Annotated in this window: 49 protein-coding genes and 1 pseudogene (2 of these 50 running past the window's edge); 32 read left to right on the top strand and 18 right to left on the bottom strand. The window is 71.8% G+C overall.

All coding sequences use genetic code 11. The annotated features are described in order from the left end of the window. A protein-coding gene (gene xseA / locus ACIQGV_RS17705; RefSeq protein ID WP_402495646.1) for an exodeoxyribonuclease VII large subunit crosses the window boundary here: on the bottom strand, nucleotides 1-1,152 show its 5' portion. 81 nt of this gene lie to the left of the window's left edge; the window shows 1,152 of its 1,233 coding nt (coding positions 1-1,152); it begins with the start codon at nucleotides 1,150-1,152; its stop codon lies beyond the left edge, outside the window. Between the two features lie 221 nt (nucleotides 1,153-1,373). Between xseA and ACIQGV_RS17700 the strand changes: the two genes are divergently transcribed. Further along, nucleotides 1,374-2,396: a 4-hydroxy-3-methylbut-2-enyl diphosphate reductase gene (locus ACIQGV_RS17700; protein WP_402495644.1), complete on the top strand. Its 1,023-nt coding sequence runs from the start codon at nucleotides 1,374-1,376 to the stop codon at nucleotides 2,394-2,396. Between the two features lie 29 nt (nucleotides 2,397-2,425). Beyond that, entirely contained in the window at nucleotides 2,426-3,178 is a 753-nt protein-coding gene (gene ppgK, locus ACIQGV_RS17695) for a polyphosphate--glucose phosphotransferase (RefSeq protein ID WP_402495642.1), read from the top strand. Between the two features lie 132 nt (nucleotides 3,179-3,310). On the opposite strand, the gene ACIQGV_RS17690 is transcribed toward ppgK, so the two are convergent. After that, entirely contained in the window at nucleotides 3,311-3,973 is a 663-nt protein-coding gene (locus ACIQGV_RS17690; RefSeq protein WP_402495640.1) for a DUF6542 domain-containing protein, read from the bottom strand. Between the two features lie 211 nt (nucleotides 3,974-4,184). On the opposite strand from ACIQGV_RS17690, the gene ychF reads away from it, so the two are divergent. Beyond that, nucleotides 4,185-5,273, top strand: a complete 1,089-nt coding sequence (gene ychF / locus ACIQGV_RS17685) for a redox-regulated ATPase YchF (RefSeq protein ID WP_402495637.1) — start codon at nucleotides 4,185-4,187, stop codon at nucleotides 5,271-5,273. A gap of 127 nt (nucleotides 5,274-5,400) precedes the next feature. Here the strand turns inward: ychF and ACIQGV_RS17680 are convergent, their stop codons facing one another. Then, nucleotides 5,401-5,793: a DNA-binding protein gene (locus ACIQGV_RS17680; RefSeq protein WP_402495635.1), complete on the bottom strand. Its 393-nt coding sequence runs from the start codon at nucleotides 5,791-5,793 to the stop codon at nucleotides 5,401-5,403. Continuing rightward, nucleotides 5,793-6,044, bottom strand: coding sequence for a hypothetical protein (locus ACIQGV_RS17675; RefSeq protein WP_018845686.1), 252 nt, complete (start codon nucleotides 6,042-6,044; stop codon nucleotides 5,793-5,795). Before ACIQGV_RS17675 ends, ACIQGV_RS17680 begins: the two co-directional genes overlap by 1 nt. A gap of 115 nt (nucleotides 6,045-6,159) precedes the next feature. On the opposite strand from ACIQGV_RS17675, the pseudogene ACIQGV_RS17670 reads away from it, so the two are divergent. Continuing rightward, nucleotides 6,160-7,176: pseudogene (locus tag ACIQGV_RS17670) on the top strand (SNF2-related protein); the annotation flags it as partial. A 53-nt stretch (nucleotides 7,177-7,229) separates the two neighbouring features. On the opposite strand, the gene ACIQGV_RS17665 reads toward ACIQGV_RS17670, so the two are convergent. Together ACIQGV_RS17665 and ACIQGV_RS17660 are read right to left on the bottom strand one after the other, a co-directional pair. Next, complete coding sequence (locus ACIQGV_RS17665) at nucleotides 7,230-7,811, bottom strand: Uma2 family endonuclease (RefSeq protein ID WP_402495633.1); 582 nt, start codon at nucleotides 7,809-7,811, stop codon at nucleotides 7,230-7,232. A 140-nt stretch (nucleotides 7,812-7,951) separates the two neighbouring features. Then, entirely contained in the window at nucleotides 7,952-8,863 is a 912-nt protein-coding gene (locus ACIQGV_RS17660) for a LysR family transcriptional regulator (protein WP_402495630.1), read from the bottom strand. Nucleotides 8,864-8,964: 101 nt separating this feature from the next. Between ACIQGV_RS17660 and ACIQGV_RS17655 the strand changes: the two genes are divergently transcribed. Further along, entirely contained in the window at nucleotides 8,965-9,798 is an 834-nt protein-coding gene (locus tag ACIQGV_RS17655) for an SDR family NAD(P)-dependent oxidoreductase (RefSeq protein ID WP_402495628.1), read from the top strand. 29 nt (nucleotides 9,799-9,827) lie between these two features. Here the strand turns inward: ACIQGV_RS17655 and ACIQGV_RS17650 are convergent, their stop codons facing one another. Further along, the gene (locus ACIQGV_RS17650; RefSeq protein ID WP_402495625.1) at nucleotides 9,828-10,799 is read right to left on the bottom strand and encodes an SMP-30/gluconolactonase/LRE family protein; all 972 of its coding nucleotides are present in this window, start codon (nucleotides 10,797-10,799) and stop codon (nucleotides 9,828-9,830) included. A 128-nt stretch (nucleotides 10,800-10,927) separates the two neighbouring features. Here ACIQGV_RS17650 and ACIQGV_RS17645 point away from each other — a divergent pair, with 128 nt between their 5' ends. The 8 genes from ACIQGV_RS17645 (at nucleotide 10,928) to ACIQGV_RS17610 (ending at nucleotide 20,078) form a co-directional block, all read left to right on the top strand. Then, the gene (locus ACIQGV_RS17645) at nucleotides 10,928-11,368 is read left to right on the top strand and encodes a MarR family winged helix-turn-helix transcriptional regulator (RefSeq protein WP_402495623.1); all 441 of its coding nucleotides are present in this window, start codon (nucleotides 10,928-10,930) and stop codon (nucleotides 11,366-11,368) included. A gap of 384 nt (nucleotides 11,369-11,752) precedes the next feature. Next, nucleotides 11,753-13,339 (top strand): S8 family peptidase, encoded by a 1,587-nt coding sequence (locus ACIQGV_RS17640; protein ID WP_402495621.1) that lies wholly within the window; start codon nucleotides 11,753-11,755, stop codon nucleotides 13,337-13,339. Nucleotides 13,340-13,556: 217 nt separating this feature from the next. Further along, nucleotides 13,557-14,771, top strand: a complete 1,215-nt coding sequence (locus ACIQGV_RS17635) for a DUF4190 domain-containing protein (RefSeq protein WP_402495618.1) — start codon at nucleotides 13,557-13,559, stop codon at nucleotides 14,769-14,771. 163 nt (nucleotides 14,772-14,934) lie between these two features. Beyond that, entirely contained in the window at nucleotides 14,935-15,687 is a 753-nt protein-coding gene (locus ACIQGV_RS17630; protein ID WP_402495615.1) for a GntR family transcriptional regulator, read from the top strand. A 317-nt stretch (nucleotides 15,688-16,004) separates the two neighbouring features. Then, nucleotides 16,005-16,199: an SPOR domain-containing protein gene (locus ACIQGV_RS17625; RefSeq protein ID WP_402495613.1), complete on the top strand. Its 195-nt coding sequence runs from the start codon at nucleotides 16,005-16,007 to the stop codon at nucleotides 16,197-16,199. 29 nt (nucleotides 16,200-16,228) lie between these two features. Then, on the top strand, nucleotides 16,229-16,633 hold the full coding sequence (locus ACIQGV_RS17620; RefSeq protein ID WP_402495611.1) for a (deoxy)nucleoside triphosphate pyrophosphohydrolase: 405 nt from the start codon (nucleotides 16,229-16,231) through the stop codon (nucleotides 16,631-16,633). Nucleotides 16,634-16,787: 154 nt separating this feature from the next. After that, nucleotides 16,788-17,186: an ATP-binding protein gene (locus ACIQGV_RS17615; RefSeq protein ID WP_402495609.1), complete on the top strand. Its 399-nt coding sequence runs from the start codon at nucleotides 16,788-16,790 to the stop codon at nucleotides 17,184-17,186. A 282-nt stretch (nucleotides 17,187-17,468) separates the two neighbouring features. Continuing rightward, complete coding sequence (locus ACIQGV_RS17610) at nucleotides 17,469-20,078, top strand: SpoIIE family protein phosphatase (protein ID WP_402495607.1); 2,610 nt, start codon at nucleotides 17,469-17,471, stop codon at nucleotides 20,076-20,078. A gap of 30 nt (nucleotides 20,079-20,108) precedes the next feature. Here the strand turns inward: ACIQGV_RS17610 and ACIQGV_RS17605 are convergent, their stop codons facing one another. From ACIQGV_RS17605 to ACIQGV_RS17585, 5 genes are all read right to left on the bottom strand, one after another. Next, nucleotides 20,109-22,040, bottom strand: coding sequence for a hypothetical protein (locus ACIQGV_RS17605; RefSeq protein ID WP_402495606.1), 1,932 nt, complete (start codon nucleotides 22,038-22,040; stop codon nucleotides 20,109-20,111). A gap of 262 nt (nucleotides 22,041-22,302) precedes the next feature. Continuing rightward, on the bottom strand, nucleotides 22,303-23,079 hold the full coding sequence (locus ACIQGV_RS17600; RefSeq protein ID WP_402495604.1) for a succinate dehydrogenase/fumarate reductase iron-sulfur subunit: 777 nt from the start codon (nucleotides 23,077-23,079) through the stop codon (nucleotides 22,303-22,305). Continuing rightward, nucleotides 23,076-25,007 (bottom strand): fumarate reductase/succinate dehydrogenase flavoprotein subunit, encoded by a 1,932-nt coding sequence (locus ACIQGV_RS17595; RefSeq protein ID WP_402495602.1) that lies wholly within the window; start codon nucleotides 25,005-25,007, stop codon nucleotides 23,076-23,078. Before ACIQGV_RS17595 ends, ACIQGV_RS17600 begins: the two co-directional genes overlap by 4 nt. Beyond that, nucleotides 25,007-25,828, bottom strand: coding sequence for a hypothetical protein (locus tag ACIQGV_RS17590; RefSeq protein WP_402495600.1), 822 nt, complete (start codon nucleotides 25,826-25,828; stop codon nucleotides 25,007-25,009). The genes ACIQGV_RS17595 and ACIQGV_RS17590 overlap by 1 nt, the downstream gene beginning before the upstream one ends. Before the next feature lie 21 nt (nucleotides 25,829-25,849). Next, nucleotides 25,850-26,140 (bottom strand): hypothetical protein, encoded by a 291-nt coding sequence (locus ACIQGV_RS17585; protein ID WP_402495598.1) that lies wholly within the window; start codon nucleotides 26,138-26,140, stop codon nucleotides 25,850-25,852. Between the two features lie 308 nt (nucleotides 26,141-26,448). Between ACIQGV_RS17585 and ACIQGV_RS17580 the strand changes: the two genes are divergently transcribed. The 7 genes from ACIQGV_RS17580 (at nucleotide 26,449) to ACIQGV_RS17550 (ending at nucleotide 37,489) form a co-directional block, all read left to right on the top strand. Continuing rightward, a complete protein-coding gene (locus ACIQGV_RS17580) occupies nucleotides 26,449-28,824 on the top strand; it encodes an ABC transporter family substrate-binding protein (RefSeq protein WP_402495596.1) in 2,376 nt (791 codons plus the stop codon). Nucleotides 28,825-28,965: 141 nt separating this feature from the next. After that, nucleotides 28,966-30,873: a translational GTPase TypA gene (gene typA, locus ACIQGV_RS17575; RefSeq protein ID WP_402495594.1), complete on the top strand. Its 1,908-nt coding sequence runs from the start codon at nucleotides 28,966-28,968 to the stop codon at nucleotides 30,871-30,873. A gap of 386 nt (nucleotides 30,874-31,259) precedes the next feature. After that, the gene (locus ACIQGV_RS17570) at nucleotides 31,260-32,306 is read left to right on the top strand and encodes an ABC transporter permease (RefSeq protein WP_402495592.1); all 1,047 of its coding nucleotides are present in this window, start codon (nucleotides 31,260-31,262) and stop codon (nucleotides 32,304-32,306) included. Nucleotides 32,307-32,408: 102 nt separating this feature from the next. Next, nucleotides 32,409-34,199 carry an ABC transporter substrate-binding protein gene (locus ACIQGV_RS17565; protein WP_402495590.1) on the top strand — a complete coding sequence of 597 codons (1,791 nt, stop codon included), beginning with the start codon at nucleotides 32,409-32,411 and terminating at the stop codon, nucleotides 34,197-34,199. 99 nt (nucleotides 34,200-34,298) lie between these two features. Next, nucleotides 34,299-35,276 (top strand): ABC transporter permease, encoded by a 978-nt coding sequence (locus tag ACIQGV_RS17560; RefSeq protein WP_402495587.1) that lies wholly within the window; start codon nucleotides 34,299-34,301, stop codon nucleotides 35,274-35,276. A gap of 15 nt (nucleotides 35,277-35,291) precedes the next feature. Next, complete coding sequence (locus ACIQGV_RS17555) at nucleotides 35,292-36,353, top strand: ABC transporter ATP-binding protein (RefSeq protein ID WP_402495585.1); 1,062 nt, start codon at nucleotides 35,292-35,294, stop codon at nucleotides 36,351-36,353. A 14-nt stretch (nucleotides 36,354-36,367) separates the two neighbouring features. Further along, complete coding sequence (locus ACIQGV_RS17550; protein WP_402495582.1) at nucleotides 36,368-37,489, top strand: ABC transporter ATP-binding protein; 1,122 nt, start codon at nucleotides 36,368-36,370, stop codon at nucleotides 37,487-37,489. Nucleotides 37,490-37,800: 311 nt separating this feature from the next. Here ACIQGV_RS17550 and ACIQGV_RS17545 read toward each other — a convergent pair whose 3' ends face one another. Further along, entirely contained in the window at nucleotides 37,801-38,541 is a 741-nt protein-coding gene (locus ACIQGV_RS17545) for a class I SAM-dependent methyltransferase (protein ID WP_402495579.1), read from the bottom strand. Nucleotides 38,542-38,756: 215 nt separating this feature from the next. Between ACIQGV_RS17545 and ACIQGV_RS17540 the strand changes: the two genes are divergently transcribed. The 5 genes from ACIQGV_RS17540 to ACIQGV_RS17520 are packed head-to-tail and all read left to right on the top strand — an operon-like array spanning nucleotide 38,757 to nucleotide 44,348. Continuing rightward, nucleotides 38,757-40,391, top strand: coding sequence for an ABC transporter substrate-binding protein (locus ACIQGV_RS17540; protein WP_402495577.1), 1,635 nt, complete (start codon nucleotides 38,757-38,759; stop codon nucleotides 40,389-40,391). A 6-nt stretch (nucleotides 40,392-40,397) separates the two neighbouring features. Then, nucleotides 40,398-41,321: an ABC transporter permease gene (locus tag ACIQGV_RS17535; protein WP_402495575.1), complete on the top strand. Its 924-nt coding sequence runs from the start codon at nucleotides 40,398-40,400 to the stop codon at nucleotides 41,319-41,321. Continuing rightward, nucleotides 41,314-42,291, top strand: coding sequence for an ABC transporter permease (locus ACIQGV_RS17530; protein WP_402495573.1), 978 nt, complete (start codon nucleotides 41,314-41,316; stop codon nucleotides 42,289-42,291). Before ACIQGV_RS17535 ends, ACIQGV_RS17530 begins: the two co-directional genes overlap by 8 nt. Nucleotides 42,292-42,298: 7 nt before the next feature. Further along, entirely contained in the window at nucleotides 42,299-43,273 is a 975-nt protein-coding gene (locus ACIQGV_RS17525; RefSeq protein ID WP_402495571.1) for an ABC transporter ATP-binding protein, read from the top strand. Continuing rightward, the gene (locus ACIQGV_RS17520; RefSeq protein ID WP_402495569.1) at nucleotides 43,266-44,348 is read left to right on the top strand and encodes an ABC transporter ATP-binding protein; all 1,083 of its coding nucleotides are present in this window, start codon (nucleotides 43,266-43,268) and stop codon (nucleotides 44,346-44,348) included. The genes ACIQGV_RS17525 and ACIQGV_RS17520 overlap by 8 nt, the downstream gene beginning before the upstream one ends. A gap of 119 nt (nucleotides 44,349-44,467) precedes the next feature. Here the strand turns inward: ACIQGV_RS17520 and ACIQGV_RS17515 are convergent, their stop codons facing one another. Next, a complete protein-coding gene (locus tag ACIQGV_RS17515; protein ID WP_402495567.1) occupies nucleotides 44,468-46,588 on the bottom strand; it encodes a prolyl oligopeptidase family serine peptidase in 2,121 nt (706 codons plus the stop codon). A gap of 210 nt (nucleotides 46,589-46,798) precedes the next feature. On the opposite strand from ACIQGV_RS17515, the gene ACIQGV_RS17510 reads away from it, so the two are divergent. The 4 genes from ACIQGV_RS17510 (at nucleotide 46,799) to ACIQGV_RS17495 (ending at nucleotide 50,891) form a co-directional block, all read left to right on the top strand. Further along, nucleotides 46,799-46,993 (top strand): hypothetical protein, encoded by a 195-nt coding sequence (locus ACIQGV_RS17510; protein WP_402495564.1) that lies wholly within the window; start codon nucleotides 46,799-46,801, stop codon nucleotides 46,991-46,993. Between the two features lie 73 nt (nucleotides 46,994-47,066). Continuing rightward, nucleotides 47,067-47,927: an N-acetyl-1-D-myo-inositol-2-amino-2-deoxy-alpha-D-glucopyranoside deacetylase gene (gene mshB / locus ACIQGV_RS17505; protein ID WP_402495562.1), complete on the top strand. Its 861-nt coding sequence runs from the start codon at nucleotides 47,067-47,069 to the stop codon at nucleotides 47,925-47,927. Further along, nucleotides 47,924-48,334, top strand: coding sequence for a DUF6113 family protein (locus ACIQGV_RS17500; protein ID WP_402495560.1), 411 nt, complete (start codon nucleotides 47,924-47,926; stop codon nucleotides 48,332-48,334). Before mshB ends, ACIQGV_RS17500 begins: the two co-directional genes overlap by 4 nt. A 199-nt stretch (nucleotides 48,335-48,533) precedes the next feature. Beyond that, nucleotides 48,534-50,891: a hypothetical protein gene (locus ACIQGV_RS17495; protein ID WP_402495557.1), complete on the top strand. Its 2,358-nt coding sequence runs from the start codon at nucleotides 48,534-48,536 to the stop codon at nucleotides 50,889-50,891. Nucleotides 50,892-51,005: 114 nt separating this feature from the next. Here ACIQGV_RS17495 and ACIQGV_RS17490 read toward each other — a convergent pair whose 3' ends face one another. Both ACIQGV_RS17490 and ACIQGV_RS17485 read right to left on the bottom strand, forming a co-directional pair. Then, a complete protein-coding gene (locus ACIQGV_RS17490) occupies nucleotides 51,006-51,857 on the bottom strand; it encodes a tetratricopeptide repeat protein (RefSeq protein ID WP_402495555.1) in 852 nt (283 codons plus the stop codon). 29 nt (nucleotides 51,858-51,886) lie between these two features. Next, the gene (locus ACIQGV_RS17485; protein ID WP_402495553.1) at nucleotides 51,887-52,897 is read right to left on the bottom strand and encodes a GNAT family N-acetyltransferase; all 1,011 of its coding nucleotides are present in this window, start codon (nucleotides 52,895-52,897) and stop codon (nucleotides 51,887-51,889) included. A gap of 140 nt (nucleotides 52,898-53,037) precedes the next feature. On the opposite strand from ACIQGV_RS17485, the gene fdxA reads away from it, so the two are divergent. Together fdxA and ACIQGV_RS17475 are read left to right on the top strand one after the other, a co-directional pair. Next, entirely contained in the window at nucleotides 53,038-53,358 is a 321-nt protein-coding gene (gene fdxA / locus ACIQGV_RS17480) for a ferredoxin (RefSeq protein ID WP_402495551.1), read from the top strand. Between the two features lie 131 nt (nucleotides 53,359-53,489). After that, complete coding sequence (locus ACIQGV_RS17475) at nucleotides 53,490-54,587, top strand: bifunctional succinyldiaminopimelate transaminase/glutamate-prephenate aminotransferase (RefSeq protein ID WP_402495866.1); 1,098 nt, start codon at nucleotides 53,490-53,492, stop codon at nucleotides 54,585-54,587. An 85-nt stretch (nucleotides 54,588-54,672) separates the two neighbouring features. Here ACIQGV_RS17475 and ACIQGV_RS17470 read toward each other — a convergent pair whose 3' ends face one another. Then, on the bottom strand, nucleotides 54,673-55,056 hold the full coding sequence (locus ACIQGV_RS17470; RefSeq protein WP_402495549.1) for an ATP-binding protein: 384 nt from the start codon (nucleotides 55,054-55,056) through the stop codon (nucleotides 54,673-54,675). Nucleotides 55,057-55,362: 306 nt separating this feature from the next. Next, nucleotides 55,363-56,262, bottom strand: a complete 900-nt coding sequence (locus ACIQGV_RS17465) for a heavy metal transporter (protein ID WP_402495547.1) — start codon at nucleotides 56,260-56,262, stop codon at nucleotides 55,363-55,365. Nucleotides 56,263-56,349: 87 nt separating this feature from the next. On the opposite strand from ACIQGV_RS17465, the gene dapE reads away from it, so the two are divergent. Further along, nucleotides 56,350-57,182: the 5' portion of a succinyl-diaminopimelate desuccinylase gene (gene dapE / locus ACIQGV_RS17460; protein WP_402495545.1), read on the top strand. The gene runs 247 nt beyond the window's last position; 833 of the gene's 1,080 nt are visible here — the first part of the coding sequence; it begins with the start codon at nucleotides 56,350-56,352; its stop codon lies beyond the right edge, outside the window.

The raw sequence follows: 57,182 nt of genomic DNA, 5'->3' as shown, positions 1-57,182 counted from the left end.
GCCGGCCGTCACCTCGCCCGGGGAGCGCACCGCCTGCCCGTCGGCCCTCTGCAGGACCGCGTAACCGCGCTTCAGGGTGGCGGCGGGGGAGAGGGCCACCACGCGTGCGTGCGTGTGCGTCAGCTCGGAGTCGGCGCGGTCCAGGAGATGACCGAGACAGCGCCGGGACCGCTCGGCGAGAGAGGCCACCTGGCCGGCGCGCTCGTCGACCATCCGGTACGGGTCCTCCATCGACGGCCGGGCCAGCGCATGGGCGAGCCCGCGCTCCTCGCGCGCCAGCCAGGCGTCCACGCAGCGCCGCGCCCGGTCGCGCAGCTGCCGCATCCGCTCCAGCTCCTCGCCGACGTCCGGCACGACCTTCTTCGCCGCGTCCGTCGGGGTCGAGGCCCGCAGGTCGGCGACGTGGTCCAGCAGCGGGCTGTCCGGCTCGTGGCCGATCGCGGACACCACCGGCGTACGGCAGGCGGCGACCGCCCGCACCAGCTGCTCGTCGGAGAACGGCAGCAGGTCCTCGACGCTGCCGCCGCCCCGCGCGACGACGATCACGTCGACCTCGGGGTGGGCGTCCAGCTCCTCGACCGCCCGCACCACCTGCGGCACCGCGTGCACCCCCTGCACGGGGACGTTGCGCACCTCGAAGCGGACGGCCGGCCAGCGGCGCCGGGCGTTCTCCAGCACGTCCCGCTCGGCGGCCGACGCCCGGCCGCAGACCAGGCCGATCAGCTGCGGCAGGAACGGCAGCGGCTTCTTGCGCTCCGGCGCGAACAGACCCTCGCCCGCGAGCGTCTTCTTCAGCCGCTCGAGCCGCGCCAGCAGCTCCCCGACCCCCACGGCCCGTATCTCCGCCGCCCGCAGCGACAGCTGCCCGCGGGGCGCGTACCACTCGGGCTTCGCGAGCACCACCACCCGGGCGCCCTCGCTCACCACGTCGGCGACGGCGTCGAACACCTGCCGGTAGCAGGTGACGCTCACGGAGATGTCGTACGACGGGTCCCGCAGCGTCAGGAACACCACTCCGGCGCCCGGCCGCCGCGACAGCTGGGTGATCTGCCCCTCGACCCACACCGCCCCGAGCCGGTCGATCCAGCCCCCGATGAGCCGCGACACCTCGCCGACGGGCAGCGCGGACTCGGGAGTCGTGTTCACAGACATGCCGCGAGCGTAACGGGCCCCGCCGACAATCCGGCCCGGCGCCGGGAGGCCCGGCGAGCGGCGCGGCCGGCGGGACCCGTCCGCCGCGGGAACACACGTGCCCGGCCCGCACGTCCGTGCCCGTGTCCGCCGTCCGCGGGCCCCCGGCCACCGGCCCGCGGCCCGTCCCGCCGGCGACCGGCCGGGCAGGCGATCCCGGGCCCGCCGGACGCGGCCTTACGATGGGACGCATGACTGCTTCGCCTGGCCGCCGTGTCCTGCTCGCCGCTCCCCGTGGTTACTGCGCGGGTGTGGACCGCGCCGTGATCGCCGTCGAGAAGGCACTGGAGCAGTACGGGGCCCCGGTGTACGTCCGGCACGAGATCGTCCACAACAAGTACGTCGTGCAGACGCTGGAGAAGAAGGGCGCGATCTTCGTCGAGCGGACGGAGGAGGTGCCGCCGGGCAGCATCGTGATGTTCTCGGCGCACGGCGTCGCCCCCGTCGTCCACGAGGAGGCCGCGCGCGGCCGTCTCGCCACCATCGACGCGACCTGCCCGCTGGTCACCAAGGTCCACAAGGAAGCCGTCCGCTTCGCGAACGAGGACTACGACATCCTGCTGATCGGCCACGAGGGCCACGAGGAGGTCATCGGCACCTCCGGAGAGGCCCCCGACCACATCCAGCTCGTCGACGGGCCGGGCGACGTGGCGAAGGTCGAGGTCCGCGACGAGTCCAAGGTCGTCTGGCTCTCCCAGACCACCCTCTCGGTCGACGAGACCATGGAGACCGTCGACGCGCTCAAGGAGAAGTTCCCCCAGCTGATCTCCCCGCCGAGCGACGACATCTGCTACGCCACGCAGAACCGCCAGCTCGCCGTCAAGCAGATGGGCGCCGAGGCCGATCTGGTGATCGTCGTCGGCTCGCGCAACTCCTCCAACTCCAAGCGTCTCGTGGAGGTCGCCAAGCTGGCCGGCGCCCGTGACGCCCACCTGGTCGACTTCGCGCACGAGATCGACGAGGCATGGCTGGAGGGCGTCTCCACCGTCGGCGTCACCTCGGGCGCGTCCGTGCCGGAGGTGCTCGTCGAGGAGGTCCTGGCCTGGCTCGCCGAGCGGGACTACGAGGACGTCGAGCTGGTCAAGGCCGCCGAGGAGTCCATCACGTTCTCCCTGCCCAAGGAGCTGCGCCGCGACCTGCGTGCCGAGGCCGCGGCCCTGGTGGCCCAGCGGGGCGGGTCCGGCGCGGAGACCGCCGGGGCGTGACCGTCAGTCGTCCGTCGTAACGTAGAGCCATGCAGATCTTCGGTGTGGACATCGGCGGGTCCGGAATCAAGGGCGCCCCGGTGGACCTGGACAAGGGCGATCTCTCCCAGGAGCGCCACAAGGTGCTCACACCGCAGCCGGCGACGCCGGACGCGGTGGCCGACGGGGTGAGAGAGGTCGTCGGGCACTACGGCTGGACGGGACCGGTCGGCGTCACCTTCCCCGGCGTGGTCACCGGAGGTGCGACCATTCGCACCGCGGCCAACGTCGACAAGGGCTGGATCGACACGGACGCGCGGGCCCTGCTGAGCGAGCGCCTGGGCGGCCTGCCGGTGACGGTGGTCAACGACGCCGACGCGGCGGGCGTCGCCGAGATGCGCTTCGGCGCCGGCCGCGGCCGCCGGGGCACGGTCGTCCTGCTGACCTTCGGCACGGGCATCGGCAGCGCCCTGTTCGTCGACGGCGTCCTCGTCCCCAACTCCGAGCTCGGCCATCTCGAACTCGACGGCCACGACGCGGAGAAGCGCGCCTCCAGCAAGGCCAAGGAGGACCACGACCTCACCTGGGAGCACTGGGCCGGCCGCGTCGAGAAGTACCTCGCGCACGTCGAGATGCTCTTCTCCCCGGAGCTGTTCATCATCGGCGGCGGCGTCAGCCGCAAGTCCGCGAAGTTCCTCCACTTCATCGACGGCATCAAGGCGGAGATCGTCCCCGCGCAGCTGCTGAACAACGCGGGCATCGTGGGAGCGGCGATGCGCGCGGCGGAGTCGGGTCCGGCGTAGGGCGCTCCGGCGCGGAGGGTCGTGCGGCGGAGCCACCCGGCCCTCCGCGCCGTGCGGCCGGGGGCACCTCCCACGCCCTTGAGGCAGTGGGGGAGTGCGTGCCGGGCGTCACGGAGATCCGCCGGAAGGGCCCTAGGGGCCGGTGGCCGGGCGGGACCCTGCCGGGCGGCGCCGGCGGACGTGCGCCAGCCTGCGGGCGATCACGATCACGCCGGTGAGCAGTGTCCCGCCGTACAGCCACCCCGCCTGGGTGGCCAGCGCGGTGAACAGGCCCATCAGCCGTCCCCCGACGCCCTCGCCGCCCGCGACCGGCAGCAGCCCCGCGGTGAACGCGATCGGCACGACGACGGGCCCGGTCATCAGGTCCCCCCGGCGCACCCACACCGCGGTCAGCACGCACACCGGCAGGAACAGCACGCCATACACCGTCAGGGACGCCCCGAACAGCAGCCCGTCCAGGAAGCCCAGCGCGAGCATCACCGCCGCGCAGAACAGCCCGCCGCCCAGACCGGTCAGCCGGGGGTTGGGCAGCCGCCGCAGGCGGCGCAGCAGCGGGGGTGCGGGCCGCCGGGTCCCGGCGGGACGCCGCCGCGGGTGCCCCGGGCCGCCGGCTCCCGGACGGGGTCGGGGCGGGCGCGGGCTCCCCTGGGGCAGGCGCGAGCCGGCCGGCCCCGGACGTGCCTGGCGGGGTCCGGGCCGCGCCGCGCGGGCGTCGGCGGAACCCGCCTGGGGCGGCAGCGGAGGCGTGCCGCGGCGCGGTGCGGACCGGTCTTGGCGAGTCCTGTGTTGCTCCACTGGACCAACTTAGGTCGTTTTATGTGTCGAACTGCCCTCCAGACACGCCGTGGGGCCGAGCTTGGCCGAGCGTTCGACGGGATCGCCGGGGGCCGCGCCGGGCACCCCGTAAACTGGTGGATCGGCCAGGCTCTCCTCTGGCCCCGGCCCGAAGGCCCCCAGGCCCCGACGGCGCCCCCCTGGCCCCTCCTCACGTACGGGAAGTCGCAACGTGTCGCTCACGATCGGAATCGTCGGTCTGCCCAATGTCGGCAAGTCGACCCTGTTCAACGCCCTGACCAAGAACGACGTGCTGGCGGCCAACTACCCGTTCGCCACGATCGAGCCGAACGTCGGCGTGGTCGGCGTGCCCGACCCCCGCCTGGCGAAGCTGGCCGAGATCTTCTCCTCGGAGCGGGTCCTGCCGGCCACGGTCGACTTCGTCGACATCGCCGGCATCGTGCGCGGCGCCTCCGAGGGCGAGGGCCTGGGCAACAAGTTCCTGGCGAACATCCGCGAGTCCGACGCGATCTGCCAGGTCATCCGCGCCTTCAAGGACGAGAACGTCGTCCACGTCGACGGCAAGGTCTCGCCGAAGGACGACATCGAGACGATCAACACCGAGCTGATCCTCGCCGACCTCCAGACCATCGAGAAGGTCCTGCCGCGTCTCCAGAAGGAGTCCCGGATCAAGAAGGACATCGCTCCGAAGGTGAAGGCCGTCGAGGAGGCCAAGGAGATCCTGGAGAAGGGCGACACCCTCTTCTCCCAGGGCATCCTCCAGGGCACCGAGCGCGCCGAGCTGCTGCACGACCTGCACCTGCTGACGACGAAGCCGTTCCTCTACGTCTTCAACGTCGACGAGGACGAGCTGACCGACGACGCCTTCAAGGACGAGCAGCGCGCCCTGGTCGCCCCCGCCGAGGCGATCTTCCTCAACGCCAAGCTGGAGGCCGACCTGGCCGAGCTGGACGAGGCGGACGCCATGGAGCTGCTGGAGTCGGTGGGCGCCGAGGAGCCGGGCCTGGCCACCCTCGCCCGCGTCGGCTTCAACACCCTGGGCCTGCAGACCTACCTCACGGCCGGCCCCAAGGAGTCCCGCGCCTGGACGATCAAGAAGGGCGCCACCGCCCCCGAGGCCGCCGGTGTCATCCACACCGACTTCCAGAAGGGCTTCATCAAGGCCGAGGTCATCTCCTTCGACGACCTCGTCGCCACGGGCTCGGTCGCCGAGGCCCGCTCCAAGGGCAAGGCCCGCATGGAGGGCAAGGAGTACGTCATGAAGGACGGGGACGTGGTGGAGTTCCGCTTCAACGTCTGACGTTATGTCAGTGCCTGTACCCGACTCGCCTGTTGGCGGGTCGGGTACAGGTGTCTGTTTGCAGTGAGTCCTCGATCCCGCGATGCGGTGACAGCGTTTGGCCGGGTGGCGTTGCGGCGACGCGGTCTCAGACCTTGACGACTTCCACGGAAGGGCCGCACAGGAGTGTCAGGTCCTCGGGGTCGGACGTGAGGACGGTGACCGGCCGGGGTGCGTTGCGGGCGATGACGGCGAAGGCGGCATCGATGGCGTACTTGTGGCCGTGGAGGTGATGGGCGCGCAGAAGCGCGGCGGCCTGGCCGGTGACCTCTTTGGTGACGTCGTGAACGTCGACGCGGGAGAGGACCCACCTGATGCGGGCGGGATGGATGCGCTCGTAGTCGGCCTCGAGGGTGGTCATGGCGCTGGTGGCGACGCGGACACCCTCCTCCGACGCCGCCTGGACCAGAGCCGCGACGGTGCGGTCCTTGCGGTAGAGCTTCGAGAGTCCTTCGCTGTCGAGCAGGAGGGTGCCGGGCATCAGGCGGCGGCCCCGCCGGCCTGCCGGTGGTCGTGACGCAGCAGCGCCCGGGCGGCCTCGACCTCCTCGCGGGTGAGAGCTTCGTTGTCGGTCTCGAAGTCGGCGACGATCTCCCGCAGCTTGTCCATGGCGACCCTCTGTTCGAGAGCTTCGGCGACGTAGGCGGAGAAACCGCCGGGCCCGACATGGGCGCGTACGGCCTCGGCGAGATCCTCGGGCAGGCTGATCGAATACTTCCTACTACCGCTCATGGTGCTGATCCTACCGACGGTCGTAAGTCTGGGGGTGTGAATGACCGCCCCGAGGTTCGGTCGATCCGCAAGGAGCTGCGAACGCCCGCCGAGGGCCGGTGCGGGCGGTGGGAAGATGCGGGGAGGGTCGGAGAGGGCGGGAAGCGTGGGGCGGGGCGAGCGGGACACGGTCGCGAGGGGAGCGCGACTGCATGAGGCGGCGCAGGCAGTGGTCGGTGACCACGGAAGGGCGGTGGAGGCGGTACGGGCGGCACTGAAGCCGATCCACGATGCGGCGGTGAAGCGGGAGCTCGACGCTATTCCCGTCGCCCGGCTGCAGGACGTCACCGAAGGGCGGCTGCGGCTGGGGAGCGTCGAGAAGAGCGGACTGCGCACTCTGGGCAGTGTTCTCGAAGCAGGCCCCTACCGGCTGCGGCAGATTCCCGGAGTCGGGCAGCGCACCGTCGACCAGATGCTCGCCGCCGCCCGCCGGCTCTCCGAGGCTGTGCACGAGACCGTGGCCGTCCACATCGACGTGGACCGGCCGGAACCGCGCACCACCGCGCTCGTCATGGCCCTACACGTCCTGGTGGAGGCCGGCCCGGACGCCCGGCGTGCGGTCGACAAGGCCACCGTCCTGGCGGAACGGCTCGGTCCGTTGCTGGCCGACGCGAGGCCCGCCGCCGGAAGGGTCCGCATGCTTCTGGCCGGCCGGGAGAAGAAGGCCCGCGCGTGGGCGGCGGTCGCCGAGATCCGGTCGCTGGTGGACGAGGCGGAGCAGGCCGGCCTGCCCGAGCTGCTCGCCCAGGCGTCGGTGGACCTGCTCCGGGGGCTCTCGTCCGACGTCGCGGCCTGGGTGGACTTCGAACTCCGCTCCGCCGAGTACTACAGCCTGCTCGCCGAGATCTCCGGGCGGCTGCCGGACGCGGCTGCCGCAGAGGGCTTTCTGCCGGACGAGGTCGCGGAGCGGGTGCGGACCCAGGACCTCGACGACACGCACCGGCGGGTCTCCCTGCGCGGTTACCAGGCGTTCGGCGCGCGGTTCGCGCTTGCGCAGCGCAAGGTGATACTCGGCGACGAGATGGGCCTCGGGAAGACCATCCAGGCGATCGCCGTCCTCGCCCACCTGGCCGCCGAGGGACAGAGTCACTTCGGCGGGGCCCGTCCCTTCGGGGGACGGGCCCCTGTCCGTTCGGCGCCGGCTCCTCAGCTGCTCCGGGGCGGTGTCAGCCTGCCGAGGTCCAGGCTGATCTCGAAGGGCACCGGGCGCTCCAGGGTGCCCCGGAAGATGCCGGCGGGGGCGTAGGCGCCAGTGGGTCCGTCGAGTTCGTAGACGTGCACCACGGGCGCCCCGTCCTCGTCCTCGATGCACCAGTAGTGCGGGATCCCGGCCTCCGCGTACTTGCGGAGCTTCACCGTACGGTCGCGGTGGGCGGACTCGGGGGACACGACCTCGATGACGAGCTTCACGTCCTCCGGGGCGTACCAGGTGCGGTCGGGGTCGTAGGGCAGGTCCGTCAGCAGAAGGTCCGGCTCGGGGCGGTTGCGGGTGTCGAGGCGGATCGTCATCTCCCGCTCGACCTCGACGCCGGCCGGCGCCTGCGCCATGAGCACGGTGGTCAGGGCGGTGACGAGGCGGCCGTGCCAGGCACGCTGCGGGGACATCATGAAGACGAGCGATCCGTCGATCAGCTCGGTGTGGCGAGGTGCCTCGGGGAGGCGGTCCAGGTCCTCCGCGAACCAGCCTTCCGCGCGCGGCGGGCGCATCCAGTCGGGCAGTGCGGTCATGGCTCAACGGTAGCGACCGGGCGGCGGTCGCGTGGCCGGTCCCGCCGGGTCCCGGAGCCCGCCGGGGAGCGGCCGCGGTGGCACGACGCCGCGGACCCGGCCGGGCCGGCCCGGGACTCCGGGCGCAGGCACCTGCCTCCTCAGACCCTCCCCGTCACCTGGCGGCATGCCTCCGCGTAGGCCCGTACCAGCGGCCGCAGTCCCTCCTCACGGCGCCACGCCAGGGCGTACCGGGTGGGGGTGAGGCCGGTGACGGGGCGGGTGACGACCCCGCCGAGGGTGATGAGCGGGACGTTGCCCCGGGCGATGAGGCAGATGCCGAGACCGGCGACGAGAGCCTCGTAGGTCTCCTCGGTGCTGGCGACCTCGGCCCCGATGTGCGGCGGCCGCCCGGCGCGGGCGTCGGTGCCGAGCCAGAAGTCGCGCAGCCGGCCGGCGCTGCGCGGCAGGGCGAGGAACGGTTCGTCGGCCACGTCGGCGAAGTCGATCTCGGCACGCCCGGCCAGATGGTGCCCGTCGGGCAGCGCGAGCAGCCGGGGCTCCTCGACGACCACCGTCCAGGCGTACCGCTCCTGGTCGGGCAGCGGCAGCCAGACGAAGGCCACGTCGGTGTCGCCGTCGGCCAGGCCGGCGGTGGCGTCGTCCCAGGTGATCTGCCGCAGCTTCACGGTCGCCTCGGGACGGGCGGCGGTGAAGCGGGAGCGGATCGCGGGCAGCAGACCGCCGCGGCCCAGGCTGGTGCTCATGCCCACCACCAGGGTGCTGTGCTCGGCCACCCGGGCCCGTTCGACCGCCGCCGCGGCCTCCTCCCACGCCTGGAGCACCTGCCGGGCGTGCGGCAGCAGCGCCGCACCCGCCGCGGTCAGCTCCACGCCCTGCGTGTCGCGCCGGAACAGCTTCACACCGAGCTGTTTCTCCAGCGCCCGGATCTGCTTGCTCAGGGCGGGCTGCGACACGTACACCCGTTCGGCGGCACGCGTGAAATGGAGTTCTTCGGCGACCGCGACGAAATAGCGCAGGTCGCGTCCGTGGACGTCCGTCGTCATAGCCATCGGTTATCACGGTAGATCTTGGACGTCCCGCTGTCTGCGGAGGAGGGTGGTGCGAGACGGAAAAGGACAGCCGGCCGACGGCCGGGGACGAGGAGTTCCCCATGAACAAGGTGTGGTTCGTGACGGGCGCGAGCAGCGGTTTCGGTCGGGCGATCACCGAGGCTGCCCTCGCCGACGGCGACGTCGTGGTGGGTGCCGCCCGCCGTCCCGAGGCGCTCGGCGACCTCGTCGCCGCGCATCCCGACCAGATGGAGGCGATCGCCCTCGACGTCACCGACACGGTGGCCGCCGAGGAGACGCTGCAGGACGTCGTGGTGCGCCACGGCCGGATCGACGTCCTGGTGAACAACGCCGGCCGTACGCATGTGGGCGCCTTCGAGGAGACCACCGACGACGAGCTGCGCGACCTGTTCGACCTGCATGTCTTCGGTCCGGCCGCGCTGACGCGGGCGGTGCTGCCGTACATGCGCGAGCGCGGGTCGGGCGCGATCGTGCAGATGAGCAGCATGGGCGGGCAGATGTCCGTGGCGGGCTTCGCGGCGTACAGCGGCACCAAGTTCGCGCTGGAGGGCATGTCGGAGGCGCTCGCGGACGAGGTGCGGGAGTTCGGCATCAAGGTGCTGATCGTCGAGCCGGGCGCGTTCCGCACCTCGCTGTTCGAGGGCGGCCGGGCCGGGGCCAGCGAGGACACCGGCGTCTACGGCAAGGTCAACCAGACGCGTGCCTTCGTCGCCGGCGGCCACGGAGCCCAGCCGGGCGACCCGGCGAAGCTGGCGTCCCTGGTGATCGCCGCGCTGGAGGCTCCCGAGACCCCGCTGCATCTGCCGGTCGGCGAGGACGCCGTAGCGGCCGTGCTCGACCATCTCGACCAGGTGCGCGCCGATGTGACGGAGTGGGAGAAGCGCGCCCGGGACACGGCGTTCGACGACGAGTGAGCACCCGCTGAGCCGGCCCCGGGGGCGGCTCAGATCCCGTCCACCCGTGCGACGGTGAACGGAGTCTCGGGCACCCCCGGTCCGAACGGGCCGCCCTTGTCGAACTGCGAGCGTACGACCAGCAGCCGTCCCCGGTGACGTACGAGGGTGGTCGGGATCTGGAGCGCGGGGTCGGTGAGCGTGCGCTCCAGCCGGGCCGAGCGGCCACCGGGCGACAGCCGCCAGCGGCTGATCGTGTCGGTCGCGTTGTGCGCCGCCCACAGGGTCCCGTGGGCCAGTTCCAGCCCGTCGCCGTGGAGCAGATCGCCGCCCAGCAGCGCGACCCGGCGTACGGCACCGGTCGCAGGGTCCACCCGGAACAGCTCGCCCGCGATCATGTCCACCACGAACAGCCGCCGTCCGTCGGTGACGATGCCGTTGAGACTGAAGGGGGAGCCGTCCGGGCGCGGCGCCAGCACGCCGCCCAGGTCGTGGGCGACCCGCAGCACGCCGCGGCCCCCGCGGGCGACGTCGCCGGGGGTCACGCGGTAGAGCACCGCGCGCAGGCTGTCCGTCAGATAGGCCGAGCCGTCGGCCGTGACGGTGAGGTCGTTGACGAAGAACGGCGCCCCTCCGGGCACGTCGAAGCGGGCCAGCAGGGTGCGGGTGCGCGGGTCGTAGACGCACACGCCGGCGGTGGAGTCGGTCACCCACAGGCGTCCCGAGGGGTCCACCCGCAGCCCGTTGGCGGTGTGGCGCCCGTCCGTCCCGGCGGGCAGCAGCACCTCGGCGGTACGCCGGCCCGGGCGGGCCCGGTAGACGGTGCCCTCGGCGTACGAGCCGACGTAGACGTCGCCCGTGCGCGGGTCGAGGGCGATGCCCTCCGGGTAGACGCGGTCGCCGGGGAGCTCGTGGACGGCGGTGATCCGCGCGGCGGCCCGGGCGGGGGCCGGTACGGCGGCCGTGGCCAGGGCCGCGGCGCCCGCGGTCAGGAGGGTGCGGCGGTGGATCGTACGGGACACGTCGGTACCTCTCGTCTTTGACTGCTCACTTGTTGACGAGCATGAACTTAGATTAGAACTCTAATGCTCGTCAATGAGCTAACTCTTGCTCGCGTGCTCACCTCCATATGCGCGGCTACCATGCCGGAATGACGTCCATGCCGGCCTCCGAGCGCCTCGGCTCCCACATCAAGCGGGCCGAGCAGGCGCTCGGCGCGACCAAGAACGCGGTCCTGAAGCCGGCGGGCCTCACCGTCGCCCAGTACGCGGCGCTGCTGCACCTGTCGGAGAACCCCGGCATCTCCGCCGCGGCGCTCGCCCGGCTGTGCGGGGTGACGCCGCCGACGATGAACACCGTGCTGAAGAACCTCCAGGACCGCGCCCTGATCGAGCGCACCCCGCACGAGTGGCACCGCAATGTGCTGGAGACCCGGCTGACCGACGAGGGCCGCGCGGTGACGGCCGACGCGGACGCCCGGGCCGTGAGGGTGGAGCGCGCGCTGGCCGCGGCCTTCACCGGCGAGGAGCGGCAGACCCTGGTCGACCTGCTGGCCCGCTGCGTCGACCTGCTGGAGGGCGAGCGCCCCTGACCGGCGCCGGGGCGGGTCCGGAACCGGACGGGGTGGATCCGAGGGGTGACGCCGGGGCGGGCCCGGGAGCCGGGCGGGGCGGGTCCGGAACCGGACGGGGAGGGTCCGAGGGGCGGCGCCGGGGCGGGTCCGGGAGCCGGGCGGGGCGGGTCCGGGAGTCGGCGCCGGGTGCCGGCCTGTTGCTGACGCTCAGTCATGTCTGTTGTGTGGCTTGTGTGTTACGTCCCTGCAGGGCCCTTGTGCAATTCCTCCGGACCCCTCAACCTTTCGGCTGACGCACAGGAGCGCCACAGCGGATTGACATGCCCCTGTCGTGCTCGCGGTGTCTGCTCGACGCACCGTCCCCCACCAGCAGCGCACCACCGAACGAGGAGGATCCCTCAGATGGCAGCGATGCGCAGGTCCGGCGGAGCCCCCCGACGAAGACTGGCCGCGATCGGTGTCGCGGCGAGTGCCGCGCTCGCCGCGGGTCTCGTCTCCGCCCTGCCCGCCGGAGCGGCTCCCGCCGCTGCGGAAGGCCGCATCCAGTACGCGGGCGCGGCCGACGCCGTGGCCGACAGCTACATCGTGACCCTCAAGGCCGACCGGGCCCGTTCCGGCACCGCCCAGGGCCGCGCCGTGGCGGCGAAGTACGGAGCCACGATCGAGCGGACGTACCGGAAGGCGCTGAACGGCTACGAGATCCACGCCGACGAGACCGAGGCCCGGCGCCTCGCGGCCGACCCGGCCGTCGCCTCCGTCGTCCAGAACCGCACCTTCCACATCGACGCGACCCAGCCCAGCCCGCCGTCCTGGGGCCTGGACCGCATCGACCAGCGCGCTCTCCCGCTGGACAGCTCCTACACCTACCCGGACTCCGCCGGACAGGGCGTCACCGCGTACATCATCGACACCGGTGTCCGCATCACCCACAGCGACTTCGGCGGCCGTGCCTCCTACGGCTACGACGCCGTCGACAACGACAACACCGCCCAGGACGGCAACGGCCACGGCACCCATGTCGCCGGCACGGTCGCGGGCAACGCCTACGGTGTCGCGAAGAAGGCCCGTGTCGTCGGCGTGCGCGTGCTGAACAACTCGGGTTCCGGCACCACCGCCCAGGTCGTCGCGGGCATCGACTGGGTCGCCCGCAACGCGGTCAAGCCGGCCGTCGCCAACATGTCCCTCGGCGGCGGGGCCGACACGGCCCTCGACACCGCGGTGCGCAACGCCGTCGCCGCCGGAGTCACCTTCGCCGTCGCGGCCGGCAACGAGAGCACCAACGCCTCCACCCGCTCGCCCGCACGCGTCGCCGAGGCGATCACCGTCGGCGCCACGACCAGCACGGACGCCAAGGCCAGCTACTCCAACTACGGCTCGGCGCTGGACCTGTTCGCGCCCGGCTCCTCGATCACCTCGTCGTGGAACACGAGCGACAGCGCCACCAACACCATCTCCGGTACGTCGATGGCGACCCCGCACGTCGCCGGAGCGGCGGCGCTGTACCTGTCCGGCAACCCGACGGCGACTCCCGCACAGGTGAGCACGGCCCTGGTGAACGCGGCCACGCCGAACGTCGTCACCAGCCCCGGCAGCGGCTCGCCCAACCGCCTCCTGTACGTCGGCGGCGGCACGCCCAACCCGCCCGGGCCGCGCTTCGAGAACACCGGTGACTACGCGATCGACGACAACGCCACCGTCGAGTCGCCCGTCACCGTCTCCGGTGTCTCCGGCAACGCCCCCGCCACGCTCGCCGTGCAGGTCAACATCGTCCACACCTACATCGGCGACCTCCAGGTCCAGCTGATCGCCCCCGACGGCACGGCGTACACCCTCAAGGGCTACGGCACCGGCGGCAGCGCGGACAACATCAACACCACCTACTCCGTCAACGCCTCGTCCGAGGCCGCGAACGGCACATGGAAGCTGAGGGTCAGCGACAACGCGAACCTCGACACCGGACGCGTCGACTCCTGGGCGCTCCAGTTCTGACGCCGCCCCGTCGCACGCCCTCGCCCCCGCGGAGGATCCCGGGTCCCGCACCCGGCCCCGCGGGGGCGAGGCGCGTCGGCCGGTCGGCGGACCGCGTCGATTGTCCGGTTCGTGAGCAGCGTTCCGCCGCCGTCCGCGTCACCCGTACGATGCGCCCAGCCGTACGTCAGTTCTGCCGCACGCCAGTTCCGCCCGCCGAACCAGGAGCACGGTACCCGTGTCCACACCGCCGCAGCCCGGACCTCAGGGCCAGTACCCGCAGTCCGGACCGCACGGCCAGTACCCGCCACCCGGCCCGCAGGGCCGGTACCCCGCTCCCGGGCCCTACGGGCCGCAGCCCTTCCAGCCGTGGCCGCCCCACGTCCCGGCCCGCCCGCCGGTCAACGGCCTCGCCATCGCCGCGCTGGTGCTCGGCGTCCTCTGCTTCGTGCCCGCGCTCGGCCTGGTGCTGGGACTGGTGGCGCTGGGGCAGATCAGGCGCAGAGGGGAGCGCGGACGCGGCATGGCGGTCGCCGGCGGTGCGCTCTCCACGGTCGGCGTCGTCCTGTGGGTGCTGTTCTTCACCACCGGTGCCGCCACCGACTTCCGGGAGGGGTTCAAGGACGCCGCACGGGACAGCTCCACGCTGTTCTCGGCCGAGCGGGGCGAGTGCTTCGACACCACGACCGGCTCCCTGGAGGGCCTGGCCCACGACGTCGACGAGGTGCCCTGCGCGGGCCGGCACGACGGGGAGGTCTTCGCGGTGGTCGAGGTCCCGGACGACGGCTTCCCCGGCGACGGCCGCCTCACGGCCATCGCCGACGACAAGTGCTACGCGCTGGTGGGCGACTACGTCCTGGACGCCTGGGCCCTGCCCGAGGACGTCGACGTGTACTACCTGACCCCGACCCGGCAGAGCTGGCGACTGGGCGACCACGAGATCACCTGCGTCTTCGGCAACACCGACGCCGAGGGCTCGCTGACCGGCTCGCTGCGCACGGACGGGACGACGCTCGACCCCCACCAGCTCGCCTACCTGGAGTCGGTCCGCGCCCTCGACGCGGTCCTGGAGAAGGAGCCCGAGGCGTACCCGGACGAGGATCTCGACGCGAACACCGGGTGGGCGCAGGACATGGAGGGCGCCCTCGACGAGCAGGCCGCCGCGCTGCGCGCGCACCCCTGGCCGGCCGGCGCCGAGGAGCCCCTGGAGGCGCTCGCCGCCGAACTGGAGTCCTCGGCCGACGACTTCGGCAGGGCCGCCGGGGCCACCGACCCGGACGTGTTCTTCCGGCACTACGAGGCGGGCTACGACTTCGTGGACGGGGGCGCCACCCTCGACGCCCGCGAGACGCTGGAGCTCTCGACGACCCCGCCGGCGTACGACCACGACGACGGTGACGGCGCGGAGGACGGCGGGGACGGCGGAAGCGGCGGGGGCGCCCTCGACGTCTGAGCCCCGGCAGGTGTGATCGCGGCTATAGCGGGGAGAAAGTGCCTGCGTAAAGCCCCTCGCGGCCACAAGTCATCACATCGAGTGATTCTCTGGCCTTTGCTTGCACGGCTCAACCCACGGTTGTCAGGCTGTTGCTGTCTGTAGAACCTGATGGGAGCGGCCAGTGACATTCGGTGAGCAGCCGGCCTACCTGCGTGTCGCGGGTGATCTCCGCAAGAAGATCGTCGACGGTTCGCTGCCCCCGCACACCCGCCTGCCCTCGCAGGCCCGCATCCGCGAGGAGTACGGCGTCTCGGACACGGTCGCCCTGGAGGCGCGCAAGGTGCTCATGGCCGAGGGCCTGGTCGAGGGCCGCTCCGGCTCCGGGACCTATGTGCGCGAGCGCCCCGTGCCCCGCCGTGTCGCCCGCTCCGGCTACCGCCCGACCGGCGGCGCGACCCCGTTCCGGCAGGAGCAGGCCGACGCGGGCGCGCGCGGCACCTGGGAGTCCAGGAGCGAGCAGGCCGAGGCGAGCGGGGCCGTCGCCGAGCGGCTCGGCATCCGGCCCGGCGACCGCGTGATGTGCACGCGCTACGTCTACCGCGAGGCCGGCGAGCCGATGATGCTCTCCACCTCCTGGGAGCCCCTCGCCGTCACCGGCCGCACCCCGGTGATGCTGCCCGAGGAGGGCCCCCTCGGCGGCATGGGCGTCGTCGAGCGCATGCGGGCGATCGACGTGATCGTGGACAACGTCACCGAGGAGGTCGGCGCCCGCCCCGGCCTCGCCGAGGAACTGCTCGCCCTCGGCGGTGTCCCCGGCCATGTCGTCCTCGTCGTCCACCGGACCTTCTACGCCTCCGGACGCCCCGTGGAGACCGCGGACGTGGTCATCCCGGCCGACCGCTACCGCGTCTCGTACCACCTTCCGGTGAAGTAGCGCACACCGGTGCGGGAGTTGCCCGCCGGGGCGCTCAACGCACCCCGTGGTGCGCCCCGTTGAATTTCGGTCGTCCTTGCAGGTCGCCCAGGGTGTGTGCGCCGCGCCGCGAAAGGCGTGCGCCGCAGCGCGCGGGCGGCCTGCTCGCCGTTGTGCGCCCCGGAGTTACTGGCCGGTTGCATACCCCTCGGGTATCTCTTTGTGAAAAGCCGTGTTCGCTCCGTGAAGGTAGGGCGTAGGCTCGGGCATATGCGGAGTGCGGTTTCCTCAGGGGGCGGACCGCGGCCTGGACCGCGGACGGGATGTGGAGGGGTGCGATGACCGAAGGCGGCACCATCCCCCTGCCCTGGCTCGTCATACGCCAGGACGACAACGGCAATCGCTATCGCGTGGGCCGGTACGCCACCCGCGCCGAGGCCCAGAAGATCGCGGACAGCCTCGACGTGCGCGGTCACAAGCAGCTCTACTCGGTCGAACGCGTCAGCCCGAACGGCAACGCCTCGCGGAACTGACCGTCCGGGCCTCCCGTAGGCTCCGGTGCATGACGGAACGGACCGTGGTCGTGGGCGCCGCCCTGATCGACGGAGGGCGGCTGCTCGCCGCGCGCCGCAGTGCGCCTCCCGAGCTGGCCGGGCGCTGGGAGCTGCCCGGCGGCAAGGTCGAGCCGGGCGAGGCCCCGGAGGCCGCCCTGGTGCGGGAGCTGCGCGAGGAACTGGGCGTCGGCGCGGAGGTGCTCGCGCGGGTGCCGGGGGAGTGGCCGCTGAGGCCGCCCTACGTGCTCCAGGTGTGGGCGGCCCGGCTGCTGCCCGGAGCGGGGGAGCCCGAGCCCCTGGAGGACCACGACGAGCTGCGCTGGCTGGCGCCCGGGGAGCTGTGGGACGTCGACTGGCTCGACCAGGACGTGCCGGCCGTGCGGGAGGTCGCCGCGATGGGGTGGGGCGCGTGAGGTGTGCGGCGGGAGCGGCGGCTCGCGCCGTGCACGCCGTACGGGCCACAGTGCGCCGCCCGGAACGGTAGCGGTAGCCCGATATCGGGTATGTCCCCATTAAACCCATGAAAACGGACATGGGTGGGCTCGCTGGCCTGGGAAGTGATCGGGTGTGATCGACACCGAAGGCGACTGTGCCGAGTGGACCTTTCCGGCAGACCCCGGCGCCGTGCGCACCGCCCGTTCCTGCGTCCGCCGCCAATTGCACGGCTGGAACCTCGACAGCGTCGGCGACATCACCGCCCTCCTGGTCAGCGAGCTGGTGACCAACGCCCTCAGACACGCCACCGGCCCCATCGGCGTCCGCCTGGTGCACCCCGCCGGACTCCCCGAGACCCTCCTCGTCGAGGTCTCCGACCCGCTGCCCGACATGCCCCGCGAGCGCGCCGCCCGGCCGGAGGACGAGAGCGGGCGCGGACTGCAGCTGGTGGCCTCCACCTCCCGCCGCTGGGGGACCCGTCCCGGCGCGGACGGAAAGACCGTGTGGTTCGAACTCGCCGTGCCCGGCTGAACCCGCCCCGGGGGCACGGCTTCCCGGGGTGGCACGGGTGTACAGCCGGTGCGTTCCCGTCGAAGGACCCGGCCCGGCCGCGGACAGGTGCCCGCGGGTGTGATTCGACGGCGTGTGCGCTGGTTAGAAGTCTGGAAGTGTTCTCGCAGCAGGGTCCGAAAAACACCTGGACCATGCTGTGATCGTGAACACCGTGTTGTGCGGCCCCGTTGTACTGGATACTGCGGGCAGCCGCCGCCGGTGACCGGTGCCGGACGCGGTGAGCTGGAGGGGACGGTTCGCGTGAGCGAGATACCAGCGAAGGCCACGGAGTTCGAGGACCCGTCGGACGGCGCGAGTGCGGAGTCCGGGGCCGCCCTCGGCTCCGGCGTGCCCGGCGGAGACCCGATGTGGCAGAGCAGTCCGCCCGGCTCCATGTACGACTACATCAAGGTCGCCTCCTTCTCCATCGGCCCCGACGGACTCGTCGACCAGTGGAGCCTGCGCGCCGAGCAGATCTTCGGCATCCCGGCCGAGCGGGCCGTCGGCATGGACCCGATCGAGAGCTTCGTCCACCCCGACCGGCGCGAGCGCGGCCAGCGCAAGATGGCCGAGATCCTCGACGGCCGGGAGTGGACCGGGGTGATCCCCTTCCGGCTGCCCGACGGACCGGACGGCCGCCGCGGGCCCGACGGGGTCGCCGAGGTCTATGTGATGCCGACCCGCACCATGGACGGCGCCAAGGCCGCCGTCTGCATCGTCGTCGACGTCCGCGTACTGCGCACCATCGAGACCGACCTCGCCGCCTCACAGGCCATTTTCGGCCAATCGCCGTTCGGTTTCCTGCTGATCGACCCGGACCTCAAGGTGCGGCGGGCCAACCAGCGGTTCGCCTCCATCTTCGGCGGCACCCCGGACGACCACCGCGGCAAGGGAGTTCACGACTATCTGCCGCGCGCCGAGGCCGACCGCGTCTCCGCCACGCTGCGCCGCGTCCTGGAGACCGGCGACTCCATCACCGACATGCACGTCACCGGTTACGTGCCCGGCTCCGACGAACGCCGGCACTGGTCCGTCAACCTCTACCGCGTGCACAGCGGCAGCGGCCGGCCCATCGGCATCGCCTGGGTCGGGACCGACGTCACCGCCCGCCGCGAGGCCGCCCGCGAGGCCGCCGCCGCCCGCCGCAACCTCGCCCTGCTGAACGAGGCCGGCGCGCGCATAGGCAACTCCCTCGACCTGGAGACCACGGCCCGCGAACTCCTCGACGTCGTCGTCCCCGGATTCTGCGACCTCGCCACCGTCGACCTCTACCAGGGCCTGCTGGCCGGCGACGAGACCCCGCCCGGGCTCGCCGACGGCAGCGCGGAACTGCGCCGCGTCGCCTTCGCCAGCGCCGTGTCCGACGCTCCCTTCACCGGTGCCGGAACCGCCGTCACCGTCGGCGCGGTCCACCACTTCTCCTTCAACTCGCCCTGTGCGGACGCCCTGCGCACCGCCCGCCCGCGCAGCGTCCCCGCGGAGGAGGGCGCCCTCGTCCAGTCCACGCTGGCCGTGCCGATGGTCGCCCACGACACCGTCGTGGGACTCGTCCAGTTCGCCCGTACGAAGGGCAGCGAGCCGTTCGGCGACCGGGACCGCGACCTCGCCGTGGAACTCGCCGCGCGCGCGGCCGTCTGCATCGACAACGCCCGGCTCTACCGGCGCGAGCACGAGCGGGCGCTGATACTCCAGCGGTCCCTGCTCCCGCCCGGCGACCCTGTCGCCTCCGGCCTGGACATCGCCTGCCGCTACCTGCCCGGGAACGCCTCCACCGGGCGCCCCAGCGAGGTCGGCGGCGACTGGTTCGACGTCATCGAACTGCCCGGCCACCGTACGGCCCTGGTGGTCGGCGACGTGATGGGCCGCGGGCTGCGCGCGGCCGTGGCGATGGGTGAACTCCGCACGGCGGTACGCACCCTGGCCCTGCTCGACCTGGAACCCGCCGAGGTGCTGTCCCAGTTGGACGAGATCGCGCGCGGGCTCGGCGCCCCCGGCGGCGTGCAGCAGGCCACCCGGGCCGCGCGGCGCCCCCGCGAGGCGGACCTGTCCGAGGTGTACCTCGCGACCTGCGTGTACGCGGTCTACGACTCGGTGACCCGGCGCTGCACCTTCGCCAACGCGGGGCATCTGCCGCCGGTGCTGGTGGAACCGGGCGAGGCGGCACTGATGCTCGACGTGCCGCCCGGCATGCCGCTCGGCGTCGGCGGGGAGCCGTTCGAGGAGGTCGAGGTCGAGCTGCCGGAGGGGGCCCTGCTGGCCCTCTACACCGACGGCCTCGTCGAGTCCCGCGACCATCCGCTGGACGAGGGGCTCCAGGCGTTCGTCGGCGCGCTCACCGATCCCTCCCGGCCGCTGGAGGACGTCTGCGACCACGTCCTCAACACCCTCGACACCCATCACGGCGAGGACGACATCGCCCTGCTCATGGCCCGGGTCCAGGGCCTGCCCGCCGAGTCCGTCGGCGACTGGACGCTGCCGCGTGAGCCACGCAGTGTGGGCCGCGCCCGTGAGTACGCCCGGGGGCAGCTGCTGTCCTGGGACATGGAGCCGCTCGTCGACACCACCGAGCTGCTGGTCAGCGAGCTGGTCACCAACGCGCTGCGCTACGGCGAGGGAGACATCAGACTCCGGCTGCTGCTGGACCGCACGCTGGTCTGCGAGGTCTGGGACTCCGGCCTCGTCCAGCCGCGCCGTCGCCGCGCCCGTGACACCGACGAGGGCGGCCGGGGCCTCCAGCTCGTCGGCCTCCTCAGCGCGGCCTGGGGCTCCCGCCGTACGCCGCGCGGAAAGACCGTCTGGTTCGAACTGCCCCTGCCCGACGGGGAGAACGCCCCGATCGATCCGGCGGAAGCCCTGCTGAGCCTGTTCTGAGCGCCACGGGCCACGACGGTCCCCGCCGGGTCAGGGCGGGGGCGCCGTGGTGCGGCGGCCCCGGGTGTCCGGTCCGCCGAAGCTCGCGGGGGTGCCCGGCGGGTCCCCCAGCAGGACGCCCCCGAGGACCGCTCCGGCGAGACCGGTGCCGGGGGCGTGCGCCTCGGTGAGGGGGTGGCCGTGCACCCGGACGTCCTGCTCGGCCAGCTGCCGTGCCCGCCGGGCGAGTTCGTCGGCCCGCGGCCATCCGTCAGGGTCCGCGGCGAGCAGCCGCCGGGCCTCCGCGAGCCGGGTGCGGGCCTGAGCGCCGACCGCGCCCCGGTGCGTGGCGACGAACCCGGCCGCGTCCGCGACGCTCTCCCGCGCGACCAGCCGCGAGGCCGCCCCCAGCACCCCGTCCCGCCCGCCCCCCAGCGGCACCGCCGTCAGCACGATCCGCCGCAACGCCTCCACCGGGTCGTACACCCCGGCCGCCGACTCCTCCCGCACCCCGGCCAGCACGCGGTCCAGCCGCGCCACCCGTGCCCGCAGCTCCCCGGCCGGCACCTCCGCGGGCGGCCCGCCCGCGGACGACCGTACGCCCGCCGCGAGCCGCTCCGCTCCGGTCAGCGCGGCCGGTACCAGGTCCGCCGCCTCCGCCAGCGTGGCGTGGACGCGGTGGACGGCGTTCAGGAGGACGGCCGCCTGGGTGATCGCCGCCTCGGCGGCCCGCAGATGGGCGGCGGCACGGCCGGGACCGCCGAGGTCGGCCGACTGCCGGGCCTGGTTGAGCCGGGTGGTCGCGAACACCAGGCGGTCCTTGGCCTGTTCGGTGTACCCGGTGACCGGGGCCCGGGCGGCCGGCGGGAAGCGGACGGCCAGATCGCCCAGCACCGCCTCCGCCGCCGCGGTGCGGCCCGCGAGCTGCCGGAACCTGCCCTCCGCGACCTCCAGCGCGGGGCCGAGCCCGGCGCCCTCCAGATCGCGCAGGGCGTCGAACGCGGCGGCCTGCGCGTCCAGCCGCCGCCCCGCCTCCCCGCACCGCCCGACGATCCCCGCGAGCGCGTGCCGCCGGGCCGCCGGATCCTCCGGCACCCCCTCGTCGTACCGCTGCCGGATCCGGAAGGCGGCCGCCAGCTCCTCCTCGGCCTCCGCGACGGCCCGCCCGAACGGCTCGTGGACGCCGTCCTCGGCCCCCACCGCCACCGGTCCGGCCCGGCTGCCGGTCTCCGCCGATGCCGGTCCGGCCCGGCGGCCGGGTTCGGCGTCTGCGTTCCCGGTCTCCGGTGAGGCCGGTGCGGCCGGTGCGGCCCGGTGGCCGGGTTCGGTGGTCGTGCTGCCGGTCTCCGGTGAGGCACGCCCGGCCCGGTGGCCGGTCTCGGTGTCTGCGTTCCCCGTTTCCGTCGGCGCCGGTCCGGCCCGGCGGCCGGGTTCGGCGTCTGCGTTCCCGGTCTCCGGTGAGGCCGGTGCGGCCGGTGAGGCCCGGTGGCCGGGTCCGGCAGGTGTGCTCCAGTTCTCCGTGGCCGAGCGGGCGAACGCCAGTTCCTCCACGCTCGTCCGCACGCTGTCGTCCGCCGCGACCAGGGCCCGCAGACAGCGCTCCTCCGGTTCGCCGTCCGGCGGCGCGGCCGGACCGGGCGGCGCGGGGCGCGGTGCGTCGTCGTGTGACGGGGCGCCGCGCGGCGTGGCTGGGGTGCGGGCACGGCGGGTGCGGCGCAGATAGCCGTAGGCCGCGAGGGCGCTCGCCGCGGCGGCCGCGATCAGCGGGAGGACCAGGTCGGCCGTCGCCGTGCTGTCGTCGCCGGGCTCCTGCGCGACCACGACGGGAGCGGGCCCGGCGCCGGTCACGCCGGTGCCCGTCGCGGGCGCCGCCAGCACCAGCCACATCAGCCCGGCGGCCGCGCCGAGCACGGCGTGGGCCACGCGCACGGATATCCGGCCCCTGGCCCGCCGGGGCCGCCCGCGGAACGTGGATGGCGTCACATCGGTGAGCGTATGACCCGATATGACCCCCCGCTACCGGGGTACGCCCGCCCGACGGTCCCCAAGGCCCTTCTGACGGGTCTCCGCGGCGTCGCGACGCCCGGCACGCACGCACTCCCCCACTGCCTCAAGGGCGCGGGAGGTGCCCCCGGCCGCACGGCGCGAAGGGCCGGGCGGCTCCACCGCACGACCCTCCGCACCGCACGCCGGTCGCACGCACCGAACGCCGCTCCCGCTCCCACGGAGATCCGTCAGAAGGGCCCTAGCCCTTGCCGGAGCGTCTTCCGATCTTCGAGCCCAGCCACACCAGCGGGTCGTACTTGCGGTCGACGGCCCGCTCCTTCAGCGGGATCAGCGCGTTGTCGGTGATGCGGATGCCCTCGGGGCAGACCTCGGTGCAGCACTTGGTGATGTTGCAGTAGCCGAGGCCGTGCTCGTCCTGGGCGGTGCTCTTGCGGTCCAGGCCGGTCTCGGCGGCCGCGTCCAGCGGGTGCATGTCCAGCTCGGCGACCCGCATCAGGAAGCGCGGCCCCGCGAACGCGGCCTTGTTCTCCTCGTGGTCGCGCACGACATGGCAGGTGTCCTGGCACAGGAAGCACTCGATGCACTTGCGGAACTCCTGCGAGCGGTCCACGTCCTCCTGCATCATCCGGTACTCGCCGGGCGCCAGCCCCGCGGGCGGCACGAAGGCCGGGACCTCGCGCGCCTTGGCGTAGTTGAAGCCGACGTCGGTGACGAGGTCGCGGACGACGGGGAAGGCGCGCAGCGGCGTCACCGTGATCGTCTCCGCCCGGTCGAAGACCGACATGCGGGTCATGCACATCAGCCGCGGCCGCCCGTTGATCTCCGCGGAGCAGGAGCCGCACTTGCCCGCCTTGCAGTTCCAGCGCACCGCGAGATCCGGCGCCTGTGTGGCCTGGATGCGGTGGACGATGTCCAGCACGACCTCGCCGTCGTGGACCTCGACCTCGAAGTCCGTCAGTCCGCCGCCGTCCTGGTCGCCCCGCCACACCTTGAACCGGGCCTGGTAGCCGCTCACTCGTACAGCTCCTCTTCGGCGAGGTACTTGACCAGCTCGTCCTTCTCGAAGAGGGCGAGCAGGTCCGGGCGGACGGACGGGGTGGTCTCGCGGTCCAGGGCGATCTGCCCGCGCACCGGATCGGTGGCCGCGAGCCCGCCCGTGGGGTCGGTGAGCCGGCACAGCAGATTGACGTTGCGCCATCCGCGGTCCATGGCCGGATGGTCCTCGCGGGTGTGCCCGCCGCGCGACTCGGTGCGCTCCAGCGCGGCCCGCGCCACGCACTCGCTGACCAGCAGCATGTTCCTCAGGTCCAGGGCGAGGTGCCAGCCCGGGTTGAACTGCCGGTGCCCCTCGACGCCGGCCCGCCGGGCCCGTACGCGAAGCTCCGCCAGTTTCTCCAGGGCCTGCTCCATCTCGGCCTGGCGGCGGATGATGCCGACCAGGTCGTTCATGGTCTGCTGGAGTTCCTGGTGCAGGGTGTAGGGGTTCTCCGGCGGGCCCGCCTCGCCCTCCGTCTCCGCGGAGAAGGGCCGCAGCGCCTCCGCCGAGGCCAGGTTCACCTCGGCCTCGGAGACCTCGTGCCGCTCGGTGTGCGCCGCCGCGTACTCGGCCGCGTGCAGGCCCGCCCGGCGCCCGAACACCAGCAGGTCGGACAGGGAGTTGCCGCCGAGCCGGTTGGAGCCGTGCATGCCGCCCGCCACCTCACCGGCCGCGAACAGCCCCGGCACCCCGCGTGCGGCGGCGGTGTCGGAGTCGACGGCGATGCCGCCCATCACGTAGTGGCAGGTGGGCCCGACCTCCATCGCCTCGGCCGTGATGTCGACGTCCGCCAGCTCCTTGAACTGGTGGTACATCGACGGCAGCCGCCGTTTGATCACCTCGGCCGGCATCCGGGTCGACACGTCCAGGAAGACCCCGCCGTGCGGGGAGCCCCGGCCCTCCTTGACCTCGGAGTTGATCGCGCGGGCCACCTCGTCGCGGGGCAGCAGCTCGGGCGGGCGCCGGTTGTTGTCCGGGTCGTCGTACCAGCGGTCGGCCTCGTCCTCGCTCTGCGCGTACTTCTCCTTGAAGACGTCCGGGACGTAGTCGAACATGAACCGCTTGCCGTCGGAGTTGCGCAGCACCCCGCCGTCGCCGCGCACCGACTCGGTGACGAGGATGCCCTTCACCGACGGCGGCCAGACCATGCCGGTCGGGTGGAACTGCACGAACTCCATGTTCAGCAGCGGGGCCCCGGCGAGCAGGGCCAGCGCGTGACCGTCGCCGGTGTACTCCCAGGAGTTCGACGTCACCTTGAACGACTTGCCGATGCCGCCGGTGGCGACGACCACCGCGGGCGCCTCCAGCACGAAGAAGCGGCCGGACTCGCGCTCGTAGGCGAACACCCCCGAGACCCGGCCGGAGCCGTCCTTGAGCACGCGCGTGACCGTGCACTCCTGGAAGACCTTCAGCCGGGACTCGTAGTCGCCGGTCCGCCGGTGGTCCTCCTGCTGGAGCGAGACGATCTTCTGCTGGAGGGTGCGGATCAGTTCGAGGCCGGTGCGGTCGCCGACGTGGGCGAGGCGCGGGTACTCGTGGCCGCCGAAGTTGCGCTGCGAGATCCTGCCGTCCTTCGTGCGGTCGAACAGCGCACCCCAGGTCTCCAGCTCCCACACCCGGTCCGGGGCCTCCTGGGCGTGCAGCTCGGCCATCCGCCACTGGTTGAGGAACTTGCCGCCGCGCATGGTGTCGCGGAAGTGGACCCGCCAGTCGTCGTGCTCGTTGGCGTTGGCCATGGCCGCGGCGATGCCGCCCTCGGCCATCACCGTGTGCGCCTTGCCGAACAGGGACTTGCAGATCACCGCCGTACGCGCGCCGCGCTCGCGGGCCTCGATCGCGGCGCGCAGTCCGGCGCCGCCCGCACCGACCACGACGACGTCCCACTCCTGGTGGTCCACCACGGGCATCAGAAGAACCTCGGATCCTCGATTGCGCCGGACGCGACGAGATACACGTAGAAATCGGTGAGTGCCACGCTCACCAGGGAGGCCCAGGCCAGCAGCATGTGCCGCGCGTTGAGCCGTCCGGCCAGCTGCCACATGCGGTAGCGCACGGGGTGCCGGGAGAAGTGCTTGAGCTTGCCTCCGACGATGTGCCGACAGGAGTGGCAGGACAGCGTGTACGCCCAGATCAGCACGACGTTGACCACGAACACGACCGTGCCGAGGCCCATGTGGCCCCACGCGTAGTTCTCGTCGCGGAAGGTCAGCACGGTGTCGTAGGTCAGGATCCCGGCGACGGGGACGGCGGTGTAGAAGAAGTACCGGTGGACGTTCTGCAGGATCAGCGGGAAGCGGGTCTCACCGGTGTACCTGGCGTGCGGCTCGGCCACCGCGCAGGCCGGCGGGGACGCCCAGAAGCCCCGGTAGTAGGCCTTGCGGTAGTAGTAGCAGGTGAGGCGGAAGCCGAGCGGGAAGATCAGGATGATGATCGCGGGGGAGATGCCCCACCAGCTCCCGAACAGTTCCCAGTTGGGGCCGCCCTGCATCGTCTCGCAGTTCTCCGCCAGGCACGGCGAGTAGAACGGCGAGACGTAGGGGGCCGCGTAGTAGTCCGCATTGGCGAACGCGCGCCAGGTCGAGTAGACGACGAAGGCGAGCAGACCGGCGGCGGTGGCGGCGGGCGCCAGCCACCACCGGTCGGTCCGCAGATGCCGGGCGGTGATCGCGGCGCGCGTCGCCGACCGTACGCCGCCGCTGCCGGGACGGGGTTCCGTACCTGTGGCCAAGGAGTGACTCCGTAAGGGGGCTCAGGGGGCGTGCCGGTCGCGGGCTCCCAGGCCCTCGTCGTCGATGTCGACCCACAGGCTGTCGTCGTACGGGGTGTCGGGGATGGTGACCAGCTCCGGTTTGCGGGGCTGGGTCTGGGCGGAGGCCGCCTCCTTGAGCAGGGCGACGCTCTCGCGCAGATGGGAGGCGTCGAGGCGGACCCGGCGCATGTCCAGGCCGCCGGTGCCGAGCTGCTGCTCCAGGCGCCCCATCGAGCGGGACAGATCGTCGAGGCAGCGCTGCACCGACGCCAGTTCGTCGTGCACGGACATGACGTGACCTCATTTCCATCGGCGGTGCGGCCGGGGGCCCGGCCTGACGATGGTGACGTTCATGCGCCTGAGAGTGTTGCGCGTCACACCGGCGGGTGGGAAGGGATGTGCACCGATTGGCCGAGGCGTGCCGGTGCACTCCCAGGTGCGTTGCGCCGCACGGGTGGCTTGTCACCCGCTGTCGCCGTGTCGCCCCCTGCTGCCGAACCCTTTCCTCTTCAGTGGCTGCGGATATTCGAAACATCTGATCAGCTCCAAATACCGCCAAAAGTGATCATAACCCTCGCGGCTTCCGGAGGTAACCAGAGATGTCCCACCATGGCGTCAGGCCACGCGCGGTCATGCGCTCGGCCGCCTTCCTGACCGCGGGTGCGCTCGCGGTGACCTTCCTCGCCGGATGCAGCACGCCCGACGAGGCCGGCAAGCCGCTGGCGGGGCAGGACATCCGCCGGGCCGCGCGCGCCCAGCTCGACGACGGCGGCACCCTGCGCTGGGCCGTGGACGCGGTCCCGGCGACCCTCAACACCTTCCAGGCCGACGCCGACGGCGCCACCACGCGGATCGCCCAGGCGGTCCTGCCGTCGATGTACCGGCTGGACGCGGCGGGCCGCCCCGAGCGCAATCCCGCCTACCTGGAGTCCGCGAAGGTCGTCGGGACCGAGCCCCGCCAGGTCGTGCTGTACAAGCTCAACCAGCAGGCCGTCTGGAGCGACGGCCGGGAGATCGGTGCCGCCGACTTCGCCGCCCAGTGGCGTGCCCTGTCCGGCAAGGACAGCGCCTACTGGACCGCCCGCAACGCCGGCTACGAGCGCATCGAGCGGATCGAGCGCGGGGCCAACGACCTGGAGGTCAAGGTCACCTTCGCCCGGCCCTACGCGGACTGGAAGTCGCTGTTCTCGCCGCTGTACCCCAAAGAGGTCATGGGCACCCCGGACTCCTTCAACGACGGCGCCCGCCGCAAGCTGAAGGTCACGGCCGGCCCCTTCACGGTGAAGAAGGTCGACCGCAAGGACGACGAGGTCACCCTGGCCCGCAATCCGCGCTGGTGGGGCCCGCCCGCCAAGCTCGACGAGATCGTGCTGACGGCGGTGCCCCGCAACGAGCGGGCCGACGCGCTGGCCGCCGGGACGGTCGACATCGCCGAGATCGGCCCCGACGCGGCCGCCCGGATCGAGGGCGCGGCCCAGGGTGCCGCGGGCCCCCTCGCCGGAGCGGGCGCCGGACGCACCGCCGCCAGGGCGCTGCGCTCCTGGGCGCTGGCGAACGGCAACGAGGAGCAGACCTCCGCCGAGGAGGTGTACGCCCGCAGGTCGCTGCGCAAGGCCGTCGCCAAGTGGGACAAGCAGCAGAAGGCCCTGCGCGGCTTCGAGGTCCGCAAGTCCCTGGAGCCCGCCTACACGCAGCTCGCCCTCAACGGCGCCGACGGCCCCCTCGCCGACGAGCGGGTGCGCCGCGCGGTGGCCCGCGCCCTGGACCGCAAGGAGCTGGCCCGGATCGTGCTGAGGCCGCTCGGCCTGCCGGCCGTGCCGGTCGGCAGCCACCTCGCGCTGTCCGGGCAGGCCGCCTACGCCGACAGCAGCGGCGCCCTCGGCGGCCAGGACACCGACGAGGCCCAGGCCCTCCTCGCCGACGCGGGCTGGGAGCGGGGCGGCCCGCTGAAGGAGCAGGAGAAGGGCGAGAAGGCCGCCGGGTCCGAGGGCGAGAAGACCGGGAAGGGCGAGAAGGCCGGGAAGCCGGAGGAGTCCGGGAAGCCGGAGAAGGCCGACGAGGCCGCGGACGAGAGCGCCGCGGACGAGAGCGCCGCGGACGAGAGCGCCGCGGACGAGAGCGCCGAGGACGAGAGCGCCGCGGACGAGAGCGCCGCGGACGAGAGCGCCGACGAGAAGCAGGCCGAGGGCGGCGACGAGGGTACGTACATCGTCGGCGGCGAGGACAACAAGGCGTATCGCGAGGCCGAGCGGGACGAGCAGGACGAGGAGGACGGCATCCGCGACGGGGCGCGCAACCTCGCCCAGGACGGCCGGCAGTACGCCGACGGCCGGCTCCGGCAGGGCGGCGCGCCGGGAGCGTACGCGCCGAAGGGCACCGCGGCCCCCGCCGGTACCAGGAACGCCCCGCTGGCCAAGGACGGCAAGCCGCTGACCCTGCGGTTCGTGGTGCCGTCGGGGTCCGACTCGGAGAACCTGCGCACGGTCGCCGCGCGGATCGCGACGATGCTGGACCGGGTCGGCATCCGCACGGAGCTGACCAAGGTCTCCGACGAGAGCTACTTCAAGGACCACGTGGCCTCGGGGGAGTACGACCTGGCGCTGTACTCCTGGCCCGCGTCGGCCTTCCCCGCGACCGACGGGCGGCCGATCTACGCCAAGCCCGTGCCCGCCGCCGACGGCTCCCTCACCGTCGAGCAGAACTACACCCGCGTCGGCACCGACCAGGTCGACCAGCTCTTCGACCAGGCCGTCGGGACGCTCGACGACGGGGAGCGCCGCGGCCTGATCCGCAAGGCGGACTCCCGCATCTGGGCCGCTGCCGGATCGATTCCTCTCTACCAGCGGCCGCAGCTGGTGGCCGTGCGGAAGAACGTCGCGAACGCGGGGGCCTTCGGCTTCCGGACCCCCGTCTACGAGGACATGGGCTACCTGAGGAAGGGCGCCCCGGCGTCGCCGTCCCCGTCCAAGAGCTGATCATGGAACTGCCCCTGCGGAGGCCGCCTCCCGCAGGGGCACGTACCATGGGGTGAGGCCGTGGCGTGTCAAGCCCGGCAGGGCCCGCGTCACACGGACGTACGCGCAGGCCACCCTCACACTCCGGGAGAACGCCTCACTATGGCCACGCGCCACGACATCCGCAACGTCGCCATCGTCGCCCACGTCGACCACGGCAAGACGACCATCGTCGACGGAATGCTGAAGCAGGCCGGTGCCTTCGCCGCCCACCAGCTCGACTCGGTCGACGACCGCATGATGGACTCGAACGACCTGGAGCGTGAGAAGGGCATCACGATCCTCGCCAAGAACACGGCGGTCAAGTACCACCCGAAGGACGGCGGGGACCCGATCACCATCAACATCATCGACACCCCCGGCCACGCCGACTTCGGCGGCGAGGTCGAGCGCGGTCTGTCGATGGTCGACGGTGTCGTGCTGCTGGTGGACGCCTCCGAGGGCCCGCTGCCGCAGACCCGCTTCGTGCTGCGCAAGGCGCTCCAGCAGCGTCTGCCCGTCATCCTGTGCATCAACAAGACGGACCGCCCGGACTCCCGGATCGACGAGGTCGTCAACGAGACCTACGACCTGTTCCTGGACCTGGACGCGGACGAGGAGCAGATCGAGTTCCCGATCGTCTACGCCTGCGGCCGTGACGGCATCGCCTCGCTGACCAAGCCGGAGAACGGGACGGTTCCCGCGGACTCCAACAGCCTGGAGCCGTTCTTCTCGACGATCCTCCAGCACATCCCGGCCCCCACGTACGACGAGGAGGCCCCCCTCCAGGCGCACGTCACCAACCTGGACGCCGACAACTTCCTCGGCCGTATCGCGCTGCTCCGCGTCGAGCAGGGCGAGCTGCGCAAGGGCCAGACCGTCACGTGGATCAAGCGCGACGGCAGCATGACCAACGTGCGGATCACCGAGCTGCTGATGACCGAGGCGCTCACCCGCAAGCCCGCCGAGGTCGCGGGCCCCGGTGACATCTGCGCCGTGGCCGGTATCTCGGACATCATGATCGGTGAGACCCTCGCCGACACCGAGAACCCGGTCCCGCTGCCGCTGATCACGGTCGACGAGCCGGCGATCTCCATGACCATCGGCACCAACACCTCGCCGCTGGTCGGCCGGGGCGGCACCGGCAAGGGCGCCGACGCCAAGGCGGCCGTCAAGGACCGCAAGGTCACCGCCCGCCAGGTCAAGGACCGCCTGGACCGCGAGCTGATCGGTAACGTCAGCCTCCGCGTCCTGGACACCGAGCGCCCGGACGCCTGGGAGGTGCAGGGCCGTGGTGAGCTGGCGCTCGCCATCCTGGTCGAGCAGATGCGCCGTGAGGGCTTCGAGCTGACCATCGGCAAGCCGCAGGTCGTCACCAAGGAGGTCGACGGCAAGACGTACGAGCCCGTCGAGCGCATGACGATCGACGTGCCCGAGGAGCACATGGGCGCCGTCACGCAGCTCATGGGCGTCCGCAAGGGCCGGATGGACAACATGTCCAACCACGGCTCCGGCTGGGTCCGCATGGAGTTCGTCGTGCCCTCCCGTGGCCTGATCGGATTCCGGACGGAGTTCCTGACGCAGACCCGCGGCACGGGCATCGGCCACTCGATCCACGAGGGCTTCGAGCCCTGGTTCGGCACCCTCCAGACCCGTAACAACGGCTCCCTGGTCGCCGACCGCGCCGGTGCCGTCACCGCCTTCGCGATGACGAACCTCCAGGAGCGCGGCGTGCTGTTCACGGACCCGGGCACCGAGGTGTACGAGGGCATGATCGTCGGTGAGAACTCGCGCTCCGACGACATGGACGTGAACATCACCAAGGAGAAGAAGCTCACGAACATGCGGTCGTCCTCGGCCGACTCGTTCGAGGCGATCGTCCCGCCGCGCAAGCTGTCGCTGGAGCAGTCCCTGGAGTTCTGCCGCGACGACGAGTGCGTCGAGGTGACCCCGGAGGCCGTTCGCATCCGCAAGGTCAACCTGGACCAGCGCGAGCGCGCCCGCGCCGCGAGCCGCGCCAAGCACGGCTGACGCCGGCTCGACGGCAGCCCCGCAGGACCCGGTTCTCCGTCAAGGGGAGGGCCGGGTCCTCGGCATGCTTGGCGTGATGTGTTCAGGCCACGGACGGGGTCCCGTGGGGCACTGTTCGGATATCGGTGATCAGCCGATCAGGTTTCGGACATGTAAACAAAAATCCCTCCCCATATGTCCGAAATGCCGGAGGAGTATCTCACCTGTCAAGCGCGCGCAGGTGTCAATCTTCGCAATTTTTGCTCAAAAATTTACTCTTAGGGAGATCCCTATGTCTCCCGCCCTTGACGCGCGTTGATGCACTTGGCGAAAGTTCCCCCAAACCACAGAACCTGCCGGTATCTGTGCTGCGCTCGACTCTCCAACCCCCCGGGGGAAGAACACACATGACCAGTCCGACGAAGGCCGAGGGCTCCGGGTCCGCGGTCGCCTTGGACCCTGAGCTCGAGGCGACCTCCGAAGTCGCCAAGGGTGAGAAGAAGCTTGAGGGTCGTTCCCCCGGGCAGTTGATGTGGCAGCGCTTCAAGCGTGACCGTACAGGCATGATCTGCGCCGGCGTAGTGATTTTCTTCTTCGTCGCCGCCCTCGCCGCGCCGCTGCTGGCCAAGCTCAGCGGCACGGACCCGTACACGCTGTACGGGCAGGACCCGACGTACGCGGACCAGCCGATCCTCGACGAGTTCGGTCTGCCGCTCGGCTACTTCGGCGGCGTCTCCGGCTCCCACTGGTTCGGCGTCGAGCCCCAGTACGGCCGTGACCTGTTCGCGATGCTCGTGTACGGCATGCGCACCTCGCTCTTCATGGCCCTCGGTGTGACCGTTCTGCTCATGGTCACCGGTGTCATCATCGGCCTCGTCGGCGGCTACTTCGGCGGCAAGGTCGACTACTGGCTCGGCCGGATCACCGACTTCTTCCTGTCCTTCCCCTCGCAGCTGTTCTTCATCGCCTTCATGCCCGTCGTGACCGCGTTCTTCGTGGACCCGCGGGAGGAGACGCCCACGTACTTCCGGGCGCTGGCGATCCTGATCGTGCTGTGGGTGCTGGGCTGGATGGGCATGTCCCGTCTCGTCCGGTCGACCGTGCTGTCCCTGCGCGAGCGCGAGTTCGTGGAGGCGGCCAAGGTCGCGGGAGCCTCGCCCTGGCGGATCGTCCGCAAGGAGATCCTGCCGAACATCGTCTCGCCGATCCTGGTGCAGTTCACGTACCAGCTGCCGAGCACGATCCTCACCATCGCGTTCCTGTCCTTCGCGGGCGTCGGCTTCGTCGAGCCGACCCCCGACTGGGGACGGCTGTTCGCGGCCGGTGCCAACTACGCCGAGCAGGACCCGGCGTTCATGTTCTTCCCGGGCACGGCACTGGTGATCTTCATCCTGGCCTTCAATCTCCTCGGAGACTCGGTCCGGGATGCCTTCGACCCCAAGTCCGGGCGCTGAACCGTCCACTGGTGGGGGGTGGCTGCCGCCCCCGCGTCGGCCTACCAGCCGCGTCAGGCAGTACTCATGGATAACAACCGACAGGTAGGTGCATTCACCGCTATGAAGCTCACCTCGCGCAGAGCGCGTGCCATAGTCGTCGCCATCGCGGCCGGCTCCCTCGCGCTCACCGGCTGCTCGGAGAACAAGGGCTCGAGCTCCAACAAGGACTCCAAGAAGGACCAGAAGGAGGCGGCCAGCCAGTCCAACGCGGTCGTCTACGCGGACGCCGCGGCCTCCACCGGTCCCGCCGCGGAGGTCCCGGGTGCCAAGCCCGGCGGCACGATCACCGCCTACCAGGAGGCGGGCCTGTCCCACCTCGACCCGGGCCAGATCTACGTCTCCGACGCCGGCCAGGTCGCCAACCTGCTCTTCCGCGGGCTGACGAACTTCTCCGAGGACGGCAAGGGCAACGTCTCGGTCGTCGGTGACCTCGCCACCGACGCCGGCAAGTCCTCCGACGGCGGCAAGACCTGGACCTACACGCTCAAGGACGGCGTCAAGGACCAGAACGGCAACGAGATCACCTCGGCCGACATCCGCCACACCGTCGAGCGCACCTACGCGAAGTTCATCTTCGACGGCCCGACCTACCTGCAGAACTGGCTGAGCGGTGCCGAGTACCGCAAGGCGCTCCCGGACGGCGGCTTCGGCAAGAAGCACCTGCCGGACACCGTCCTGGAGACCCCGGACGAGAAGACGGTCGTCTTCCACTTCGACAAGGCGCGCCCCGACCTGCCGCAGACCCTGGCCATGCCGGGCTACTCCGTCGTCCCGGAGAAGGCCGACACCAAGGAGCGGTACGACAAGGCCCCGGTCGCGACCGGCCCGTACAAGATCTCCGAGTACAAGGTCGGCAAGGCCCTCAAGCTCGTCAAGAACGAGAACTGGGACCCGAAGACCGACGCCGTCCGTCACCAGTACGTGGACGGCTGGGACTTCCAGTTCGGTGTCACCGAGTCGACCCAGACCAAGCGTCTGATCTCCGACCAGGGCGACGCCAAGAGCGCCATCCAGTTCACCGGTTCGGTCGACTCCACCCAGATCCAGGACGTCATCTCCGACCCCGCGGTCAACAAGCGCACGATCAAGGGCTACCAGCCCTACGTCATGCAGCTGACGTTCAACCTGGACCGGGTCAAGAACAAGGCCGTCCGTGACGCCGTCGCCTACGCGATGAACTCCAAGTCGCTCATCGCCGGTGAGGGTGGCGCCTACGGTGGCGACGTGGCCCCGAACCTGTTCGCCCCGACGCTGCCGGGCTACCAGGCCGACTACGACCCCTTCGGCCGTCTGAAGACGCCGCAGGGCAACATCGCCAAGGCCCAGGAGCTCCTGAAGGCCGTTCCGGCCGCCGAGAAGAAGCTCGTCTTCGCCTACTCCAACTCCGAGGCCGGCCAGAAGCGCAAGGTCGCCGTCGAGGACGCCCTGAAGAAGGTCGGCATCGACGTCGTCTCCAAGGAGATCGACGCGGCGAGCTACTACGAGCAGATCGGCAAGCTCGCCAACCCGTACGACATCTACATCACCGGCTGGGGCCAGGACTGGCCGTCCGCCGGTACGGTCGTCACCCCGATCTACGACGGTGACCAGGTCGCCGACGGTTCCTCGAACTACTCGCACATCAAGGACGCGAAGGTCCAGGAGCTCATCGGCAAGGCCCTGACCCAGGAGCCCACCGAGGCCGCCAAGACCTGGGAAGAGGCGCACCACTACATCATGGAGAAGGTCAACCCGGCCGCTCCGCTGTGGTACACCAAGCAGTTCCAGCTGTTCGGTTCGAACGTCGGCGGTGCCCGCTACAGCACCGAGTCGAGCTACATCGACGTCACCCGACTGTTCCTGAAGTCGTAACTCTCTACGGCTGATCGCGGGAGTGCGCACCAGGCGGAGCGCACTCCCGCGGTTCCGTGAACCCGTCCACCGTCTGTCGCAGAGAGCAGCCACCCCGCCATGCTTCAGTTCATTCTCCGGCGCTTCGTCGGTGCCGCTGTCACCTTGTTCCTCATCGGTGCCGCCACCTTCTTCCTCTTCGTCGCCGCGCCCTCCGACTACGCCTCCCTGGCCTGTGGCAAGGACTGCTCCCCGGCAAGACTTGAGGACATCCGCGAGGCCCTCGGCCTCAACCTGCCCGTCGCGCAGCAGTTCTGGGACTTCATGTCCGGCATCGTGACGGGCCGTGACTTCCCGACCGGCCACTGCGCCGCGCCCTGCCTCGGCCAGTCGTTCTACTCGGGCGACATGGTCTGGGACACGATCATGGACCGCTTCCCGCTCACCGTGTCGCTGACCGTGGGCTCGATCCTGGTCTTCCTGACCATCGGTGTCGGTGCGGGCATGGTCTCCGCGTACAAGCGCGGATCGGCGCTCGACAAGATCGCCACCGGCACCTCCATGGTGCTCAGCTCGTTCCAGATCTACTTCCTCGGCCCGATCGTGATGCTGATCTTCGTGTACAGCACCGGCTGGGTGGAGTTCCCCAAGTACGTGCCGTTCACGCAGGACCCCGTCGGCTGGCTGGCCGGCCTGTGGATCCCGATGGTCGTGATGGCCACCATCTTCACCGCGCAGTACACCCGTATGGCGCGTGCCTCCCTCATCGAGCAGCTCGCCGAGGAGCACGTGCGCACCGCCCGCGCCAAGGGCATGTCGAGCAAGTACGTGTTCTTCCGCTACGCCTGGCGCGGCTCGCTCATCCCGATCGTCACCGTGCTCGGCATCGACATCAGCGCCCTGCTCGGCGGCGGCGTGGTCACCGAGCTGACGTTCTCCCTGCAGGGCATCGGACGCCTCGCGGTGGACGGCGCGATCACCAAGGACCTCCCGCTCACCATGGGTGTGATGCTGGTCGGAGCCTTCTTCATCCTGCTCCTGAACATCCTCACCGACATCGCGTACGCCTGGATCGACCCGCGCGTCCGGCTCTCCTAGGAAGAACCAACCACCGTGACCACACTGACCAAGACCGAGGACGCCCCGGCCCCGACCGGGCCCGAGAGCTTCCTCTCGGTCCGTGACCTGCGGGTGCAGTTCTCCACCGAGGACGGCATCGTCAAGGCGGTCGACGGCCTGTCCTTCGACATCGAGCGCGGCAAGACCCTGGGCATCGTCGGCGAGTCCGGCTCCGGCAAGTCCGTCACCAACCTGACGATCCTCGGCCTGCACAACCCCCGCACCACCACCGTCGACGGCGAGATCGTCCTCGACGGCCAGGAGCTCGTCACCGCCACCGACAAGGAGCTGGAGAAGCTCCGCGGCAACAAGATGGCGATGATCTTCCAGGACCCGCTGACCGCGATGTCCCCGTACTACACGGTGGGCCGGCAGCTGTCCGAGCCGTACATGAAGCACATGGGCGCCTCCAAGAAGGAGGCCAAGGACCGGGCCGTCCAGATGCTGGAGAAGGTCGGCATCCCGCAGCCCAAGGTGCGCTTCGACGACTACCCGCACCAGTTCTCCGGCGGTATGCGCCAGCGCGCCATGATCGCCATGGCCCTGATGTGCGACCCCGAGCTGCTGATCGCCGACGAGCCGACCACCGCGCTCGACGTGACCGTGCAGGCCCAGATCCTGGACCTGCTCAAGGACCTCCAGCAGGAGTTCGGCTCCGCGATCATCTTCATCACCCACGACCTGGGCGTCATCGCCAACATGGCCGACGACCTGCTCGTGATGTACGCCGGCCGCGCGGTGGAGCGCGGCAGCGTCAAGGAGGTGCTCGGCACGCCGCAGCACCCCTACACCTGGGGCCTGCTCAGCTCGATGCCGCGTCTCGACGGCGACATCGACACGCCGCTGACGCCGATCCCCGGCACCCCGCCGTCCCTGCTCAACCCGCCGTCTGGCTGCCGCTTCAACCCGCGCTGCGCCCACACGGACAAGGTCGCGGGTGGTCTGTGCACCTCGACCCGGCCGCCGCTGGCCGACGGCCGTGCCGCCGCGTGCCACCTGACGGCCGAGCAGAAGCAGGCCGTCTTCATCGACGAGATCAAGCCCCGGCTGCGCTAGGGAGATACGAGATCATGAGCGAGAACCTCACCCTCCCCGCACAGCAGGGCCCCAAGGAGGCATCCGTCCGGGAGCCGCTTCTCGAGGTCAAGGGCCTCACGAAGCACTTCCCGATCTACGGCGGCTTCCCGATCAAGCGCAAGGTGGGCGCGGTCCAGGCCGTCGACGGCGTCGACCTCAGCGTCGGCGTCGGCGAGAGCCTCGGCCTGGTCGGCGAGTCCGGCTGCGGCAAGTCGACCACGGGCCGGCTGATCACCCGTCTGCTGGAGCCGACGGCCGGCCAGATCACCTACGCCGGGCGGGACATCACCCACGCCTCGCGTCGGCAGATCGCGCCCGTGCGGTCCGAGATCCAGATGATCTTCCAGGACCCGTACTCCTCGCTGAACCCGCGCCAGACCGTCGGCACGATCATCAAGTCGCCGATGGAGGTCAACGGGATCAACCCCGCGGGCGGCCGCGAGAACAAGGTCCGTGAGCTGCTGGAGCTGGTCGGTCTCAACCCCGAGCACTACAACCGCTTCCCGCACGAGTTCTCCGGCGGTCAGCGCCAGCGCATCGGCGTCGCCCGCGCGCTCGCCCTGAACCCGAAGCTGATCGTCGCCGACGAGCCGGTCTCCGCGCTCGACGTGTCGATCCAGGCGCAGGTCGTCAACCTGCTGAAGAAGGTGCAGGACGAGCTCGGCATCGCGTTCGTCTTCATCGCCCACGACCTGGCGATCGTGCGCCACTTCTCGCACCGCGTCGCGGTGATGTACCTCGGCAAGGTCGTCGAGGTCGGCGACCGGGAGTCGATCTACAACCGGCCGCGTCACCCGTACACCCACGCCCTGCTCTCGGCGGTTCCCGAGGTGGACGTGTCGGACGAGGCGGAGCGCCGCGAGCGCATCCGGCTCTCCGGTGACGTCCCGTCGCCGATCCACCCGCCGTCCGGCTGCCGCTTCCGCACCCGTTGCTGGAAGGCGCAGGACAAGTGCGCCACGGAGGAGCCCCCGCTGGTGCAGCTCTCCGGCAACCGCGCCGGCCACCTCACGGCCTGCCACTTCCCGGAGGACCCGACGACGGAGGCCCAGGACAAGGACATCGTGCTGGACCCGGCTCTGAAGGCCCTGGAGGCCGACTCCGACAGCGAGTGATCCACTCCTGACGACCGGCCCACCCGCGCCACCAGCCCCGCTGGTGGCGCGGCGGTCGTTCAGGGACAGAAACCGGCCCTTCAAGGGGCGCGGGGAACTGCGCGCTCGGCCACGACGGCGCCGCGCGTGTCCTTCGAGGGGCGCGGGGAACTGCGCGCCGGGCCGCGCCGACGGCGTGCCGGCCCTTCGAGGGCCGTGGGCAATGGGCCGCGCCGACGGCCGAACCGGCCCTCCAAGGGGCGCGGGGAACTGCGCGCTCGCCACGACGGCGCCGCGGTCGTCCGACGGCATCGCGCCGTGTCCCGGTCCGCTCAGGCCGACTCGGCCACGGTGACGATCTCAGGGCTGACGGCAGGACAGAAGGCCCCTCGCCGCCAGTCCCCGTACCGGGCGGCGATCTCGAACCCCGCCTCGGCCAGAAGGGCGTCCAGCGCGTCCACGCCCAGGAACCGCAGGGTGCTGCGGCTGACCCGGTTCCCCTCCCAGCGGGCGCTCGCGAAGGTCTCGGTGAACGCCACCCGGTCCCCGGCGACCGGCCCGGCCAGCTCGTGCCACACCCGCACCTCGGCCCCGTCCGGGCCGGTGATCTCGTACACCCGGTCGGGGGTCCACCCCTCCCACGCGCGGGCTGCGGGATTGCGCGTCTCGAACACGAAGCGACCGCCGGGCGCCAGCCCCTCCCGCACACCCGCCAGCAGCCGCCGCACGTCCTCGTCGCCCAGCAGTTCCTGGAAGGCGTGCCCGGTCATCACGGCCAGGTCGAACTCCGCCCGCCACCGGTTCGACTCGAAGTCGCCGAGCACCCACTCCACGTCCGGCGCGGCCCTGCGGGCCTGCACCAGCATCGCCGCCGCTGGGTCGAGACCGGTCAGCCGCCCCTCGTGCCCGGCCGCCCGCGCCCCGCGCAGCAGCCGCCCGGTCCCGCAGCCGACGTCCAGCACGGCCGGCGCGGACATCACCAGCTCCAGGTAGAAGTCGTCGTCCGGCCCCCATCGGTTGAGGGCGTCGTACAACTGCGCGAGCTCCAGGTCGGCGAAGGAGTGATCAACCATTCGGGCAGTGTGCCTGCTGATCCGTCGGTCAGTACAGAAATCCGCGATTTACGGGGCGTGAACGACGTGTGTACGCCCCTCGGGGGAGTGCGTAGCCCGAAGGGGCCCCGTGCATGTGCGATATGTTCCTATTACGTCAATATTGGCCGGTAATGGGTCAGCGTTCCTTCGCTGGCGGCACAGTGCACACCAGCGCATCTACGAGGAGGCACTCCATGCGCGGAGCCAGGCACGCCAAATGGACCGCCTGTGCGGCGGCGGTAGTCCTCGCGGCGACGGCCTGCGGGGGCGACGGGGACGGGGGCGGCAGCAGCGACTCCGGCGCGGTGCTCAGCGCCTCCTGGGGTGATCCGCAGAACCCGCTGGAGCCGGCCAACACCAACGAGGTGCAGGGCGGCAAGGTGCTCGACATGATCTTCCGCAGCCTGAAGCGGTACAACCCGGAGACGGGCGCGGCCGAGGACATGCTCGCCGAGAAGATCGACACCACCGACTCGCAGACCTTCACCATCACCGTCAAGAGCGGCTGGACCTTCTCCAACGGCGAGAAGATCACCGCCCAGTCCTTCGTCGACGCCTGGAACTACGGCGCGAGCCTGAAGAACAACCAGAAGAACGCCTACTTCTTCGGCTACATCGAGGGCTACGACAAGGTCCACCCCGAGGACGGCAGCAAGCAGAGCGCCGACACCCTGTCCGGTCTGAAGGTCGTCAACGGACAGACCTTCACCGTCAAGCTCACCCAGAAGTTCTCCACCTTCCCCGACACCCTCGGCTACCCCGCCTTCGCGCCCCTGCCGCAGTCCTTCTTCGACGATCACGCGTCCTGGGTGAGCAAGCCCGTCGGGAACGGGCCGTACACCATCGACTCGTACCAGAAGGGCTCGCAGATGTCCCTGCGCAAGTGGGACGGCTACCCGGGCGACGACAAGGCGGAGAACGGCGGGGTGGACCTGAAGGTCTACACGGACAACAACACCGCCTACACCGACCTGCTCGCGGGCAACCTGGACCTGGTCGACGACGTGCCCGCCGCCCAGCTCGCCAACGTCCAGAACGACCTGGGCGACCGCTACATCAACACCCCGGCCGGCATCATCCAGACCCTCGCCTTCCCGTTCTACGACCCGAAGTGGAACACCTCGGGCTCGCAGAAGGTCCGCACCGGACTGTCCATGGCGATCAACCGGGACCAGATCACCAAGACGATCTTCCAGAACACCCGCACCCCCGCCACCGACTGGACCTCCCCCGTCCTCGGCAAGGACGGCGGCTTCCAGGACGGCCTGTGCGGAGACGCCTGCAAGTACGACCCGGCCGAGGCGAAGAAGCTCATCCAGGAGGGCGGCGGCCTGCCCGGCGGCCAGGTGAAGATCACCTACAACGCCGACACCGGCTCCCACAAGCAGTGGGTGGACGCGGTCTGCAACTCCATCAACAACGCCCTCGGCAACACCAAGGCGTGCGTGGGCAACCCGGTCGGCACGTTCGCCGACTTCCGCAGCCAGATCACCGACCGGAAGATGAGCGGGCCGTTCCGGGCCGGCTGGCAGATGGACTACCCGCTGATCCAGAACTTCCTCCAGCCGCTCTACTACACCAACGCCTCCTCCAACGACGGCAAGTGGAGCAACAAGGAGTTCGACAGCCTCGTGGACCAGGCCAACGCCGAGACCGACCAGGGCAAGGCCATCCAGACCTTCCAGCAGGCGGAGGCGGTCGTCCGCGACAACATGGCCGCCATCCCGCTGTGGTACCAGAACGGCTCGGCCGGCTACTCGGAGCGGTTGTCGAACGTCAAGCTCAACCCGTTCTCCGTGCCGGTCTACAACGAGATCAAGGTGAGCTGACCCGTCATGGGGCGCTACGTCCTGCGGCGGCTGCTCCAGATGATCCCGGTGTTCATCGGGGCCACGCTGCTGATCTTCGTGATGGTGAACGTGATGGGCGACCCCATCGCGGGCCTGTGCGGTGAGCGGCAGTGCGACCCCGCCACCGCGGCACAGCTGGAGAAGGAGTTCGGTCTCGACAAGCCCTTGTGGCAGCAATACCTGACCTACATGGGCAACATCTTCACCGGCGACTTCGGCACCGCGTTCAACGGCCAGGAGGTCACCGAGCTGATGGCGTCGGCCTTCCCCGTCACCATCCGGCTCACCATCGTGGCGATCCTCTTCGAGATCGTCATCGGCATCACCCTCGGCGTGATCACCGGTCTGCGCCGGGGACGGCCTGTCGACACCGGAGTCCTCGTCGGCACGCTCGTGGTCATCTCCGTCCCCACCTTCGTCACCGGTCTGCTGCTCCAGCTGCTGCTCGGCGTCGAGTGGGGATGGATCAGCCCGTCCGTCTCCTCGGAGGCCCCCTTCGACGAGCTGATCGTGCCCGGCCTCGTCCTGGCGTCCGTCTCCCTGGCGTACGTCACGCGGCTGACCCGCACCTCCATCGCGGAGAACCGGCGCTCCGACTACGTCCGCACCGCCGTCGCCAAGGGCCTGCCCCGGCGCCGGGTCACCACCCGGCACCTGCTGCGCAACTCCCTGATCCCGGTGGTCACCTTCATCGGCGCCGACATCGGCGCCCTGATGGGCGGCGCCATCGTCACCGAGCGGATCTTCAACATCCACGGCGTCGGCTACCAGCTCTACCAGGGCATCGTCCGGCAGAACACCCAGACCGTCGTCGGCTTCGTGACCGTCCTCGTCCTGGTCTTCCTGATCGCCAACCTGCTCGTCGACCTGCTGTACGCCGTACTCGACCCGAGGATCCGCTATGCCTGAGCCTTACGACGGCGGCCGGGCCATCTCCGGCGCGGGGGCGGGAGGCGGTATGGACCTCGCCGCGGAAGAGGCCGAGACCTTGGAGAAGACCCCCGGCGGCCCCGAGGGCACCGGTCCCGCGGGCAAACCCCGCAGCCTGTGGTCCGACGCCTGGCACGACCTGCGCCGCAACCCCGTCTTCATCATTGCCGGCCTGGTCATCCTGTTCCTGGTCTTCATCTCCCTGTGGCCGGGCGCCATCACCTGGATGAGCCCCCTGCAGTGCGACCTCGCCAAGGCGCAGCAGGGCTCCCAGCCCGGCCACCCCTTCGGCTTCGACGGCCAGGGCTGCGACGTCTACACCCGCACCGTCTACGGCGCCCGTACGTCCGTCTCGGTCGGCGTCCTGGCCACGCTCGGCGTCGCGGTCCTCGGCTCGGTGCTCGGCGGTCTCGCCGGCTTCTTCGGCGGAGGCTGGGACTCGGTCCTGTCCCGCGTCACCGACATCTTCTTCGCCATCCCGGTCGTCCTCGGCGGTCTGGTGCTGCTGTCGGTGGTCACCAGCAACACCATCTGGCCGGTCATCGGCTTCATGGTGCTGCTCGGCTGGCCGCAGATCTCCCGTATCGCCCGCGGCTCGGTGATCACCGCCAAGCAGAACGACTACGTCCAGGCCGCCCGGGCCCTCGGCGCCTCCAGCTCCCGGATGCTGCTGCGGCACATCACGCCCAACGCGGTCGCGCCGGTCATCGTCGTGGCGACCATCGCGCTGGGCACCTACATCTCCCTGGAAGCGACCCTGTCGTACCTCGGTGTCGGCCTGAAGCCGCCGAGCGTGTCCTGGGGCATCGACATCTCCGCCGCCTCCCCCTACGTGCGCAACGCCCCGCACGCGCTGCTGTGGCCCTCCGGCGCGCTCGCCGTCACCGTCCTGGCCTTCATCATGCTCGGCGACGCGGTGCGCGACGCCCTCGACCCGAAGCTGAGGTGACGGCGTCATGCTGCTGGAAGTGCGCGACCTGCACGTGGAGTTCAAGACCCGCGACGGCATCGCCAAGGCCGTCAACGGCGTCACCTACTCCGTCGACGCCGGCGAGACCCTCGCCGTGCTCGGCGAGTCCGGCTCCGGCAAGTCCGTCACCGCCCAGGCCGTCATGGGCATCCTCGACATCCCGCCCGGGAAGATCACCGGCGGCGAGATCCTCTTCCAGGGCAGGGACCTGCTCAAGCTGAAGGAGGAGGAGCGGCGCAAGGTCCGCGGCGCCGAGATGGCGATGATCTTCCAGGACGCGCTGTCGTCGCTGAACCCGGTCCTGAGCGTCGGCGACCAGCTCGGCGAGATGTTCGTCGTCCACCGGGGCATGTCGCGCAAGGACGCGCGGGCCAAGGCCGTGGAGCTGATGGACCGGGTCCGCATCCCGGCCGCGAAGGAGCGCGTCCGCCAGTACCCCCACCAGTTCTCCGGCGGTATGCGCCAGCGCATCATGATCGCGATGGCGCTGGCCCTGGAACCGGCCCTGATCATCGCCGACGAGCCGACGACGGCGCTGGACGTCACCGTCCAGGCCCAGGTGATGGAACTGCTCGCCGAGCTCCAGCGCGAGCTCAACATGGGGCTCATCCTCATCACCCACGACCTCGGCGTCGTCGCCGACGTCGCCGACCACATCGCGGTGATGTACGCGGGCCGGATCGTGGAGACGGCCCCCGTCCACGGCATCTACAAGTCCCCCGCCCACCCCTACACGAGGGGTCTGCTGGACTCCATCCCGCGTCTGGACCAGAAGGGCCAGGAGCTCTACGCCATCAAGGGCCTCCCGCCCAACCTCCTCCACATCCCGCGCGGCTGCGCCTTCCACCCGCGCTGCCCGATGGCCCGGGACGTGTGCCGCACGGACGTACCGCCGCTGTACGAGGTGGACCCCGAACGCCGCAGCGCCTGCCACTTCTGGAGGGAGTGCATCGATGGCTGAGCCGATCATCGAGGTGCGCGGACTCGTCAAGCACTATCCGCTCACCCAGGGTGTCCTCTTCAAGAAGCAGATCGGCGCGGTCAAGGCCGTCGACGGGGTCGACTTCACCCTGCACAAGGGCGAGACCCTGGGCATCGTGGGGGAGTCGGGCTGCGGCAAGTCCACCGTCGCCAAGATGCTGGTCCACCTGGAGAAGCCGACCGAGGGCGAGATCCGCTACAAGGGCGAGGACATCTCCAAGCTGTCCGGCAAGGCCCTCAAGGCGGTCCGGCGCAACATCCAGATGGTCTTCCAGGACCCGTACACCTCGCTCAACCCCCGGATGACGGTGGGCGACATCATCGGCGAGCCGTACGAGATCCACCCCGAGGTGGCCCCCAAGGGCGACCGGCGGGGGCGGGTCCAGGAACTCCTGGACGTGGTCGGCCTCAACCCCGAGTACATCAACCGCTACCCCCACCAGTTCTCCGGCGGCCAGCGCCAGCGCATCGGCATCGCGCGCGGGCTGGCGCTGCGCCCCGAGGTGATCGTCGCCGACGAGCCCGTCTCCGCGCTGGACGTCTCCGTCCAGGCCCAGGTCATCAACCTCCTGGACCGCCTCCAGGCGGAGTTCGAGCTCAGCTACGTCTTCATCGCGCACGACCTCTCGATCGTCCGTCACATCTCCGACCGGGTCGGGGTGATGTACCTGGGCCGGATCGTCGAGATCGGCAGGGACGCCGAGATCTACGACCACCCCACCCACCCGTACACCCAGGCCCTGCTGTCCGCGGTCCCGGTGCCCGACCCGGAGGCCCGCGAGCACCGGGAGCGCATCATCCTCGCGGGTGACGTCCCGTCCCCGACGAACATCCCCTCGGGCTGCCGTTTCCGCACCCGCTGCTTCAAGGCGCAGCCCCGCTGCGCCGAAGAGGTCCCCCTGCTGGCGGTCCCGCCCCACCTGACCGCCCCCGGCGGCCCGGCCGCCCACGACTCCGCCTGTCTGTTCGCGGAGGAGAAGCAGGTGGTGCCGCCGGAGGAGCCCGAAGAGCCCGGAGAGCACGGAGAGCCCGGAGCGGCGGGGCCGGCGGAGTAACACGGAGGCAACTCCGCCGACCCGGTTCCGATATACGGACGCGCGAGGCTGAACTTCGTACGGCCGTGCGGGTGCCGTAAGCGGGCCGGGGCGACATGCCGCCCCGGCCCGTCGCCGTGTCAGGCGAGGTTCAGGGAGCGCCTGAGGAAGTCGACCTGGAGCAGCAGCAGGTTCTCGGCGACCTGCTCCTGCGGGGTCATGTGGGTCACCCCGGACAGCGGCAGCACCTCGTGCGGCCGGCCGGCGGCCAGCAGGGCCGAGGACAGCCGCAGGGCGTGCGCCACGACCACGTTGTCGTCGGCGAGCCCGTGCACGATCATCAGCGGCCGGTGCGGCTCGGCCGGGGCGGACAGCCCCTCGTCGGTGACGAGCGAGTTGCGGGCGTAGACCTCCGCGTCGGCCGCGGGGTCGCCCAGATAGCGCTCGGTGTAGTGGGTGTCGTACAGCCGCCAGTCCGTCACCGGCGCCCCGGCGATCCCCGCGTGGAACACGTCGGGCCGCCGCAGCACGGCCAGCGCGGCGAGCCAGCCGCCGTACGACCAGCCCCGCACGGCCACCCGGGACAGATCCAGCGGGTGCTCCTGCGCGAGGGCGTGCAGCGCCTCGACCTGGTCGTCCAGGGACGCGGTGAAGGCGTGGCGCACGCCCTTCTCCCAGGCGGGGGAGCGGCCGGGCGTGCCGCGTCCGTCGGCGACGACGACCGCGAAGCCCTGGTCGGCGAACCACTGCGAGGTCAGATGCGCGTTGTGCGCGGCGACCACCCGTGGGCCGTGCGGACCGCCGTAGGGGTCCATGAGCACCGGCAGGGGACCGGCTCCGTCGTAGTCCGTAGGCATGAGCACGGCGCACGGGATACGCCGTGCGCCCCCCGTGGTGAGCGTCATGCGCGGTGACAAACCGGGATCTTCGGCGTACGACGTGACAGTGGCCGTCTCCTTTCCGCCACACAGCACCCGCACCCGCGCCCCCGGCCGGTCCGGCGTCGCCGACACCAGCACGGTCACGCCCCCGGCGCGCACCGCCGAGTGCACGCCGGGTTCTTCCGACAGACGCTCGACACCCAGCTCGTTGACCCGGTAGACATGCACCTCACCGGTCTCGGGAGCGGCGGCCTCCTCGCCCGCCGACGCCGAGACCAGCACGTCGTCGGCCCCGACGTCGAGCACCGCACGCACATGCAACTGCGCTCCGGTCAACGGCCGTTCGCCGACCGCCAGGACCCGCGCGCCGCCCTCGTCGGCGACCCGGACGAGCTGTCCCGAGGGCGACCAACAGGGCACTCCAGCGAAAAGATCAAGCCAAATCGGATCCTCGTCGGCGTGCACCATCCGGGTCGCACCGGTGTCCGGGTCCACCGCCAGGTACAACTGGCTGCGCTGGTCCCGCGCCTGAACGAGGATCAGCGGTGCCCCCGCCCCTGACCAGTGCACATGCGCGAGATACGGATACCTGGCCCGGTCCCAGGAGACCTCCGTGCGCGCGCCCGCGAGGCCGATCACGAACAGTCTCACGTCCGCGTTCGGCGTTCCGGCAGCCGGATAAGGGACGTGTCGTGGGTCACGTTCCGGCTGCGCCGGGTCCGAGATCCACCACCGCCGCACCGGCGTGTCGTCCACGCGCGCGACCAGCAGCCGGTCCGACTCCGGAGACCACCAGAAACCTCGCGAACGCCCCATCTCCTCCGCCGCGACGAACTCCGCCACCCCGTACGACACACCGTCCGCCTCCGGTGCCGCGAGGGCCCGGTCGTCCGTGCCCCCGGCGTCCACGACACGCAGTCCGCCTGCGGCGACATACGCGACGAGCCGCCCGTCGGGAGAGGGCCTGGGGTCCAGTACGGGCCCGGGGACGGGGAGTTCACGCGTGGTGCCGGCCCGCAGCTCGGCGGTGAAGAGGCGGCCCGACAGAGCGAAGGAGGCCAACTCCACGGCCCCGTCGGTGGCGTACCCGACGATGCCGGCCCCGCCCTCCCGGCTGCGCTCGCGGCGGGCCCGCTCCTCGTGCGACAGCCGCTCCTCCGTGCCGCCCAGCAGGGCGCGCGGGTCGGCCGCCGGATGTTCCCGGCCGTCCGTGAGGTCCAGCACCCACAGGGAGTTGGCCCGGTCCGTGCCGGAGGACGACCGCAGGAACGTGACACGCGAACCGTCGGGCGCCACGGTGAAGGAACGCGGCGCGCCGAGCGTGAACCGCTGGGTGCGGGCGTGCCGTCGGGGGAAGGAGTCAGCAGGCTCGATCGTCATGCACCGACCCTATGGCGAGGATTGGCCATGCGCGCCCTTGTGCATCCGTGCGCCCAGCGATGCGCGCGTACGGATAGCTATGATCACTAACGCTACGTGGGTATGAACCTGCTGGCTCCGGTATGGATTTACGGATGTACGAGCGGACTCCGGTCCACTCGGTCCTGCTCGGCTTCCTGGTTGGCGTGCTCTGAGTGGAGGTGAACCGCCGTGGCACTCTCGATTTCGGCGGTAGTGCTGCTGGCGATCATCGTCTTCATCCTGATCAAGAAGTCGGGACTGAAGGCCGGACATGCGGTGATCTGCATGCTCCTGGGCTTCTACCTCGCCTCCTCGACGATGGCCCCCACGATCAGCGAGCTGACGACGAACATCGCCGGCATGATCGGCAGCATCAACTTCTGACCGGGCGGGCCCGCCGCGGCCGCCCTGCCCGTCGGGGGCGGCCCCGCCCCGGCCCGCCTCGTAGGCTGGCCCCATGACGGACATGCCCGCCCGTCGTCTGCTGCTGGTGCACGCGCACCCGGACGACGAGTCGATCAACAACGGCGCCACCATGGCGAAGTACGCCGCCGAGGGCGCGCAGGTGACGCTGGTGACCTGCACGCTCGGGGAGCTGGGCGAGGTCATTCCGCCCGGGCTGGCGCACCTGGCCGGGGAGGCTCTCGGGGAGTACCGGCACGGCGAGCTGGCCTCCGCCATGGCCGCGCTCGGCGTCGAGGACTTCCGGCAGCTCGGCGGGGCCGGGCGGTACCGGGACTCCGGGATGATGGGGCTGGCCGACAACGAGCACCCCGGCTGCTTCTGGCAGGCCGACGTCGACGAGGCCGCCGCCCTGCTGACCGAGGTGATCCGCGAGGTGCGGCCCCAGGTCGTCGTGACGTACGACCCGGACGGCGGCTACGGGCACCCCGACCACATCCAGGCCCACCGCGTCGCGATGCGGGCCGTGGAGCTGGCGGAGGCCGAGGGGCTGCCCGTCGAGCGCGTGTACTGGAACCGTGCCCCGCGCCGGGTCGTCGAGGAAGCCTTCGGACGGCTCCGGGACGACCTCGCGGGGCTGCCGTTCGGCAGGAGTGCCGCCGTCTCCGACGTGCCCGGGGTCGTGGACGACGAGAGGATCACCACCCGCGTCCACGGCGGCCGGGCCCACACCGCCGCGAAGGCGGCCGCCATGCGCGCGCACGCCACGCAGATCGAGGTCGCCGAGCCGTACTTCGCCCTGTCCAACGAACTGGCCCAGCCCCTGTTCGCCGACGAGTACTACGAACTGGTGCGGGGCGAGCGGGCCGAGGGCGACGACAGCGACCTGTTCGCCGGGATCGGGGAGGCGCCGTGAACGACCGTCCCTCGATGATGGCGCAGCCCCTGCGCGCGCCCTCCGCCGCCCGGATCGTCGTGTTCGTCCTGCTCTTCCTGCTCGGCGCGGTCGTCGGGGCGGCCGGGGCGCTGGTGCAGTCGGGCTGGTTCCCCGGCGGGCTGCTGCTCGCGCTCGCCGGCGCGGCCGGGCTCTTCCTGGGCGCGGCGCGGGCCACCGGCGGCCGGGGCGGCGCGGTGGCGGCCGCCGCCGGCTGGATGCTGGCCGTGCTCCTGCTCACCGCCAGCCGTCCGGAAGGGGACTTCATGTTCGCCGCGGGGGCCGGTTCGTACCTTTTCCTCCTCGGCGGCATGGCGGTGGCTGTGATGTGCGCCACGCTTGCGCAGGGGCGGCAACCGGGCGGCTCCGCCGTCCGACTTGGGAAGTGACGTACCACTTTCGCCGTCGTGCGCGGGTGGGAGTCCCGTGTGGGTTTCCCCGTCCGTCGTGGGATACGCGCCACAAGCGGCCAGTATGGTGGTGCGCGCCGCCGAGCCTCCCCCAGCGCTCGACTTCGTCCGGGCCGGGGGAACCCCCCAAGCAGAGTGAGGTCGCAACGGGCGGCGGAGCCAACCGGGAGAACTTGTCTTGAGTCGTGAAACTGACAGTCCGTCCTCCGGGCCCAACGGGCGCGGCGGGGCCGCATACCCTTCGGGCACGCCGCCGTACGGCACCCCTGTGGTCGCCGCCGACGGCGCGGGCACGGCCCGTCCGCCCGCGCCCGAGGAGCGCAAGACCGAGACCACGCTGACGACCAGGATCCGGATCAACATCCCCGGATCCCGGCCCATCCCGCCGGTCGTGATGCGCAAGCCCGTCACCGGGAACGACGGCGCGGACGGCCGCGGCGAGCCCGAGGTGCCCGCGGCGCGGAGCGGCGCTCCTGCCGCGCCGGCCGCCGAGGCTCCCGCCGAGCCCGCGCAGGCCGCCCCGCAGGCGCCGTCGGCCCAGTCCGCTCCGCCCGCTCCGCCCGCGCCGGCCGCGGAGGAGAAGGCGAGCGACTGGTTCGCGCCGCGCAAGTCCGGCGGCGGCAAGCCCGGTCAGGGCGGCGCGCCGGCCAACGGCGCCTCCGCGCCCGCCCCTTCGGGCACATCCGCCCCGAACGGGCAGAGCGGACAAGCCGGGCAGGGTGGGCAGTCCGGACAGTCCGGCCCGCGTCCCGGCGCGAGTGCGCCCGCGTCCGGAGGTGCTGCCACGTCCGGCGGCGCGCGTCCCGGTGGCGTGGTCGGCTCCATGAACCTGCCGGGCGGCTCCCGCCCGGGCGGCACCAACGGCGCCGGGCTCCCGGGTGCGACCGGCGGCCCCGTGGCGCCGGGGCACGGCGGAGGCACCGGCTCCTTCGACGTGACCGAGGCGCTGGCGGCCGGTCCGCGGGGCGGCGGTGCCCGCCCGGGCACCGACGAGCCGCGCCGCGACGACCTGCCGTACTTCTCCGGTGGCCCGAACGGCTCCGGTGGCCCGAACGGCTCCGGCGCCCCCACCGGCTCCGGCAGCCCGAACGGTGCCGGCGCCCGGAACGGCTCCGGCGGCCAGGACGGCCGGGGCGGCCCGCGCGGCTCCCGGGGGCCCGCGGGCCCCACCGGCGGCCCGGTGACCGGCGACGGCCCGGCGGTGCCCCCGGTGCAGGGCGGCGGCTCCCAGGTCCCGGGAGGACCGGGCGCTCCGCGTCCCGGCCAGGCGCCCGGGCGCGGCCCCGTGTCCACCGTCCCCGGCATGGCCCCCGGTGCCCCCGGCGCGGCCTATCCCGGTCCCGGCGGCGGCCTGAGCGACGACACCGCGATCCTCACGCCGCAGATCCAGGCCCCCGAACCGCCCGGCGGCTTCGGCGGTCCCGCGGACAACGTCTCCGGCCACACCGTCACCAGCGGCATCCCGGTCGTCCCCCCGGCTGCCCAGGACTTCTCCGGTCCGGGCACCGACGCCCCCGGGGCGCACACCCCGCCGAGGCTGCCCGAGCCGGTGCGGCAGAGCGCACCCGCCGCGGCGCCGGCCCGCCCGAAGAAGAAGGGCCGCAACAAGCTGGTCCTGCTCGGCGTCGGCGCGTTCGTGCTCGGGGGTGTCGCCTACGGGGCCGGGCTGCTGATGAACCACTCCGACGTGCCCAAGGGCACCACCGTGCTCGGCGTGGACATCGGCGGCGGCACCCGCGACGAGGCCGTCAAGAAGCTGGACGAGGCATTCGGCGACCGGGTCGTCAATCCGCTGAAACTGTCCGTCGGCGGCGACACGGTCGCGCTGAAGCCGGACCAGGCGGGCCTCCAGTTCGACACGCAGGCCACCGTGCGGGAGGCCGCGACCAGCGACTACAACCCCGTCTCGGTGATCGGGTCCCTCTTCGGCAGCGGGCGGGTCGTCGAGCCGGTCATGCCGGTCGACGAGGAGAAGCTGCACTCCGCCCTGGAGACGGCCGCAGGCGGCGCCGGCTCGGGGACCGAGGGCACGATCAGCTTCGACTCGGGCAAGGCGGTCGCGGTCTACGGCAAGCCCGGCAAGGGCATCGCCGTCGACCAGGCCGGCCAGGCCGTCGAGGACGCCTTCCGCGCCCAGGTCGAGTCGGGTGCGGCCGCGCCGGTGCAGGTCCCGACCGCCACCAGGCAGCCGACGATCAGCAACGCCGAGGTCGACCGGATGATGAAGGAGTTCGCGGAGCCCGCGATGTCCGCCCTCGTCACCGTCAAGACCGACGACGCGCACAAGATCGACTTCGGCCCGGTCTCCCTGCCGAAGATCCTCGGCGTCAAGGCCGTCGACGGAAAGCTCGTCGACACCTACGACCTGGACGCCCTCAAGGAGGCGTACGGAGGCACCTTCGACGGCGTCGAGATCGAGACCGCCACCGGAAAGCGCGGCGTCCTCCCGCAGGACGTCGTCTCGGCCCTGCGCAAGGCGCTGCGCGGCAGGACCGGGGAAGAGCGCACGGGCGTCATCGAGACCAACCCGAACTGAGCCGGGAACGGACAGGGCAGAACGGCGGAGGGGCACCCGGTGGACCACCGGGTGCCCCTCCGCCGTTCCCCGGGGGCTGCCGTCCCGGCCGGGCCGGCCTCGGCGCGGCAGCTCCTAGTTCAGCAGCGCCCGGGCCGTCCGGGCCTCCGCGCGCACCCGCCCCGCCAGGGCCTCGTCGACGACCTCGACCAGGTCGGCGTACTCCTCCATCTCCTGTGCCCCCGCGACGAAGTCGCCCCGGCGGACCAGCACCTGGCCCTTCTCGTAGCGCAGCAGCGCGGGGTGGGAGGGGACCAGCAGGGCCAGTTCCACCGCCCACAGGGCGACGTCCGAGCGTTCGGGCCGGGCCGCGGCCCACGCGCGGATGTTGTTGAGGATCCGCGAGACGACCTCCAGCGGCGTCGCGGGCACGAGCATGGAGGACTCCAGGGGCGCCCCGGTCGCCCCGGCCACCAGCAGGTCCGCGTCCGTCCCGGTCAGCACCCGGCCCCCGTCGAACGGGTCCGCGAGCACCTGGGACGGGGTGGGCCCGAAGCCGACGACGAAGTGCCCGGGCAGGGCGACCCCGTACACCGGCGCCCCGGCCCGGCGGGCCACCTCGATCCACACCACCGACAGCAGGATCGGCAGCCCGCGCCGCCGCCGCACGACCTGGTGCAGGAGGGACGACTCCAGGCGCTGGTAGTCCGCGGGGGTCCCGTGGAAGCCGAGCCCCTCGCCCAGCAGGTCGCGCAGCGCCACGGCCCAGGCGTGCGGCGAGCCGGGCCGGTACGGCAGCCGCCCGGCCAGCTCGTCCAGCTCGATCTGGACGGCGTCCATGCCCGCCTCGTCCAGCGTGCCGTCGGCCTCCGCGCCCACCAGCAGGCACAGCAGCGACAGGTCGGGCCGCTCGGCGCGGGCCTCCTCGGCGAACCGGCGGCGCAGTTCGGCGGAGCGCTTCGGGGAGGGGGGACAGGGGGGACGCATATCTGGCTGGTGCCCTCTCAGGGTGATCGCTACCGGGCCGGGCCGGAGGTTCCGGGTTCGCGGTGGTGGTGGTACGCGTGGTGCGCGGTGAACCCGGCCCGGGCGTAGAGGGTGCGCGCGGAGGCGTTGTCCGTCTCCACCTGGAGCCAGGCGGCGGACGCGCCCTCGTCCAGGGCCTGCCGGGCGAGCGCGGCCATCACGGCCGTGGCGAGCCCCTGGCGCCGCCGCTCGGGGTCGACCTCCACGGCGGCGAAGCCGGCCCAGCGGCCGTCCACGACCAGCCGCCCGATCGCGGCGGGAGCGGTGCCCTCCCCGGGCACCGACGCGAACCACACGGACGGCCCGCTGCCGAGGACCCGCAGGGCCACCTCGCTCAGCCCCTTGCGCCGGTAGCGCGCCAGCCATGCCTCGTCCGCGGTCCGGGACAGCGTCACCCCGCCGGGTTCCCGCAGGTCGGCGAGCGGTGCCAGGGCCGCGGTCCACAGCTCGGCGGACACCTCGCGCGTCCACCCGCGCCGCTCCAGCTCCGCGTGCAGCACCTCCTGGGTGCCCTCGGCGCCGGTGGCGGTCTGGAGGTAGGCGGGCAGGCCGCGTGCGCCGTACCAGCGGCGCACGGCCGTCAGCGCCTCGTCCAGCGGCACTCCGGGATCGCCGAGCGGCAGCACCGAGTTGGCACGCCGGGTGAATCCGGCGGCGGCGCGCAGCTCCCACGCGCCGAGCCGCTCGCTCTCCACGGGCCGCCAGGCGCGCGCGGACACCCGGGCGAGCTCCTCGTAGGTCGCGGAAGGGCCTCTGCGGCGCGCGGGGGCGGCGGGCACGGTCTTGCCCGCGACCAGGGAGGATTCCTCGATCCTGACCTGTTCGCCGTCGCGGCGTGTGATCACCAGCACACCGTTGTCCCATGATGTGAGAACACCCACCGTGTCGGTGAATTTCTCCACCGAGTCACCCTCACCCCTCAAGCGCCTCACTGACACACGTTTGCCCACGTCAGCAGCGGTGATGCGGACCTCAAGGCGCCCGGCCGCGGAGATTTCCACAGGTCGTTCCACCCCTCCTGTTCGGATCATGCCCAGGAACGGAGATACTAGGGGCGGGCATCGACGACGCCGCGCTCCCGCGCGCCAGGCGGCGGAGCCTGAGGAGGCCCGCCAGCGCCCTATCGAGGAGGAACGACAGCGTGACCTACGTCATCGCGCAGCCTTGTGTCGACGTGAAGGACAAGGCGTGCATCGAGGAGTGCCCGGTCGACTGCATCTACGAGGGCCAGCGGTCCTTGTACATCCACCCGGACGAATGCGTCGACTGTGGTGCCTGTGAGCCGGTCTGCCCGGTCGAGGCGATCTTCTACGAGGACGACACTCCGGAGGAGTGGAAGGACTACTACAAGGCGAACGTCGAGTTCTTCGACGACCTGGGTTCCCCGGGCGGCGCCAGCAAGCTGGGTCTGATCGAGCGCGACCACCCGTTCATCGCCGCGCTCGACCCGCAGAACGGCTGACGGCGGCCCACCCACCCGCGCCGCCTCGGTCCCGTACGGTCTGATCACCGCTCTGGTCGCCGTACGGGACCGAGGCGTTTGCGCAAGCGCCGACCGGCGGCCCGTACGACCAGAAAGTGAGCCAAGCACCCGTGTCCGCTCTCTCCGACCGCCTGCCCGCCTTCCCCTGGGACAAGCTGGAGCCGTACAAGAAGACGGCCGCGGCGCACCCCGACGGCATCGTCGACCTGTCGGTCGGCACCCCGGTCGACCCGGTGCCCGAGCTGATCCGGAAGGCGCTGGTCGCCGCGGCCGACTCGCCGGGCTATCCGACCGTGTGGGGCACGCCCGAGCTGCGGGACGCGCTCACCGGCTGGGTGACACGCCGACTGGGCGCCCGGGACGTGACGCACCGGCACGTCCTGCCGATCGTCGGCTCCAAGGAACTGGTGGCCTGGCTGCCGACCCAGCTGGGCCTCGGCCCCGGCGACCGGGTCGCGTATCCGCGCCTCGCCTACCCGACGTACGAGGTCGGCGCCCGGCTGGCGCGCGCGGAGCACGAGGTCTACGACGATCCGGCCGAGCTGGACCCGGCGGGGCTGAAGCTGCTGTGGCTCAACTCGCCGTCGAACCCGACCGGCAAGGTGCTGTCCAAGGAGGAGCTGACCCGGATCGTCGCCTGGGCCCGCGAGCACGGCGTGCTGGTCTTCTCCGACGAGTGCTACCTGGAGCTGGGCTGGGAGGCGGACCCGGTCTCGGTGCTGCACCCGGACGTCAACGGCGGCTCGTACGACGGCATCGTCTCGGTGCACTCGCTGTCGAAGCGGTCGAACCTCGCGGGCTACCGGGCCGCGTTCCTCGCCGGCGACCCGGCCGTGCTCGGGCCGCTGCTGGAGATCCGCAAGCACGGCGGCATGATGACGTCGGCGCCGACCCAGGCGGCGGTCGTGGCGGCGCTCGGCGACGACACGCACGTGGCCGAGCAGCGTGAGCGCTACGCCGCCCGCCGCACCGCCCTGCGGGACGCGCTGCTGGCGCACGGTTTCCGCATCGAGCACAGCGAGGCCAGTCTCTATCTGTGGGCGACGCGCGACGAGTCCTGCTGGGACACCGTGGCCCACCTGGCCGGGCTCGGCGTCCTGGTGGCCCCCGGAGACTTCTACGGCACGGCCGGCGGACGGTTCGTGCGCGTGGCGATGACGGCGACGGACGAGCGGGTCGCCGCGGCGGTGAAGCGGCTCACGGCCTGAGAGCGCGGACACGGCGACGGGGCCCGGGGGAGAGGATCCCCGGGCCCCGTCGCCGTGTCCGGCGTGACGCGTCAGCCGCTCAGCGTCAGCCGCCCAGTGGCAGGCCCTTCGTGGGCAGGCCCTTCGTCGGCAGGGACTGCGTGGGCAGCCCGCCCTTGGTGAGGGAGTCCGTCGGCAGGCCGCCCTTCGTGGCGGTGGAGGTGGTGTCGCCGAGGACGTCGCCGGTGGTGCCGGCCGCCTCCCCGGCGGCCTGCTGCACCACGGGCGCGGCCTTCTTCGCGGCCTTGCCGCCGTTCTCGACGGCCTTGCCCACGCCCGCCCCGTCCAGGGCGGTGAGGCCGCCCAGGTCCGGGGCGGCGGGCAGCGAGGGGGCCGCGCTCGCGGAGCCGGCCGCACCGACCCCGGCAGCCGCCCCCGCGGCGACGAGCAGCGCGGCACGGGCGATCCGGCGGGTCAGGGGGAGGGTCATGATGCTCCTTCGACGGGAGGAAACGGGGAAGTGTCCGACCGCACCCGGCGATTGACAGGGCGCGGACACCGTGACTACCGCTCGAAGTCCGCCGAGGTTGCGGCGACCCGACGTAAAGAGTTGGTAATGCGTCGCATTATCTGTTGTGGATAAAAACGGGCAAAGGGAGGCCGCGGAAAGGATCTGCGGAATCCTTACAGCTCTTGGTTCCCAAGGGAACGGGAGGCGGAGAGACACCCCCGCGAGAGCCCGCGCACGCCGTCGCCCCGGCGAAGCCCGCACCACCCGTGCGAGTGGGCGGCCGCACTACTGAACGGTGACGATCCGTACCTCGTCCGCCCCGGCCGTCCGGCGCCACTCGCTGTCGGTGGTCCCCGCCGTCCACTGCCGGCCGGCGTACGACACACGCTCTATCCGCAGCGCCGAGGCGTTGGCCACCGCCCAGTGCGCCAGCTGCCAGCCGCGCCGGCGCGACTCGGCCGGCACGCTCACCGTCCGCCCGCCGTCGTCCTCGGGACCGGCGGCCGCGCCCGCCGCGCCCACCTCCGCGCCCGCGGGAGCCATCGCGTCGCGCCCGAAGTCCCGCACCAGCGCCGAGCGCACCGCGTCGGGACCCGCCGCGGCCGCGCCGTCCGCCGGCCGGCCCTTGCAGGTCAGCGTGGCCGCGGCACGCCCGGTGAGCGCGGCCGCGAGCAGCGTGGCGTCCCGCTCGTGCTTGGCGTACGCCAGCGGATAGCCGCTGCGCTGCACCCGCTGGGCGGCGTCGGTGAGCGGCAGCCCGGTGTAGCCGGGCACCTTCTCCAGGTGCGCGTAGAACATGCCCGCCGCGTAGGCCGGGTCCATGATCTGCCGCGGGGTGCCCCAGCCCTGGGAGGGCCGCTGCTGGAACAGGCCCAGCGAGTCACGGTCGCCGTGCTCGATGTTGCGCAGCGCGGACTCCTGCAGCGCCGTCGCCAGCGCGATCGTCACCGCGCGCTCCGGCAGACCCCGGCCGACGCCCACCGCCGTGATCGTCGCCGCGTTCACCGCCTGCTCCGGCGTGAACGTGTACGCGCCGCCGCCGTCGGCCGCGACGACCTGGCAGTCCGGCTCGCCGGCGCCGCCGCTGACGTACTGCACGACGAGGTACGCGGCGAGCGCGAGCAGCACGAGGAAGGCCGCACCGGTGCGGCCTCGGCGCCTGGGGAGGGGGGACGGCTCGGACACGCCGTACAAGGTAGCCGAGGTCGCCCGCGTCCCGGCGTGCCGGTTGGACACAGCACGGGAACGGACTCCGGGGATAGGGTCGGCGCCATGGCCGACACCCCGCTTGACCTCACCCTGGACGCCGCCCTGCTGACCGCGCAGCTCGTGGACCTCCCCTCCGAGAGCGGCACCGAGAAGCCCCTCGCGGACGCGATCGAGAGCGTGCTGCGCACCCTTCCGCATCTGACGGTGGACCGGTACGGCAACAACGTCGTGGCCCGGACGGACCTGGGCCGGGCCGAGCGCGTGATCCTCGCGGGGCACATCGACACGGTGCCCATCGCGGACAACGTGCCCTCGCGCCTCGACGAGGACGGCGTGCTGTGGGGCTGCGGCACCTGCGACATGAAGGCGGGCGTGGCCGTCCAGCTGCGGATCGCGGCGACCGTCCCGGCCCCCAACCGCGATCTGACGTTCGTCTTCTACGACAACGAGGAGGTCGCCGCCGACCTCAACGGCCTCAAGCACGTCGCCGAGGCCCACCCCGACTGGCTGGCCGGCGACTTCGCGGTGCTGCTGGAGCCCTCCGACGGCCAGGTCGAGGGCGGCTGCCAGGGCACGCTGCGGGTGCTGCTGAGGACCAGGGGCGAGCGGGCCCACTCCGCACGCAGCTGGATGGGCTCCAACGCCATCCACGCGGCCGCCCCGATCCTCGCCCGCCTCGCCGAGTACCGCCCGCGCAACCCGGTCATCGACGGCCTGGAGTACCGCGAGGGCCTGAACGCGGTGCGCATCGAGGGCGGCGTGGCCGGCAACGTCATCCCCGACGAGTGCGTGGTCGCCGTCAACTTCCGCTACGCCCCGGACCGCACCGCCGAGGAGGCCGTCGCGCACGTCCGGGAGGTGTTCGCGGACTGCGGCGTCGAGGAGTTCGTGATCGA

The sequence above is a fragment of the Streptomyces sp. NPDC093094 genome, assembly GCF_044754345.1.
Taxonomy (GTDB): Bacteria; Actinomycetota; Actinomycetes; order Streptomycetales; family Streptomycetaceae; genus Streptomyces.
Note: the sequence above shows the minus strand (reverse complement) of the source record. Positions and strands in the feature narration are given on the sequence as shown.

Bases quoted from the DNA above. Each gene is read 5' to 3' on its own strand.
- ACIQGV_RS17700 (WP_402495644.1), top strand. From the start codon at position 1,374: ATGGGACGCATGACTGCTTCGCCTGGCCGCCGTGTCCTGCTCGCCGCT.
- ppgK (WP_402495642.1), top strand. From the start codon at position 2,426: ATGCAGATCTTCGGTGTGGACATCGGCGGGTCCGGAATCAAGGGCGCC.
- ACIQGV_RS17680 (WP_402495635.1), bottom strand. From the start codon at position 5,793: ATGCCCGGCACCCTCCTGCTCGACAGCGAAGGACTCTCGAAGCTCTAC.
- ACIQGV_RS17675 (WP_018845686.1), bottom strand. From the start codon at position 6,044: ATGAGCGGTAGTAGGAAGTATTCGATCAGCCTGCCCGAGGATCTCGCC.
- ACIQGV_RS17665 (WP_402495633.1), bottom strand. From the start codon at position 7,811: ATGACCGCACTGCCCGACTGGATGCGCCCGCCGCGCGCGGAAGGCTGG.
- ACIQGV_RS17660 (WP_402495630.1), bottom strand. From the start codon at position 8,863: ATGGCTATGACGACGGACGTCCACGGACGCGACCTGCGCTATTTCGTC.
- ACIQGV_RS17655 (WP_402495628.1), top strand. From the start codon at position 8,965: ATGAACAAGGTGTGGTTCGTGACGGGCGCGAGCAGCGGTTTCGGTCGG.
- ACIQGV_RS17645 (WP_402495623.1), top strand. From the start codon at position 10,928: ATGACGTCCATGCCGGCCTCCGAGCGCCTCGGCTCCCACATCAAGCGG.
- ACIQGV_RS17640 (WP_402495621.1), top strand. From the start codon at position 11,753: ATGGCAGCGATGCGCAGGTCCGGCGGAGCCCCCCGACGAAGACTGGCC.
- ACIQGV_RS17625 (WP_402495613.1), top strand. From the start codon at position 16,005: ATGACCGAAGGCGGCACCATCCCCCTGCCCTGGCTCGTCATACGCCAG.
- ACIQGV_RS17620 (WP_402495611.1), top strand. From the start codon at position 16,229: ATGACGGAACGGACCGTGGTCGTGGGCGCCGCCCTGATCGACGGAGGG.
- ACIQGV_RS17595 (WP_402495602.1), bottom strand. From the start codon at position 25,007: ATGCCCGTGGTGGACCACCAGGAGTGGGACGTCGTCGTGGTCGGTGCG.
- ACIQGV_RS17585 (WP_402495598.1), bottom strand. From the start codon at position 26,140: ATGTCCGTGCACGACGAACTGGCGTCGGTGCAGCGCTGCCTCGACGAT.
- ACIQGV_RS17580 (WP_402495596.1), top strand. From the start codon at position 26,449: ATGTCCCACCATGGCGTCAGGCCACGCGCGGTCATGCGCTCGGCCGCC.
- typA (WP_402495594.1), top strand. From the start codon at position 28,966: ATGGCCACGCGCCACGACATCCGCAACGTCGCCATCGTCGCCCACGTC.
- ACIQGV_RS17570 (WP_402495592.1), top strand. From the start codon at position 31,260: ATGACCAGTCCGACGAAGGCCGAGGGCTCCGGGTCCGCGGTCGCCTTG.
- ACIQGV_RS17565 (WP_402495590.1), top strand. From the start codon at position 32,409: ATGAAGCTCACCTCGCGCAGAGCGCGTGCCATAGTCGTCGCCATCGCG.
- ACIQGV_RS17560 (WP_402495587.1), top strand. From the start codon at position 34,299: ATGCTTCAGTTCATTCTCCGGCGCTTCGTCGGTGCCGCTGTCACCTTG.
- ACIQGV_RS17550 (WP_402495582.1), top strand. From the start codon at position 36,368: ATGAGCGAGAACCTCACCCTCCCCGCACAGCAGGGCCCCAAGGAGGCA.
- ACIQGV_RS17545 (WP_402495579.1), bottom strand. From the start codon at position 38,541: ATGGTTGATCACTCCTTCGCCGACCTGGAGCTCGCGCAGTTGTACGAC.
- ACIQGV_RS17540 (WP_402495577.1), top strand. From the start codon at position 38,757: ATGCGCGGAGCCAGGCACGCCAAATGGACCGCCTGTGCGGCGGCGGTA.
- ACIQGV_RS17535 (WP_402495575.1), top strand. From the start codon at position 40,398: ATGGGGCGCTACGTCCTGCGGCGGCTGCTCCAGATGATCCCGGTGTTC.
- ACIQGV_RS17530 (WP_402495573.1), top strand. From the start codon at position 41,314: ATGCCTGAGCCTTACGACGGCGGCCGGGCCATCTCCGGCGCGGGGGCG.
- ACIQGV_RS17525 (WP_402495571.1), top strand. From the start codon at position 42,299: ATGCTGCTGGAAGTGCGCGACCTGCACGTGGAGTTCAAGACCCGCGAC.
- ACIQGV_RS17520 (WP_402495569.1), top strand. From the start codon at position 43,266: ATGGCTGAGCCGATCATCGAGGTGCGCGGACTCGTCAAGCACTATCCG.
- ACIQGV_RS17515 (WP_402495567.1), bottom strand. From the start codon at position 46,588: ATGACGATCGAGCCTGCTGACTCCTTCCCCCGACGGCACGCCCGCACC.
- mshB (WP_402495562.1), top strand. From the start codon at position 47,067: ATGACGGACATGCCCGCCCGTCGTCTGCTGCTGGTGCACGCGCACCCG.
- ACIQGV_RS17490 (WP_402495555.1), bottom strand. From the start codon at position 51,857: ATGCGTCCCCCCTGTCCCCCCTCCCCGAAGCGCTCCGCCGAACTGCGC.
- ACIQGV_RS17470 (WP_402495549.1), bottom strand. From the start codon at position 55,056: ATGACCCTCCCCCTGACCCGCCGGATCGCCCGTGCCGCGCTGCTCGTC.